This is a genomic window from Streptomyces sp. GbtcB7, assembly GCF_019091445.1.
GTDB lineage: Bacteria > Actinomycetota > Actinomycetes > Streptomycetales > Streptomycetaceae > Streptomyces > Streptomyces mirabilis.
This window is the reverse complement of sequence record NZ_JAGXJM010000019.1, coordinates 113,751-170,555: the sequence shown is the minus strand read 5'-3', so window position 1 is coordinate 170,555 and position 56,805 is coordinate 113,751. Positions and strand designations below refer to the sequence as shown.

50 protein-coding genes and 1 riboswitch (1 of these 51 cut by a window edge) are annotated in these 56,805 nt (G+C 68.3%); of the genes, 23 read left to right on the top strand and 27 right to left on the bottom strand.

Annotation, left to right across the window (positions count from 1 at the left end; all coding sequences use genetic code 11):
* The 4 genes from rsmG to KVT44_RS29300 form a co-directional block, all read left to right on the top strand.
* Positions 1-699, top strand: partial view of a 16S rRNA (guanine(527)-N(7))-methyltransferase RsmG gene (gene rsmG, locus KVT44_RS29315; RefSeq protein ID WP_097285442.1) — the 3' portion only. 18 nt of this gene lie to the left of the window's left edge; 699 of the gene's 717 nt are visible here — the last part of the coding sequence; the start codon falls outside the window, past its left edge; the stop codon is at positions 697-699.
* Positions 700-1,038: 339 nt separating this feature from the next.
* Positions 1,039-2,112, top strand: coding sequence for a ParA family protein (locus KVT44_RS29310; protein WP_099925534.1), 1,074 nt, complete (start codon positions 1,039-1,041; stop codon positions 2,110-2,112).
* A complete protein-coding gene (locus tag KVT44_RS29305) occupies positions 2,109-3,203 on the top strand; it encodes a ParB/RepB/Spo0J family partition protein (protein ID WP_217569836.1) in 1,095 nt (364 codons plus the stop codon). The genes KVT44_RS29310 and KVT44_RS29305 overlap by 4 nt, the downstream gene beginning before the upstream one ends.
* Positions 3,204-3,529: 326 nt before the next feature.
* Complete coding sequence (locus KVT44_RS29300; RefSeq protein WP_099921715.1) at positions 3,530-4,147, top strand: GNAT family N-acetyltransferase; 618 nt, start codon at positions 3,530-3,532, stop codon at positions 4,145-4,147.
* Between the two features lie 116 nt (positions 4,148-4,263).
* Here the strand turns inward: KVT44_RS29300 and trxA are convergent, their stop codons facing one another.
* From trxA to KVT44_RS29265, 7 genes are all read right to left on the bottom strand, one after another.
* Positions 4,264-4,614, bottom strand: coding sequence for a thioredoxin (trxA, locus tag KVT44_RS29295; protein WP_054236436.1), 351 nt, complete (start codon positions 4,612-4,614; stop codon positions 4,264-4,266).
* 42 nt (positions 4,615-4,656) lie between these two features.
* Positions 4,657-5,619, bottom strand: coding sequence for a thioredoxin-disulfide reductase (gene trxB / locus KVT44_RS29290; RefSeq protein ID WP_217569834.1), 963 nt, complete (start codon positions 5,617-5,619; stop codon positions 4,657-4,659).
* A 184-nt stretch (positions 5,620-5,803) separates the two neighbouring features.
* Positions 5,804-6,748, bottom strand: coding sequence for an anti-sigma factor (locus KVT44_RS29285; protein ID WP_217569832.1), 945 nt, complete (start codon positions 6,746-6,748; stop codon positions 5,804-5,806).
* Positions 6,745-7,476, bottom strand: a complete 732-nt coding sequence (gene sigM, locus KVT44_RS29280) for an RNA polymerase sigma factor SigM (protein WP_190174097.1) — start codon at positions 7,474-7,476, stop codon at positions 6,745-6,747. The genes KVT44_RS29285 and sigM overlap by 4 nt, the downstream gene beginning before the upstream one ends.
* A 28-nt stretch (positions 7,477-7,504) precedes the next feature.
* Positions 7,505-9,220 carry a protein kinase family protein gene (locus KVT44_RS29275; RefSeq protein WP_190174098.1) on the bottom strand — a complete coding sequence of 572 codons (1,716 nt, stop codon included), beginning with the start codon at positions 9,218-9,220 and terminating at the stop codon, positions 7,505-7,507.
* A gap of 118 nt (positions 9,221-9,338) precedes the next feature.
* The gene (murJ, locus tag KVT44_RS29270; protein WP_217569830.1) at positions 9,339-11,642 is read right to left on the bottom strand and encodes a murein biosynthesis integral membrane protein MurJ; all 2,304 of its coding nucleotides are present in this window, start codon (positions 11,640-11,642) and stop codon (positions 9,339-9,341) included.
* Between the two features lie 46 nt (positions 11,643-11,688).
* A complete protein-coding gene (locus KVT44_RS29265; protein WP_217569828.1) occupies positions 11,689-14,133 on the bottom strand; it encodes a DUF6049 family protein in 2,445 nt (814 codons plus the stop codon).
* Positions 14,134-14,355: 222 nt separating this feature from the next.
* Here KVT44_RS29265 and KVT44_RS29260 point away from each other — a divergent pair, with 222 nt between their 5' ends.
* Complete coding sequence (locus KVT44_RS29260; RefSeq protein WP_190174101.1) at positions 14,356-15,822, top strand: CCA tRNA nucleotidyltransferase; 1,467 nt, start codon at positions 14,356-14,358, stop codon at positions 15,820-15,822.
* Positions 15,823-15,948: 126 nt separating this feature from the next.
* Here the strand turns inward: KVT44_RS29260 and KVT44_RS29255 are convergent, their stop codons facing one another.
* From KVT44_RS29255 to KVT44_RS29240, 4 genes are all read right to left on the bottom strand, one after another.
* Positions 15,949-16,473, bottom strand: a complete 525-nt coding sequence (locus KVT44_RS29255) for a hypothetical protein (protein ID WP_217569826.1) — start codon at positions 16,471-16,473, stop codon at positions 15,949-15,951.
* A 112-nt stretch (positions 16,474-16,585) separates the two neighbouring features.
* Positions 16,586-17,848 carry an MFS transporter gene (locus KVT44_RS29250; protein WP_217569824.1) on the bottom strand — a complete coding sequence of 421 codons (1,263 nt, stop codon included), beginning with the start codon at positions 17,846-17,848 and terminating at the stop codon, positions 16,586-16,588.
* Positions 17,849-17,972: 124 nt separating this feature from the next.
* Entirely contained in the window at positions 17,973-19,055 is a 1,083-nt protein-coding gene (locus tag KVT44_RS29245) for an inositol-3-phosphate synthase (RefSeq protein ID WP_054236446.1), read from the bottom strand.
* A gap of 44 nt (positions 19,056-19,099) precedes the next feature.
* Positions 19,100-19,831, bottom strand: a complete 732-nt coding sequence (locus KVT44_RS29240) for a PadR family transcriptional regulator (protein ID WP_075031483.1) — start codon at positions 19,829-19,831, stop codon at positions 19,100-19,102.
* A 374-nt stretch (positions 19,832-20,205) separates the two neighbouring features.
* Here KVT44_RS29240 and KVT44_RS29235 point away from each other — a divergent pair, with 374 nt between their 5' ends.
* Together KVT44_RS29235 and KVT44_RS29230 are read left to right on the top strand one after the other, a co-directional pair.
* Complete coding sequence (locus KVT44_RS29235; protein WP_217569822.1) at positions 20,206-22,821, top strand: transglycosylase domain-containing protein; 2,616 nt, start codon at positions 20,206-20,208, stop codon at positions 22,819-22,821.
* Positions 22,822-22,927: 106 nt separating this feature from the next.
* Positions 22,928-24,439: a glycosyltransferase family 87 protein gene (locus KVT44_RS29230; RefSeq protein WP_217569820.1), complete on the top strand. Its 1,512-nt coding sequence runs from the start codon at positions 22,928-22,930 to the stop codon at positions 24,437-24,439.
* Positions 24,440-24,553: 114 nt separating this feature from the next.
* Here KVT44_RS29230 and KVT44_RS29225 read toward each other — a convergent pair whose 3' ends face one another.
* The 3 genes from KVT44_RS29225 to KVT44_RS29215 form a co-directional block, all read right to left on the bottom strand.
* A complete protein-coding gene (locus KVT44_RS29225) occupies positions 24,554-25,585 on the bottom strand; it encodes an alanine racemase (RefSeq protein ID WP_075031480.1) in 1,032 nt (343 codons plus the stop codon).
* Positions 25,586-25,732: 147 nt separating this feature from the next.
* Positions 25,733-26,854, bottom strand: coding sequence for a peptidoglycan bridge formation glycyltransferase FemX (femX, locus tag KVT44_RS29220; RefSeq protein WP_060901662.1), 1,122 nt, complete (start codon positions 26,852-26,854; stop codon positions 25,733-25,735).
* A 264-nt stretch (positions 26,855-27,118) separates the two neighbouring features.
* On the bottom strand, positions 27,119-27,430 hold the full coding sequence (locus tag KVT44_RS29215) for a hypothetical protein (RefSeq protein WP_054236452.1): 312 nt from the start codon (positions 27,428-27,430) through the stop codon (positions 27,119-27,121).
* A 312-nt stretch (positions 27,431-27,742) separates the two neighbouring features.
* Between KVT44_RS29215 and rpsF the strand changes: the two genes are divergently transcribed.
* From rpsF to rplI, 4 genes are all read left to right on the top strand, one after another.
* The gene (gene rpsF / locus KVT44_RS29210; protein WP_004950685.1) at positions 27,743-28,033 is read left to right on the top strand and encodes a 30S ribosomal protein S6; all 291 of its coding nucleotides are present in this window, start codon (positions 27,743-27,745) and stop codon (positions 28,031-28,033) included.
* 77 nt (positions 28,034-28,110) lie between these two features.
* Complete coding sequence (locus tag KVT44_RS29205) at positions 28,111-28,710, top strand: single-stranded DNA-binding protein (protein ID WP_217569818.1); 600 nt, start codon at positions 28,111-28,113, stop codon at positions 28,708-28,710.
* A 57-nt stretch (positions 28,711-28,767) separates the two neighbouring features.
* On the top strand, positions 28,768-29,004 hold the full coding sequence (rpsR, locus tag KVT44_RS29200) for a 30S ribosomal protein S18 (protein WP_003949403.1): 237 nt from the start codon (positions 28,768-28,770) through the stop codon (positions 29,002-29,004).
* Positions 29,005-29,022: 18 nt separating this feature from the next.
* Positions 29,023-29,469, top strand: a complete 447-nt coding sequence (gene rplI, locus KVT44_RS29195; protein WP_054236454.1) for a 50S ribosomal protein L9 — start codon at positions 29,023-29,025, stop codon at positions 29,467-29,469.
* A 227-nt stretch (positions 29,470-29,696) separates the two neighbouring features.
* Here rplI and KVT44_RS29190 read toward each other — a convergent pair whose 3' ends face one another.
* On the bottom strand, positions 29,697-31,034 hold the full coding sequence (locus KVT44_RS29190) for an MATE family efflux transporter (RefSeq protein WP_217569816.1): 1,338 nt from the start codon (positions 31,032-31,034) through the stop codon (positions 29,697-29,699).
* A 459-nt stretch (positions 31,035-31,493) separates the two neighbouring features.
* Between KVT44_RS29190 and dnaB the strand changes: the two genes are divergently transcribed.
* Together dnaB and KVT44_RS29180 are read left to right on the top strand one after the other, a co-directional pair.
* Positions 31,494-32,969, top strand: a complete 1,476-nt coding sequence (gene dnaB / locus KVT44_RS29185; RefSeq protein WP_217569814.1) for a replicative DNA helicase — start codon at positions 31,494-31,496, stop codon at positions 32,967-32,969.
* Between the two features lie 91 nt (positions 32,970-33,060).
* Positions 33,061-34,446: a serine hydrolase gene (locus KVT44_RS29180; protein WP_217569813.1), complete on the top strand. Its 1,386-nt coding sequence runs from the start codon at positions 33,061-33,063 to the stop codon at positions 34,444-34,446.
* Between the two features lie 58 nt (positions 34,447-34,504).
* Here the strand turns inward: KVT44_RS29180 and KVT44_RS29175 are convergent, their stop codons facing one another.
* Together KVT44_RS29175 and KVT44_RS29170 are read right to left on the bottom strand one after the other, a co-directional pair.
* Complete coding sequence (locus tag KVT44_RS29175) at positions 34,505-34,957, bottom strand: GNAT family N-acetyltransferase (RefSeq protein WP_217569810.1); 453 nt, start codon at positions 34,955-34,957, stop codon at positions 34,505-34,507.
* A gap of 287 nt (positions 34,958-35,244) precedes the next feature.
* Positions 35,245-35,703, bottom strand: coding sequence for a MarR family winged helix-turn-helix transcriptional regulator (locus KVT44_RS29170; protein ID WP_060901667.1), 459 nt, complete (start codon positions 35,701-35,703; stop codon positions 35,245-35,247).
* A 141-nt stretch (positions 35,704-35,844) separates the two neighbouring features.
* Between KVT44_RS29170 and KVT44_RS29165 the strand changes: the two genes are divergently transcribed.
* Together KVT44_RS29165 and KVT44_RS29160 are read left to right on the top strand one after the other, a co-directional pair.
* Positions 35,845-37,053 (top strand): MFS transporter, encoded by a 1,209-nt coding sequence (locus KVT44_RS29165; protein WP_190174109.1) that lies wholly within the window; start codon positions 35,845-35,847, stop codon positions 37,051-37,053.
* Between the two features lie 87 nt (positions 37,054-37,140).
* Positions 37,141-37,566 (top strand): heme-binding protein, encoded by a 426-nt coding sequence (locus tag KVT44_RS29160; protein ID WP_190174110.1) that lies wholly within the window; start codon positions 37,141-37,143, stop codon positions 37,564-37,566.
* A gap of 111 nt (positions 37,567-37,677) precedes the next feature.
* On the opposite strand, the gene KVT44_RS29155 is transcribed toward KVT44_RS29160, so the two are convergent.
* Positions 37,678-38,544, bottom strand: coding sequence for a GNAT family N-acetyltransferase (locus KVT44_RS29155; RefSeq protein ID WP_217569809.1), 867 nt, complete (start codon positions 38,542-38,544; stop codon positions 37,678-37,680).
* Positions 38,545-38,723: 179 nt separating this feature from the next.
* Here KVT44_RS29155 and KVT44_RS29150 point away from each other — a divergent pair, with 179 nt between their 5' ends.
* Both KVT44_RS29150 and KVT44_RS29145 read left to right on the top strand, forming a co-directional pair.
* On the top strand, positions 38,724-39,356 hold the full coding sequence (locus KVT44_RS29150; protein WP_099921734.1) for an HAD family phosphatase: 633 nt from the start codon (positions 38,724-38,726) through the stop codon (positions 39,354-39,356).
* A 418-nt stretch (positions 39,357-39,774) separates the two neighbouring features.
* Positions 39,775-41,577 carry a globin domain-containing protein gene (locus KVT44_RS29145; RefSeq protein ID WP_217569808.1) on the top strand — a complete coding sequence of 601 codons (1,803 nt, stop codon included), beginning with the start codon at positions 39,775-39,777 and terminating at the stop codon, positions 41,575-41,577.
* 46 nt (positions 41,578-41,623) lie between these two features.
* Here the strand turns inward: KVT44_RS29145 and KVT44_RS29140 are convergent, their stop codons facing one another.
* From KVT44_RS29140 to KVT44_RS29120, 5 genes are all read right to left on the bottom strand, one after another.
* Positions 41,624-42,106: an NUDIX domain-containing protein gene (locus KVT44_RS29140; RefSeq protein ID WP_217569807.1), complete on the bottom strand. Its 483-nt coding sequence runs from the start codon at positions 42,104-42,106 to the stop codon at positions 41,624-41,626.
* 116 nt (positions 42,107-42,222) lie between these two features.
* Positions 42,223-43,128 carry a LysR family transcriptional regulator gene (locus tag KVT44_RS29135; protein WP_217569806.1) on the bottom strand — a complete coding sequence of 302 codons (906 nt, stop codon included), beginning with the start codon at positions 43,126-43,128 and terminating at the stop codon, positions 42,223-42,225.
* 249 nt (positions 43,129-43,377) lie between these two features.
* Positions 43,378-44,523 carry a cystathionine gamma-lyase gene (locus KVT44_RS29130; RefSeq protein WP_217569805.1) on the bottom strand — a complete coding sequence of 382 codons (1,146 nt, stop codon included), beginning with the start codon at positions 44,521-44,523 and terminating at the stop codon, positions 43,378-43,380.
* Positions 44,520-45,011, bottom strand: coding sequence for a low molecular weight protein-tyrosine-phosphatase (locus KVT44_RS29125; protein ID WP_190174115.1), 492 nt, complete (start codon positions 45,009-45,011; stop codon positions 44,520-44,522). Before KVT44_RS29125 ends, KVT44_RS29130 begins: the two co-directional genes overlap by 4 nt.
* 9 nt (positions 45,012-45,020) lie before the next feature.
* The gene (locus tag KVT44_RS29120) at positions 45,021-45,401 is read right to left on the bottom strand and encodes a phage holin family protein (protein ID WP_054236467.1); all 381 of its coding nucleotides are present in this window, start codon (positions 45,399-45,401) and stop codon (positions 45,021-45,023) included.
* Positions 45,402-45,482: 81 nt separating this feature from the next.
* On the opposite strand from KVT44_RS29120, the gene KVT44_RS29115 reads away from it, so the two are divergent.
* From KVT44_RS29115 to KVT44_RS29100, 4 genes are all read left to right on the top strand, one after another.
* Positions 45,483-45,800, top strand: a complete 318-nt coding sequence (locus tag KVT44_RS29115) for a cupin domain-containing protein (RefSeq protein ID WP_095853716.1) — start codon at positions 45,483-45,485, stop codon at positions 45,798-45,800.
* A 165-nt stretch (positions 45,801-45,965) separates the two neighbouring features.
* The gene (locus KVT44_RS29110) at positions 45,966-46,178 is read left to right on the top strand and encodes a DUF5326 family protein (protein ID WP_054236469.1); all 213 of its coding nucleotides are present in this window, start codon (positions 45,966-45,968) and stop codon (positions 46,176-46,178) included.
* Positions 46,179-46,550: 372 nt separating this feature from the next.
* On the top strand, positions 46,551-47,315 hold the full coding sequence (locus tag KVT44_RS29105) for an IclR family transcriptional regulator (RefSeq protein ID WP_268256101.1): 765 nt from the start codon (positions 46,551-46,553) through the stop codon (positions 47,313-47,315).
* 100 nt (positions 47,316-47,415) lie between these two features.
* The gene (locus KVT44_RS29100) at positions 47,416-47,853 is read left to right on the top strand and encodes an SsgA family sporulation/cell division regulator (RefSeq protein ID WP_067376783.1); all 438 of its coding nucleotides are present in this window, start codon (positions 47,416-47,418) and stop codon (positions 47,851-47,853) included.
* A 62-nt stretch (positions 47,854-47,915) separates the two neighbouring features.
* Here KVT44_RS29100 and KVT44_RS29095 read toward each other — a convergent pair whose 3' ends face one another.
* Entirely contained in the window at positions 47,916-49,508 is a 1,593-nt protein-coding gene (locus tag KVT44_RS29095; protein ID WP_217569804.1) for a YibE/F family protein, read from the bottom strand.
* 71 nt (positions 49,509-49,579) lie between these two features.
* Positions 49,580-49,757: riboswitch (TPP riboswitch) on the top strand.
* Between KVT44_RS29095 and thiC the strand changes: the two genes are divergently transcribed.
* Together thiC and KVT44_RS29085 are read left to right on the top strand one after the other, a co-directional pair.
* Positions 49,750-51,579 carry a phosphomethylpyrimidine synthase ThiC gene (gene thiC, locus KVT44_RS29090; protein WP_099921740.1) on the top strand — a complete coding sequence of 610 codons (1,830 nt, stop codon included), beginning with the start codon at positions 49,750-49,752 and terminating at the stop codon, positions 51,577-51,579. Its footprint overlaps the riboswitch before it by 8 nt.
* A 100-nt stretch (positions 51,580-51,679) precedes the next feature.
* A complete protein-coding gene (locus tag KVT44_RS29085) occupies positions 51,680-53,149 on the top strand; it encodes a VWA domain-containing protein (protein WP_217569803.1) in 1,470 nt (489 codons plus the stop codon).
* Between the two features lie 129 nt (positions 53,150-53,278).
* Here the strand turns inward: KVT44_RS29085 and KVT44_RS29080 are convergent, their stop codons facing one another.
* From KVT44_RS29080 to KVT44_RS29070, 3 genes are all read right to left on the bottom strand, one after another.
* Positions 53,279-54,148, bottom strand: a complete 870-nt coding sequence (locus KVT44_RS29080) for a hypothetical protein (protein ID WP_217569801.1) — start codon at positions 54,146-54,148, stop codon at positions 53,279-53,281.
* A gap of 181 nt (positions 54,149-54,329) precedes the next feature.
* Positions 54,330-55,400: a metallophosphoesterase gene (locus KVT44_RS29075; protein ID WP_099921743.1), complete on the bottom strand. Its 1,071-nt coding sequence runs from the start codon at positions 55,398-55,400 to the stop codon at positions 54,330-54,332.
* A gap of 259 nt (positions 55,401-55,659) precedes the next feature.
* Positions 55,660-56,772, bottom strand: a complete 1,113-nt coding sequence (locus KVT44_RS29070; protein WP_067376804.1) for a LacI family DNA-binding transcriptional regulator — start codon at positions 56,770-56,772, stop codon at positions 55,660-55,662.
* Between the last annotated feature and the right edge of the window lie 33 nt (positions 56,773-56,805).

Sequence of the window (56,805 nt, the reverse complement as noted above, 5' to 3'; positions counted from 1 at the left end):
CTTCCCCCTGCGCCCGAGCAGGCGCGCGAGGTATTCGGCGATCGCTTCGCAGACGCGGTCCGGTACGCGGAGCTGCTGGCCGAGGCGGGAGTGCAGCGGGGGTTGATCGGCCCCCGTGAGGTGCCCCGGCTGTGGGAACGGCACCTGCTGAACTGCGCGGTGCTCTCGGAGGTCGTGCCCGAAGGTGTGACCGTGTGCGACGTCGGCTCCGGCGCGGGACTGCCCGGCATTCCGCTGGCCCTGGTCCGGGATGACATCAAGATCACTCTGTTGGAACCGCTGCTGCGGAGGACCAACTTCCTCACCGAGGTCGTCGAGCTCCTGGGCCTCGACCATGTCACCGTCGTGCGCGGTCGCGCCGAGGAGGTCATGGGAAAGCTTCCGGCGGTCCACGTGGTGACGGCCAGGGCTGTCGCTCCACTGGACCGGCTGGCGGCATGGGGCATCCCCCTTCTCCGTCCGTACGGCGAGATGCTGGCTCTCAAGGGCGACACCGCTGAGGAGGAGCTGAAGAGCGCCGCGACGGCCCTCAGCAAGCTCGGCGCCGTGGAGACGTCGATCCTGCACGTCGGCGAGGGCATTGTGGACCCGTTGTCGACCGTGGTGCGGGTCGAGGTCGGGGAGAGCCCGGGTGGCGTGCGCTTCGCCGCGAAGAGGGCGAAGGCGGCCCGGACGGGGCGGACACGGCGACGGCGTTGATCCTGAGCGCGAAATGGATCGTGGACTCCCGGTTCCGCAGGGCGGAGCCGGGAGTTCTTTGTCACTCCGGCTGATCCGTCCTGACGACGACCCGTACTCCACACAAGCTGCCAAACCTACGCATCTCGGAGTGTCGCGCCGCGATGGCCCTGGCCGCTAGGCATCGTGTTTCACGTGAAACGTCGCTCACTGCTGCACGGCATCATCAGTCGCGGCCGCGCCGCGGCCGAACCCCGCGACCGGAAGCCTCTCGGTTCACTCGCGGAGGGTGCGGAGTTGTCCACAGAGGTGGATTTCTCCACAGAAGAACGGGCCTCGCTGGTTCACGACCCCGAAGGCATGGGAGGCTCTGTTCATTGCGAGCCTGAAGTCGAGGAGAGTGAATCCTTGCGGTCCGACGCCAACATCGCGGGACCGATGACCGATCCGGTCCCCGGTCCCCGTACCGAGTCGATGGGGGAGGATGTTTCACGTGAAACACCGCCCCCAATGGACGACACTCCTATTGGTCGTGCTGCCCAACTGGCGGTGGAGGCGCTGGGTCGCGCCGGTGAGGGCCTGCCACGGCCCGAACAGACCCGCGTCATGGTCGTCGCCAACCAGAAGGGTGGGGTGGGCAAGACCACGACCACGGTCAACCTTGCTGCCTCGCTTGCCCTGCATGGCGGCCGTGTCCTGGTGATCGACCTCGACCCTCAGGGCAACGCCTCCACCGCGCTCGGCATCGATCATCACGCCGAGGTGCCTTCCATCTACGACGTGCTGATCGACAGCAAGCCGCTCTCCGAAGTCGTCCAGCCGGTCCCCGATGTCGAGGGCCTCTTCTGTGCGCCTGCCACGATCGATCTCGCCGGTGCGGAGATCGAGCTGGTGTCCCTGGTGGCACGGGAGAGCCGGCTGGAGCGAGCGATCCAGGCGTATGAGCAGCCGCTGGACTACATCCTCATCGACTGCCCGCCGTCGCTCGGCCTTCTCACGGTCAACGCGCTGGTCGCCGGTGCGGAGGTCCTCATTCCTATCCAGTGTGAGTACTACGCGCTGGAAGGCCTGGGTCAGCTCCTGCGTAACGTCGACCTGGTGCGGGGGCATCTCAACCCCAACCTCCATGTCTCGACGATCCTGCTCACCATGTACGACGGCCGGACGCGCCTTGCGTCCCAGGTCGCGGACGAGGTGCGCAGCCACTTCGGTGACGAGGTGCTGCGGACGAGCATTCCTCGCTCGGTCCGTATCTCCGAGGCCCCGAGCTACGGCCAGACGGTGCTGACCTACGATCCAGGGTCGAGCGGCGCCCTGTCGTATCTTGAGGCCGCACGAGAAATCGCCCTCCGCGGAGTCGGAGTGGCGTACGAAGCGCAGAACGCCCATGTGGGCGTACAGAACAGTCAGAACATGGTGGAGGGGATCCAGTGAGTGAGCGACGACGAGGGCTGGGGCGGGGCCTCGGCGCACTGATCCCCGCGGCTCCGACAGAGAAGACGGTTCCCTCGCCGGCAGGCGGAGGCTCCGCCTCGTCGGCGGCTGGACCCGTGCTCACGGCAGAGCGCGGGGTCGCCGCGGCGAAGGTGACCACACTGCCGCCTGTTTCACATGAAACAGAGGAGTCGCCGACGATCGGGACCCCGGAGGCGCCCTCCGCGCCTGTCGGTGCTCACTTCGCTGAACTGCCTCTCGACTACATCACCCCCAACCCGCGTCAGCCCCGTGAGGTGTTCGACGAGGACGCTCTTGCCGAGCTGGTTACCTCCATCAAGGAGGTCGGGCTTCTCCAGCCGGTCGTCGTGCGTCAGGTGGGTCCGGCGCGCTACGAGCTCATCATGGGTGAGCGGCGCTTCCGTGCCTGCCGTGAGGCGGGGCTTGAGGCCATTCCTGCGATCGTGCGGGCCACGGAGGACGAGAAGCTTCTCCTGGACGCGCTGCTGGAGAACCTGCACCGCGCCCAGCTGAACCCGCTGGAAGAGGCGGCCGCCTACGACCAGCTGCTGCAGGACTTCAACTGCACGCACGACCAGCTGGCGGACCGTATCGGCCGCTCGCGCCCGCAGGTCTCCAACACCCTGCGGCTGCTGAAGCTCTCGCCGGCGGTTCAGCGTCGTGTCGCCGCCGGAGTGCTCTCCGCGGGCCACGCCCGCGCCCTGCTCTCCGTCGCGGACTCGGAGGAGCAGGACCGGCTGGCCCACCGCATCGTGGCCGAGGGACTGTCGGTGCGGGCCGTCGAGGAGATCGTCACCCTCATGGGATCGCGCCCCCAGACCGCTCCGCGCTCCAAGGGGCCGCGGGCCGGCGCCCGGCTCTCCCCGGCACTGAGCGACCTTGCCACCCGCCTCTCGGACCGCTTCGAGACCCGCGTGAAGGTCGACCTGGGGCAGAAGAAGGGAAAGATCACGGTCGAGTTCGCCTCGATGGACGACCTCGAGCGGATCCTCAGCTCTCTCGCCCCCGGTGAGGGAGGCGTTCTCCAGAGGAGTCTCCTGGACGACGACTCCGAGGACACGGAGGCCTGAGTCGCGCGGCGACGGGGCGGTTCCCGTCGGTCGACCACAAGAGCGGGCCGTGTCCGGTGTGTACCGGAACACGGCCTGCTCTTTGCTTTCAGGCAGTATCGATGCAATCGCATCGTGGATACGATGCGATCGGGTATGGCGCATCCACCTGGCGGCACCTTCATTGGGGAGGCGGGGGCCATGCAAATCGTGAGCCGTACCGGACTGGTGACCGCGGGCCTGGGACTGGGGGCGGTCGGTGGGTTCATCGGCAGCCTGCTCAGGGAGCGAAGCGCTCTGACAGCCGCTCGCGATGCTGCGGGCGAAGGAAGCGAGGAACATCCTTCATGGGGCGCCGGCTCGTACCGCTCACGCTGGACAACCTTCCGGACCTTCCCAAGCGCTGTCGCGCGTGTGTCTTCTGGGAACTGGATCCCGTCAGTGGGGAAGCCGCGGTAAAGGCGGGAAAGCCCGAACTCGAGAAGGAGGCGTGGATCTCCGCCGTCCTCCTGGAGTGGGGATCCTGCGGCCGCGTCGTCTACGTGGACGACGTACCGGTGGGCTTCGTGCTGTACGCGCCTCCCGCCTATGTACCCCGCTCCACTGCGTTCCCCACGAGCCCGGTCTCACCGGACGCCGTCCAACTGATGACCGCCTTCATCATGCCGGGCTATCAGGGACAGGGACTCGGCCGAGTGATGGTGCAGACGGTTGCCAAGGATCTGCTGCGCCGAGGCTTCAAGGCGATCGAGGCTTTTGGGGACGCACGGTGGAAGGAACCGGCCTGCGTGCTCCCCGCCGACCATCTCCTCGCGGTCGGCTTCAAGACGGTGCGCCCCCACCCCAGGTACCCCCGCCTGAGGCTGGAGCTGCGGACGACGCTCTCCTGGAAGGAAGATGTGGAGTTGGCCCTGGACCGCCTCCTGGGAGCGGTACAGAAGGAACCGGCGCTTCGTCCTCTGTAGCCGTGATGCCGCCCGCCGACGCAACCCCTCCGTCATGCGAATGGGCCAGCCCTTCCGGGCTGGCCCATTCGTGTTTCACGTGAAACATCGCCGTCGTTGTAGGACGGCGCTTCCGGTCAGACGGTCTTCTCGGCGCCCTCGGTGATGAAGTCCTCCAGGTCGCGGACGATCGCGGCCTTCGGCTTCGCACCCACGATGGTCTTGGCGACCTCGCCACCCTGGTAGACGTTCAGGGTCGGGATGGACATGACGCCGTACTTGGCGGCCGTACCCGGGTTCTCATCGATGTTGAGCTTGACGACCTCGATCTGGTCGCCGTACTCCGCGGCGATCGCCTCGAGGGACGGCGCGATCTGGCGGCACGGACCGCACCAGGCGGCCCAGAAGTCCACCAGGACGGGCTTGTCGCTCTTGAGGACGTCCTGCTCGAAGGAATCGTCGGTCACATTCTTCAGGGTGCCGGCCACGGCGGGCTCCTTAACTGGTTGGTGCGGTGGGGCGGACGGGGGTCAGACGGTGGCAGCCGCGGCGGTCTCGCTGTCCGCGAGGGCAGCGAGGTAGCGCTCGGCGTCGAGGGCGGCGGAGCAGCCGGTGCCGGCCGCGGTGATCGCCTGGCGGTACGTGTGGTCGACGACATCACCGGCGCCGAAGACACCGGTCAGGTTCGTCCGGGTCGAAGGCGTCTCGACCTCGAGGTAGCCCTCCTCGTCCAGGTCGAGCTGGCCCTTGAAGAGCTCGGTGCGCGGGTCGTGGCCGATCGCGATGAACAGGCCGGTCACCGCCAGGTCGGAGATCTCACCGGTCTTGAGGTTGCGCAGCTTCAGGCCGGCAAGCTTGGGGTTGCCCTCGATCGAGGCGATCTCGCTGTCCCAGACGAAGTTGATCTTCGGGTCGGCGAAGGCACGCTCCTGCATCGCCTTGGAGGCGCGCAGGGTGTCACGGCGGTGCACGATCGTCACGGACTTGGCGAAGCGGGAGAGGAAGGTCGCCTCCTCCATCGCGGTGTCGCCACCGCCGATCACGGCGATGTCCTGGTCCTTGAAGAAGAAGCCGTCACACGTCGCGCACCACGAGACGCCGCGTCCGGAGAGCGCGTCCTCGTTGGGCAGACCGAGCTTGCGGTGCTGCGAGCCCGTCGTGACGATGACGGCCTTGGCGCGGTGGACGGTGCCTGCGGTGTCCGTGACGGTCTTGATCTCGCCCGTCAGGTCGACAGCGACGATGTCGTCCGGGATCAGCTCGGCACCGAAGCGCTCGGCCTGTGCGCGCATGTTGTCCATGAGCTCGGGGCCCATGATGCCGTCCTGGAAACCGGGGAAGTTCTCCACCTCGGTGGTGTTCATCAGCGCACCACCGGCGGTGACGGCGCCTTCGAAGACCAGCGGCTTCAGCGACGCGCGCGCGGTGTAGAGCGCTGCCGTGTAGCCGGCAGGCCCGGATCCGATGATGATCACGTTACGGACGTCGCTCACGGCTTGATTCCTCGTCTCTGGAGACTGCTGCGTACTACCGGTGGGAGCCTCTCTCAGAACTCTCACCCCACCCAACGGATCCTAAGGGGCTTGCATTCCCTCTGTGTCCGGGCACACGGAGACGAGACACCGCACAGAGATCCCATGGGGTTACTGGGGAGGCGGCCGGTCGACGCGGAGGCGCTCAGGAGCGGGCGTACGAGTGCGTCAGCAAGAGCTTGCCAGGGGACGCCGAAGCCTGTTTCACGCACGCGGCTTCGACGATGTACGCCGTGACCTTCGTGCTGTCGGAGGCGTCGGGCACTACGACGAGATACACCGTCGTCCCCTTGTACGTGCCCTGCTGCGCCGCGAGGATCGTCGCGGTGCTTCCGGTCCCCTTCTGAATGCAGTCGGGGACCTGCACCGTGGGCGTGATCAAGGTGTCGACCCCGGCGGACCCGTTGCCCGCGTCATTGGACTGGACTCCCCAAGGACGCTTCGGGCTGGCGGAGGGGGTGCTCGCGCTCCTGTTCTTCGCGAGGAGATCCGCGACCTGAGTCTTCAGCTTCCCCTCGGAAAAAGTGTCCTTCGCTCCCTGCTGCGTCACCGTCTGCGGGCTCTTGCCGGAGCCGTCGCCCAGCGACTGTACGAGGATCGTGCCCAGCCCGAGAGCGGCGGCCGTGAACACCGTGCCGAGAACGACCACCCTGCGACGCCCACGGCGGCTCCGACGCGAGCGACCGGGGCCGGTGGCAGCGTGGGGACGTCCCGAGGGACGGTCGGTGAGGGAAGCAGGGTTCGGTTCGCCGGACGTGTGTGAAACCCCGGCGAGCGATGTTTCACGTGAAACACCCGCGCTGTCGCCCTCGGCCGCTTCGCGGTCGGGCGCCGTGGCACTCAGCAGAGCCTCCGCGGCAAGGGCGGCATCGATACGGCCGGCCACATCATCGGGCATGCGTGTAGGGCCCGGCAGAGTGCCGAGCAGTCCCCGGATCTCCTCCAGGGAGTCGTACACGTCGGCGCAGAGCACGCACTCGTCAAGGTGTCGCCGTACGTCCGCGGTGCGGGAAGGCGGGAGCAGCCCCTCGGAGAGGTCGGAGATCTCCGCGACATCCGGGTGCCCGGCCGTATCCGTCGTGGATGTCACGCTCGCCCACCTCCGCCCTTCACAGCAGCTGAATCGCTTGGTCCTGCATCGCGTGGACCTGCATCGTGCGGTCCCGCTGCCGGTGGGACGGATGTCCCCTGCGTCCGGTTCCTTCCGCCGCCCGACTTGTTGCCGCCCTCGCCGCTTCCGTTCTCCGCACGGAGATGGGTGAGCAGTGGCAGCAGTCTGGCTCTGCCCCGTGCGCAACGGCTCTTCACCGTGCCGACGGGCACATCGAGGACGCGGGCCGCCTCCGCCACGGGGTAGCCCTGCATGTCCACGAGGACGAGAGCGGCGCGCTGGTCGGCCGGGAGCGTACTCAGTGCCGTCAGCAGCTCGCGGTGCAGATCGTTGCGCTCGGCCGGGGCGGAGGCGGACTCGTGCGGTTCGAGGAGCTGTTCCAGGCGTTCGGTGTCATCTACGGGAGACGTCTTCCTGGATGCGGCTTTGCGGGCGCGGTCCAGGCAGGCGTTCACCGTGATGCGGTGCAGCCAGGTCGTGACGGCCGACTGGCCGCGGAAGGTGTGAGCGGCCCGGTAGGCGGAGACCAGTGCGTCCTGGACGGCGTCAGCGGCCTCCTCGCGGTCTCCCAGCGTCCTCAGGGCGACTGCCCAGAGCCGGTCGCGATGACGCCGCACGATCTCGCCGAAGGCCTCGTGGTCGCCCGCTACGTGACGGGCGAGGAGGTCCTGATCGCTTGCGTCGCCGTATCCGGTTTCATCGGCCATCGGACCCCCTCCCCTTCGTCGACGAACGTCAGCCGGTGAACTTCACGTCCGTGATGGCTTGCTTGTAGCCGGCGCCGCTGTACTGATCACCGGAGGCGTAGGGCATCGCCGTGATCCAGAGCAGCACGTACTGAGTCTTCGCCTTCTTGCTGACCGTGATCTTCGCGCTGGTGCCGCTCGTCGTGATGGTCCCGATCTTCGTCATCGAATCCACCGACGTCGAGGAACTCATCGAGTCCGTCCCATAGAGGGTGATCGTCGTGTGATCACCGGGGTACCGGAGCCCTATCGAAGCCGCCGTGACGGTCTGCTGCGAACCGAGGTCGTAGACGATGCCGACGCCGGGCTTGAAGGCCGGCTTCATCTCCGGACCGTCCACGAAGCTCTTGCTCCGCCAGTACGTCGAGCTGTCGCCGTCGTACGTCTTGCCCACGTCCCCGGGCGCCTGGGCGTCACCCTTCGCGACGTACTCCTGCGCGCCCTTGATGGCGATCGGCTTGACCGGCTTGGTCTTGTCGGTGTCCTTGCCGTTGCCGTCCGTCGTCTTGGTCTTCTGTGTGTCGTCGGATTTGCCGTGTTCCATCAGAGCGTCCGCGAGCTGCCAGCTACCGAGGCCCAGGGCGGCGATCAGGAGGGCCGACACGGCCCACTTGAGGGCCTTGCCGGTACGGCTCTGCAGCGGGGGCGGCGGGGCCGATACGGGCTGCGTGGCGCCCATGTGGGGCGCGGGGCGGCCGTAGCCCTGCTGGTACGAGGTGCGCTGGTACTCCGGCGGGGCTGTGAACGTGGGCTCCGGCGGGCGGATGCGGGGCATCTCGGCGATCGCCTTCACCAGTTCCTCCGGCGTGGTGCACGGAGTCTCGTGGCGGGAGGCGGTCGCGCCGTCGTTGGCGAGCGCACGCATGGCGAGCTCCGACAGACCCCGGTGGACACCGGCGCGTACCTGGTCGGGGGCGATCAGGCCGACCCCCTTGGGCAGCCCGGACAGACCGTAGGCGTCGTTGTCGTAGGGCCAGCGCTGGGTGAGCGCGGCGTACAGGAGCGCCCCGATCGCCTCCGTGTCGGTGCGCTGTGGGGTCTCCGAGCTGATGCCGCGCAGCGCGGCGTTCACGGCGAGCCCACGGATGCGCCACTGGCCGGTCGAGGTGCGCAGCACGGCGCTGGGCGTCAGCCGCAGATGCGCGAGGCCCTCACGGTGCGCGGCGGCCATGGCCTGGGAGACCTGGCTGACCATCTGGTAGGCCTCGTGCACCTCCAGCGGGCCCGAGGCCAGCAGCGCGGTCAGCTCCGTGGCGTCCGGCAGCCACTCGTGCACCACATAGACGAGGTCGTTCTCCTCGACCGCATCCAGGACCTGGACGAACCGGGGATCACCCAGCAGGGCCGAGGAACGGGCCGCCGCCAGTACGGAGCGGGCCCGTGGATGGTCGGCGGGCAGGAGATGCACGCCGACGGCGCGGCGGAGTTTCTCGTCCACCGCACGCCAACTGCTGAAACCGTCCAGACGGGTGACGCACTCCTCGAGGCGGTAACGCCTGGCGAGTTTGTGTCCGCTGTGCAGTTCGGGCGGTGAGGCCTTTCCGGGACTCTCGGTCCCGCCGCTCCCCTGTGCCTCTTCGCTGTCCGTCTCCCGCTCCCGGTTCTGGGCCACCCCGTCGGACGTGGACTGGTCCGCCTTGGCGGTCAGCGGCTCGTCGCCGCTGTTGTCTGCCACGTCGACGGCAGCCGTGCTCCGTTCCGCCACCGTCGTTCCCGCCTCCCCATTCGTTGCGCGCTGTCCGACGCAGAAACCAATTGTGCCCACAGTCCGGCGCTATGCACGACACACGGCGACGGACGATGGTTGTGCGCGTACCCCCGCCTCAGCGCCCCAGGCGCCCGCGGACCATTCCGACCATTGAGTTGAGTTCTTCGATCCGCATCTTCCGCGCGGCGACGTAGAAGACGCCGAGCAGGGCGATGCCGCCCGCGAGGAGGGCCGCCAGGGAGCCCCCGACGCCCTGTCCGAGGGTATGGCCGATGCCGTAGCAGGCCGCGCCGCTCAGCAGGGCCGCGGGCACCGAGGCGATGCCGAGACGGGCGTACGTCCGCAGGACGCGGGTGCCGTCCAGGTCACCGCCGAGCCGCTTGCGCAGCCTGCTCCAGGCGACACCGACGCCGATCGCGTAGGCGAGACCGTAGGAGGCGGCCATGCCGACCACCGCCCAGCGGGCCGGAAGCACGAAGTAGCACGCGGCGGAGGCCACGGCGTTGACGGCGGCGACGATGACCGTGTTGTAGAAGGGGGTGCGCGTGTCCTCGTACGCGTAGAAGGCACGCAGGACGACGTACTGCACGGAGTACGGGATCAGGCCGAGGCCGAAGGCCATGAGCATGAAGCCCATGTTGGTGGCTTCGCTGGTGCCCGAGGAACCGAAGATCAGGGTGCACATCGGGATGCCGAGCGCGACGAAGCCGAAGGCGATCGGCACGATGGCCACGGCAGTCGTGCGCAGTCCCTGAGAGATGTCGTCACGGACGGCTCCGCTGTCGCCCTCATGGGCCGAACGGGCGATGCGAGGAAGCAGCGCCGCCATCAACGAGACCGTGATGATGGCCTGCGGCAGGCCCCACACGAGCTGGGCGTTGGCGTAGGCGGAGAAGCCGACACCCTTGACCTTGCTGTCATTGGTGGCGGCGGTGGCCAGCTGGGTGACGACGAGGGCGCCGGCCTGGTTCGCGAGGACGAAGAGCACGGTCCACTTGGCGAGCATCGCGGCCTTGCCGAGGCCGTGGCCCTTCCAGTCGAAGCGCAGCCGCATCCGGAATCCGGTCTCGCGCAGATACGGAATCATCGCGAGGGCCTGCACGACGAGGCCGAGGAGGACGCCGACGCCGAGGAGCCGCTGCCCGTCCGGCGGGATGTTCGTGACCTCCATGCCGGAGTTCGCCGCGGTGCCGTACACCCAGATGAACATGCCGAGCGTCACGATGATGACGATGTTGTTCAGGACCGGGGTCCACATCATCGCGCCGAATTTCCCGCGGGCGTTGAGGATCTGGCCCATCACCACGTGGATGCCCATGAAGAAGATCGTGGGCAGGAAGTAGCGGGTGAAGGTGACGGCGACCTCATTGGCCGCGGGGTTGTCCGCGACCGACGTCGACAGCATTCGCACGAGCAGCGGGGCGGCGAAGACCGCGAGTGCGGTGAGTACGCCGAGCGCCACCATGACGAGGGTCAGCAGCCGGTTGGCGAAGGCCTCGCCGCCGTCCTCGTCGTCCTTCATGGCCCGTACCAGCTGTGGCACGAAGACCGAGTTGAGGCCACCGCCCACGGTGAGGATGTAGATCATCGTCGGCAGCTGGTACGCGACCTGGAAGGAGTCGCCCAGGAAGCCGATACCCAGGGCCGAGACGATCAGCGCGGAGCGGATGAAGCCGGTGAGCCGGGACACCAGCGTGCCCGCCGCCATCACCGCGCTCGACTTCAGCAGGCCCGACGCGCGTCCGCCGGGCTTCTTCGCGGCGGGCGCCGGTTCGGGCGCGGGGGTCTGCGGGGCGGCCGGAGCCGGCTCGTGGGCCGGCGACGGTACGCCGGGCGCGGCGACGGACGTACGGGTGCCTGCCTGGCCCTGGTCGCGGAAGAGGTGGGCGAAGGCGTCGGGCTCGTGCTGCTGCTCGCCGGCCTGGGTCACGAGGTCGTCCACGCCGACGAACTGCGTCGTGCGGGCGTCCTCGCCGTAGGGCAGGTGCCGCGTCGGGCCCGCGGGCTCCGGCGGGGGCGTCTGGGCCCACACACGGGGGTCGGGGGTGTACTGCGAGGTGGGCGGCTGGGCGTAGAGCGGCTGCTGCGGGTAGTAGGAGCCCGGGGGCGGCGGGGGGTGCGCCGCACGGTCGTAGAGCGCCTCGGACACCGGATCCTGGGCGGCGAGGTCCTGCGCCTGGTACGGGTCCTGGGTATAGGCGTCCTGGAAGTACATGTCCTGGTACTGCCCCTGCGGCTGCTGCGCGGGGTCGGCCGGTGGCCCCTCCGGGTACCCCTCGGGGTAGCCGGCGTTGGCCATGCCCTGGTCCGGGTAGCCGTCCGGGTAGCCCGAGCCGCCCGCGGCCTGGTCCGGGTAGCCCTCGGGGTAGCCCGAGTTGCCCGCGCCCTGGCCGCGGTCACCGTCGTACGGCGCGTTCATGGTTACCCCACCTCATCGTCCCCGGGCCCACCGGCCACGACATCGCTCAACGGTCCACTCTCTCACCCGTGCCGGACGGGTCGGTGCTTTCCGGTGCGGTGTCCGGTGTCGGGTCACTCGGGTGCTCCGGGTCGTCTGCCCCGGACTCCGTCGTGGACTCCCCGTCGGGACCGTCCTTGGAGCGCTCGGTGTCCTCAGTAGTGTCTACGGTGCCCTCGGCGTCCGTGTTCACGCCGTTCAGGGCCTCGGCCCCGCCTTCGGTGTCGGGGGTGTTCTCCTGCTCCTCCGCGGCCTGGCGGACTGCCGCGCGCTTGCGCTGGGTGTACATCCGGAATCCGGCGAGCACGAGCAGCAGGACGCCACCGCCGATCACCAGCATCACCGTGGGAGTGATCTCGGTGACCTTCACTTCGAACTTGACGGGGGGACCGTACGCCTGGCCGTCGTCCGTGAACAACTGCGCGACGACCGTCACCGGACCGTTGGCCTTGGCGGAGGTGGTGAACTTCACCGACTGGCTGTGCTCGCCCGCGACCTGGATCGGCCGCTCGTCGAAGGTGTCGTCGCCGATCTTGAGTCGGGTCGGCTGCTGTGAGGTGAGACGCAGCACCAGGTGGTGGACGCCCTGCACGAGGTTGTTCTGCACCGTCACGGGGATCGTGGCACTGCGGCCCGAGAGCTTCGCGTCGGACTTGTCGATCAGCCTGACGAGACCGGTGAGCTCGTCCAGGTACGACTCGACACCCCCGCGGAAGGTCCCCGCCTGGTCGGCACGGCCGCGCCAGGACGTGGACATCCCTCGGTCTATGGCCCGACCGAAGGGAGTGACCACGCGGGACTTGTCGGTGAGGATGACCTTGAAGTTGTCGAGCGTGCTCTGTGTGCGCTGGATCTCCTCGAAGGCCGACCGCGGCAGCTCCTGCTTGCGCAGCGAGGAGGGGTACGAGGACGCCGAGGGCACCTTCGTCGTGGCGCTCGGGTCCGGCTTGGCCTTGGCGGCCGCGGAGAGGTTCTGGGAGTCGGACCAGTTCCCGTCCTGGAGGGCCCTCACCGCCGTCGCCATGGTCTGGGCCTGGCTCGCGGAGGGCATGCGCTGCGGGGCGACGACGATGCTCCGCTGCTTGCTCGGCTCCTGCAGATCGACCATCAGGCTCTGGGCCAGGAATTCCTGCACGGCGAGCGTCGAGTTGTCGGCCTTCGTCATGTCGCCCTCGAACGCGGTCGACAGCCTGGAGTCCGCGACCACCGCCGTCGTGCCGCCCCCGATGGGGCGGGCGGCGGTGGGCGTGTAGGTCAGCCCGCCGGTCTCGCGCAGGCTGTCGCTGCGGGCGATCACCTTGTCGGCGCCGGCGGAGGTGGCGACCTTGACGATCGACGGATCGACCGCGCCCTCGGCGGGCCAGGCGAAGTCCGTGTTCGGTTTCACATGGAGGATCGTCTGCACCGTGCTGGAGGCCACGTCCGTGGCGTCCTTGAGGTGGCTGAGGGAGCCCGTGACGTCCTTGCCGTTGTGCGCCAGCGACGCGAGGTCGGGGTCGGCGAAGGGGAGAGCGACGACTTCCTTTTCCTTGTCCGCGACGGTCTTCTCGAGCTTGTCGAGCCACGCCTTGGCGACGGCCTGGTTCTTGCCCGCCGTCGTGGTGTCGCCGTTCTTGATCTGGTAGCTGCGCGTCATGGCGTCGACGGAGGCCAGCAGGTCCGGGTCGAGGACCCAGGTGACGTCGAGGTCGCTGCCCAGGGACAGGAGCTGGTCCAGGCGGCCGCCGGGGGAGATCTCCTTGGCCAGGTCGTCGTTCTGGAAGACGGGCGTCTGCTGCGCGTCCGAGCCGGTCTCCGCCCGCAGGTGGACCGTCGAGATCAGCGGCCAGAGATACGTCGTCTTCGTCTTCGTGTCGGCGCCGGCGGGCTGCCAGGGCAGGAACGTCCGCTTGATGCCGAGCACCTGGTCCCACGGCTGCGCGGCGGTCTGGCCGGTGAGGGAGACGCCGAGCTGGTACACCCCGTCGGAGTCGAGGTTCAGGTCCTTGACGGGCACCGAGATGCTGAAGTGCTGCGAGACGCCCGCGGCGAGCTTGGAGAACTTCTCGACGTACTTGCCGCCGACCTCCAGGGGGTCAGGGCCCAGCTGGAACCCGGTGCGCTTCTCCGCGTCGTCGATGGCGACTCGGCCCTGGAGGGTCGGGCCCACCCGCAGGCCCACGTGCGCGCCCGTGACCGTCTGCTTGCCCTTGTTGGTGACCGAACCGGAGACGGTGATCGTGTCGCCCTCCGTGGGCGCGCTGGGGGTCAGCGAGTCGAGGGAGATGTCCACCGTGTCGGATCCGGTGGCGTCGGCCACAGCGGCCGTCTGAGCGGCGTGTGCGGCCAGGGAAGCGGGCAGCTGGAGCACGCCGGCCAGCAGGGGCGCACCGGCCAGTAGTGTGCCGGTGCGCCGCAGCCACCGGCGGGCAGGTGAGGGACTCATCCCCTGGAAGTCTGCCGCCTCGGCCACGCGCTCGCCCGTCCCTCGTCATCGTCAGTGGTCGTCGGAATGTGCGTCCACGCATGGTAACGATGTGCGCTGAGGGTAAGTGCCGCGGACCGCTCCACAAGATCAGTAGACAGGGTCGAGTGTCCTGTATGCGTAAGTATTGATCCCCCCATGAGAAGGGGATGGCTGTGCACGTTTTATGGAGGCGCCCGCGAGTGCCTCGGCCACGTACCCTTTTCTGTTGTGCCGAACGCCAACGAAGACAACCCCAGTGCCCTGAGTCAGGTGCAGCACCGCGCGGTGAGTGAACTGTTGCGGGTGTCCCCTGTCGCCGACGACCTCGCCCGCCGTTTCCAGGAGGCGGGGTTCTCACTCGCCCTGGTCGGTGGCTCGGTCCGGGACGCGCTCCTTGGCCGGCTCGGCAATGATCTGGACTTCACGACCGACGCCCGCCCCGATGACGTACTGAAGATCGTGCGGCCCTGGGCGGACGCCGTCTGGGAGGTCGGGATCGCCTTCGGCACCGTCGGCGCGCAGAAGGACGCCCGCGTGGACGACGTACAGCAGTCCTTCCAGATCGAGATCACGACGTACCGCTCCGAGGCGTACGACCGGACCTCGCGCAAGCCCGAGGTGTCCTACGGCGACTCGATCGAGGAAGACCTCGTGCGCCGTGACTTCACCGTGAACGCGATGGCCGTGGCGCTGCCGGAGAAGGAGTTCATCGATCCGTACGGCGGTCGGGACGACCTGTCCGCGCGGGTCCTGCGCACTCCGGGTACGCCCGAGGAGTCCTTCTCCGACGATCCGCTGCGGATGATGCGGGCCGCGCGGTTCGCGGCGCAGCTCGACTTCGAGGTGGCCCCCGACGTCGTCGCCGCGATGACGGACATGGCCGGGCGCATCGAGATCGTCTCGGCGGAGCGGGTGCGGGACGAGCTGAACAAGCTGATCCTGTCCGCTCACCCGCGCAAGGGTCTGACGCTGCTCGTGGACACCGGCCTCGCCGACCATGTGCTGCCGGAGCTTCCCGCGCTGCGACTGGAGCGTGATGAGCACCACCGGCACAAGGACGTCTACGACCACACGCTGATCGTCCTGGAACAGGCCATGGCGCTCGAGGAAAATGGTCCGGACCTGACGCTCCGGATCGCCGCGCTGCTGCACGACATCGGCAAGCCGAGGACGCGGCGCTTCGAGAAGGACGGGCGGGTCTCCTTCCACCACCACGAGGTGGTGGGCGCGAAGATGACCAAGAAGCGGATGACGGCGCTCAAGTACTCCAACGACCTCGTGAAGGACGTCTCGCGTCTGGTCGAACTTCATCTGCGCTTTCACGGATATGGCACCGGCGAGTGGACGGACTCCGCGGTCCGTCGCTATGTACGTGACGCGGGGCCGCTCCTCGACCGTCTCCACAAGCTGACCCGCTCCGACTGCACTACGCGCAACAAGCGCAAGGCGACGGCGCTCTCTCAGGCGTATGACGGCCTGGAGGAGCGCATCGCCGAGCTCCAGGAGCAGGAGGAGCTGGACTCGATCCGTCCCGACCTCGACGGAAACCAGATCATGGAGATCCTGGGCATCGGCCCTGGCCCGGCGATCGGCCAGGCGTACAAGTTCATGCTGGAGCTGAGGCTGGAGAACGGGCCGATGGAGCACGACGCGGCGGTGACGGCACTCAAGGAGTGGTGGGCCGAGCAGGGCTGAGGCTCACAGAACGGGCCGCGTGGGGTCATGTTTCACGTGAAACATGACCCCGGGGTCTACGCCGGGAACAACAAGGGGCGGTGTTTCACGTGAAACACCGCCCCTTGGCACATCCAGATCCGCGGGCTACTTGTTGGACCCGAGGCACAGCGTGAAGGACTCGCCGGTTTCCTTCCACGTCAGCGTCGCCGTCGTGCCCGTGACGTTCTGGCACGTCAGTGAAGGAAGCGAGGCGCCGTCCGCCTTCTTGAGGACCTTGTGCGTGGCCTTGGAGTCGCTGCAGTCGACCTGGATGACGTCGGGGTCGTTCGCGGTCCCCTTGTTGTACAGGCAGTCGCCCACGGCCAGCTTCTTGGCATCCTCGCTGTCGTTATTGAGCACCAAACCGCCCACGACGACGCTGAGGCCCGCGACGGCAAGGACTATGCGCAGGTACCACTTGACGCCGCGCTTCGGGCGCTGCGGCGGCACCGGAGCGTAGGGAACCGTCCCCTGCTGCGGGAAGCCGGGCTGGCCGGGCTGCTGGGGGTAACCCGGCTGCTGCGGGTAGCCCTGCGGCGGCGGCCCGTACGGAGCCTGGCCCTGGGGCGGCTGTCCGTAGGGCTGGCCCTGAGCGAACGGGTTCTGGCCCTGGGGCGGCGGAGTGGTCACTTAGGGGTCCCCCTAGAACGTAAGTGCGTGGCGTGAATAAGACGCACGTAAGTTATCGGGACCGACTGACAACGCAGTAGCCCAGAGAGGCTCTGTGGCCCTGATGTGACACTTACTGCATCTCAAAGCGGGCCATAGCAACAGCAATTGCTGCGTAGACCGTGGCCAGCGTGACGACGAGGGCAGCTGAGCGGCCGTCAGGAGGCAGCATCAGGGCGGCTACTGCGGCCGCGCCGACGAAGGCGGCGTTGAACAGGACGTCGTAGACGGAGAAGATCCGGCCGCGGTAACCGTCGTCGACCGAGGACTGCACGATCGTGTCGGTGGCGATCTTCGCGCCCTGTGTGGTCAGGCCGAGAACGAAGGCGGCGGCCAGCATGGGCGCAGCCTCGAAAGGGAGGCCGAGCCCCGGTTCCAGGACCGCCGCCGAGGCCGCGCACGCGGCGATCCAGCCGCCGGGGCCCAGTCGTCCCACCGCCCAGGGCGTCACCACGGCCGCGACGAAGAAGCCCGCCCCGGAGATGCCCACCGCCAGGCCCAGCAGGGCGAGCCCGCCGTCGGAGCCGGACGACCAGGCGTACCGGCACAGCATCAGCACCATGACGGTCAGGGCGCCGTAGCAGAAACGCATCAGGGTCATCGACAGGAGCGCCCAGGCCGCCTCCCGCCGCGCGGGCTCGGCGAGATGGCGCACACCGGCCGCGAGGCCGCGCGCGGTGCCGGTGAGCGCCGTACGCAAGCTCGGCTGCACCAACTCCTGGTCGGGGCCGAGAAGTTCCGGTGCGATGCGCAGCGAGGCGAGCGCGGCGCACAGATAGAGGGTCGCGCCGAGGAGGACGACCGCCGCGTCCGAGTCCGAGGCGACCAGTCGTACGACGAACGCGAGACCGCCGCCCGCGGTCGCGGCGAGTGTTCCGGCGGTGGGCGACAGGGCGTTGGCCATGACCAGCCGGTGGGAGTCGACGACTCGGGGCAGGGCGGCCGAGAGGCCCGCGAGGACGAACCGGTTGACCGCGGTGACGCACAGCGCGGAGGCGTAGAAGAGCCAGTCGGGGACATGGCTCAGCATCAGCACGGCCGTCACGCAGGCCAGCGCGGTCCGCAGCAGATTGCCGTACAGGAGGACCTGGCGGCGCCGCCAGCGGTCCAGCAGGACGCCGGCGAAGGGGCCGATCAGGGAGTACGGCAGGAGCAGTACCGCCATCGCGGAGGCGATAGAGGCCGCTGACGTCTGCTTCTCCGGCGAGAAGACGACGTACGTGGCGAGCGCGACCTGGTAGACGCCGTCGGCGCCCTGGGACAGCAACCGGACGCCGAGCAGGCGTCTGAAGCCTTGGAAGCGCAGGAGGACGCGCAGGTCACGCACGACGGCCATGGGGCACAGCCTCACATACGAGGAGGGTCCCCGGGTCAAAGACCCAGGGACCCTCGACGGGCAGGAGCGAAAAGCCCCTCGGCGCTCCGCGCCGTGTCTCGACGGCGCGCGGAGGCCTGTCCTGCTAGCGCTCGACCTCGCCCTTGATGAACTTCTCGACGTTGGCGAAGGCCTCGTCGTCGAAGTACTGGACCGGCGGGGACTTCATGAAGTACGAGGACGCCGACAGGATCGGGCCGCCGATGCCGCGGTCCTTGGCGATCTTCGCGGCGCGCAGGGCGTCGATGATGACACCCGCGGAGTTCGGGGAGTCCCAGACCTCGAGCTTGTACTCCAGGTTCAGCGGGACGTCACCGAAGGCGCGGCCCTCGAGACGGACGTACGCCCACTTGCGGTCGTCGAGCCAGGCCACGTAGTCCGAGGGACCGATGTGGACGTTCTTCTCGCCCATGTCGCGGTCGGGGATCTGCGAGGTGACGGCCTGCGTCTTCGAGATCTTCTTCGACTCGAGGCGGTCGCGCTCCAGCATGTTCTTGAAGTCCATGTTGCCGCCCACGTTGAGCTGCATGGTGCGCTCAAGACGGACACCGCGGTCCTCGAACAGCTTCGCCATCACACGGTGCGTGATGGTGGCGCCGACCTGCGACTTGATGTCGTCGCCGACGATCGGGACGCCCGCCTCGGTGAACTTGTCCGCCCACTCCTTGGTGCCGGCGATGAAGACCGGGAGGGCGTTGACGAAGGCGACCTTGGCGTCGATGGCGCACTGGGCGTAGAACTTCGCCGCGTCCTCGGAACCGACGGGCAGGTAGCAGATGAGGACGTCGACCTGCTTGTCCTTGAGGATCTGGACGACGTCGACCGGCGCCTCGGCGGACTCCTCGATGGTCATGCGGTAGTACTTGCCGAGACCGTCGAGGGTGTGGCCGCGCTGGACCGTGACGCCCTTGTTCGGGACGTCGCAGATCTTGATGGTGTTGTTCTCGCTGGCACCGATGGCGTCGGAGAGGTCGAGGCCGACCTTCTTCGCGTCGACGTCGAAGGCGGCGACGAACTCGACGTCACCGACGTGGTAGTCGCCGAACTGGACGTGCATCAGACCCGGGACCTTGGACGCCGGGTCGGCGTCCTTGTAGTACTCGACGCCCTGCACCAGCGAGGCGGCGCAGTTGCCCACGCCGACGATGGCTACGCGAACCGAACCCATTCCGGTTGCTCCCTGTGTGTACGAGGTGAAGCCCCGACTGGACCTCACGTGGTGGTGTCGTCGGACGGATCCGGCCGGGACTGGTCCCGGTGCCGGGGCAGGCCGCCCGTCTCTCCAGATGTGCTGTTCTGCTGAGCGGAGCCTTCGAAGGCGCCCGGGGAGCTGCCTTCGGGGACACCTCGGGAGGTGCCTTCGGAGGCGGAATCCTTGACGTCCCGTCCTGCTCGCTCGCTCTCGATGAGCTCGTTCAGCCAGCGCACTTCGCGCTCCACGGACTCCATTCCGTGGCGCTGGAGCTCAAGGGTGTAGTCGTCGAGGCGCTCCCTGGTGCGTGCCAGCGAGGCACGCATCTTCTCCAGTCGCTCCTCGAGCCGACTGCGGCGGCCCTCCAGTACGCGCATGCGCACGTCGCGTGACGTCTGCCCGAAGAACGCGAAACGAGCGGCGAAGTGCTCGTCCTCGTACGCGTCGGGCCCCGTCTGCGAGAGCAGCTCCTCGAAGTGCTCTTTACCTTCAGCCGTCAACCGATAGACGATCTTGGCGCGACGCCCAGCGAGCGGGGCGGCGAGGGCGTCCTCGGTGGTGCTCCCCGATTCCTCGATCAACCAGCCGCTCGCGACCAGCGTCTTGAGGCAGGGGTAGAGCGTCCCGTAGCTGAACGCACGGAACACACCCAGTGACGTATTGAGTCGTTTGCGCAGCTCGTAGCCGTGCATCGGGGACTCGCGAAGCAGGCCGAGGACGGCGAACTCGAGGATCCCGGAACGCCGGCTCATGTCGCCTCCTCACTGCCGCGGTCTCCTCGGCACGTTCTTTATGCCGAGCTGATGTATCGACTCGATACATCAGCACGATAGATCGGCCGTCCGTCTGCGACAAGGGGGACCATGGTGAACGGCGTCACATCACCGATTCATACGAAGCAAGTTGCCTGATTTGGGGTGAACTTCAAGATTAGGGGGGTTTTGACGGTGCGTAGTCTGTGCGCCATGCAAAACCACCGGGAACCGAGTGACGCCTGAGGGCGTCCTCGTCCCTGGTGCAGTACGGGTGAATGCGCAAACGACCGCATCCGTACTTCGGGGGGACCGGAAACCAGCTGCCGTTTCCAGGCGCGCACGGGTGCGCCTGCCCGAGGAGTAATCGTTCGATGAGCGAGCACCGTCGCAAACCGTCGCAGCCACAGGGCGGCGGACGTGCCGCGGCCCGACGCGGCCAGACCGGCCCGTCCTCCGGCCGCCGTGCGGCACCGCGAGGCGCCACCGGGTCCCCTTCCGACTCCTATGAGTCGGGAGGTGAGGAGGAGCGCCCGTACACCGGCCGCGCCGAGGCCCGGCGTGCAGCCCAGAGAAGCAGCGGTGGCGGCCGGCGCCGAGGCGCCGACGCCACAGGGCCCGGCGGTCGCCGCGGCGGTCCTGACGGGCCCGGGCGCGCGCGGGCCTCTGGGCCTGTAAAGAAGCGTTTCATCGACTACCCGCGCGCGGGCAAGTCGGGAGCCGGGCGCTGGATGCCCTCCTGGAAGCTGGTGACGGGCACGTTCCTCACCTTCATAGGGGGGCTGCTGGTCGCGGCGGGCATCGGATACGCCATGGTGGGCGTCCCGAACCCGAACGACACGGCCCTGGCCCAGAACAACGTCTTCTACTGGTCCGACAACACTCAGATGGCCGCCACCGGCGGTCAGACGAACCGACAGATCGTGGGGCCGGAGGAGATCCCGAAGGCCATGAAGAACGCGGTGGTCTCCGCCGAGAACGCGACCTTCTACAAGGACCGCGGCGTCGATCCGAAGGGCATCGCGCGTGCCTTCGTCAACATGGCCCGGGGCGGCGAGACACAGGGTGGCTCGACCATCACTCAGCAGTACGTGAAGAACACGTACCTGAGCCAGGACCAGACCATCACGCGCAAGTTCAAAGAGCTCTTCATCTCCATCAAGGTGAACTCGAAGCTGAGCAAGGACCAGATCCTCGCCGGCTACCTCAACACCGCGTACTACGGGCGCAACGCCTACGGGATCCAGGCGGCGGCCCAGGCCTACTACGGTGTGAATGCCAGCAAGCTCAGCACGGAGCAGTGCGTCTTCCTCGCGTCCGTCCTCAAGGGCCCGAACCTGTACAACCCCGACGGGGGTGTCGGGGCGCTGGCCGATACCAACTCCAACACCAAGCGGGTCAAGGAACGGTGGACATGGATCCTGGACCGTGAGGTCACGGTCGGGAACATGACCCAGGCCGATCGGGACAAGATCACCAAGTTCCCCATGCCGAAGAAGCAGACCTCGTCCCTGTCCGGCCAGACCGGTTACCTCGTCGACATCGCCAAGGAGTACGTGGCGAAGAAGGCCGGCATCACGCCGGAGCAGTTGGAGAAGGGCGGCTACCGGATCTACACGACCTTCGACAAGAATAAGGTCACCGAGCTGGAGAAGGCCGTCAAGGCGACGAAGAAGAGCTTCCTCGACACCAAGGCGCGGCCCAAGACCGACAAGGACGTGCAGTTCGGCGCGGCGTCGGTCGATCCGAAGAGCGGCGCGATCGTGGCGCTCTACGGGGGCGACGGCTTCGACAAGGGCCACTACTCCAACAACGCCAATACGACGGGCGTGCCGGTCGGATCGACCTGGAAGCCGATCGTGCTGGCCACCGCGATGCAGTACGGAACGTACAAGACCACTCCACAGGCCCTCTCGCCGATGGCCCGCTACAACGGCGACGACCTTCTGGTGATCAAGGACCAGAACGGCGACCCGATCATGGGTAACGACGGGAAGCCGTTCCGGCAGAAGAACGAGGGCACCAAGGCCTGGGGGATGGTGACGCTCAAGAAGGCCATGGAGCAGTCCATCAACTCCCCGTTCGCGCAGCTGGGCGTCGACGTCGGCCTTTCCAAGACCCGGAAGGTCGCGGAGTCCATGGGCATCCTGCCGGACTCCTTCGACCAGGGAAACCTGAACAACGTCTCCTTCTCCCTCGGTACGTCGACCCCGAGCGCCATTCGCATGGCCGACGCCTACGGCACCTTCGCCGCATCGGGCTCGCACTACGAGCCGTACTCGGTCACCAAGGTGCTCAAGGACGGCAAGCCGCTCGCCCAGTTCAAGCCGCCCGCCGAGCAGACCGCGATGCCCGAGAACGTGGCGAACAACGTCACCGACGTCCTGCAGAACGTGGTCCAGAACGGAACCGGCAAGAAGGTCGCCGACATGGGCTTCCCCGTGGCCGGCAAGACGGGTACGACCGACAAGAACAAGTCGGCGTGGTTCGTCGGCTACACCAGGGAGCTGTCCACGGCCGTCACCCTGTTCAGGTCCGACCCGAAGACGAGCAAGCTGGAATCGATGAACGGCACCGGCGGTGTGGCGTCCGTCCACGGTGGTGACATCCCGGCCCAGGTCTGGAAGGACTACATGGCCGTGGCCCTGAAGAACTCCAAGCACGAGGACTTCCCGCCGGCCGAACCGCTCGGCGAGATCCTGAACGCCAGCCCCAGCCCGAGCCCGACCCCGTCGACCACACCGTCGCCGTCGGCGAGCCCGACGCCGAGTACCTCGCCGAGCCCGTCCCTCAGCAGCTCTCCCACGGCCTCGCCGACCGACACCTGCGGCAACTTCAGCTGGAACTGTGGGAACAACGGTGGGACGGACGCGGGGAGCACCGGCGGTGCGACCGGAACCACGTCACCCACGCCGACAGTGACCAATACCAACGGGAACACCAGAGGTAATGGCAATGGCGGCATCTTCGCCGGACAGAGCGGCGGATAGATAGACGCGTAACCCGAGGAACAGGGGCCGTCAGCTGTGGCTGACGGCCCCTGTTCTCTTACCGTCCCTGCGGCCATTCTCAGACGCGTACGGCAGGATGTGCGCCATGCCCAGTGCAGAGACGACGCGAACGAGCGTGCGCGAGCCGGAGCCGGTGCGGCCGACCAAGGACGATGAGGTCGCCGCGGCCGGAAGTGAGCTGATCGGCGGTCCCATCGGACGGAGAGCGCTGCTGGGGGCGTCCTGGTGGACCCCGGTACGGGTGATCGCGCTGGTCGCGATCGGCATGTTCGCCCTCGGTATGGTGCAGAAAATGCCCTGCTACGACAGCGGCTGGTTCTTCGGGGCCAGCACGCAGTACACGCACGCGTGCTACTCGGACATCCCGCACCTCTACCAGGGACGCGGTTTCGCCGACGGGCTCGTGCCGTACTTCGACAAGCTCCCCGGCGACATGGACTACCTCGAGTACCCGGTCCTGACCGGTCTGTTCATGGAGGTCGCGGCCTGGCTCACGCCGGGCGGCGGCAGCATCCAGCACCAGGAGCAGGTCTACTGGATGGTCAACGCCGGGATGCTCATGGTGTGCGCGGCGGTCATCGCCGTATGCACCGCGCGCACCCACCGCCTGCGCCCCTGGGACGGCCTCCTGGTCGCCCTCGCGCCCGCCTTCGCGCTCACGGCCACCATCAACTGGGACCTCCTCGCGGTGGCCCTGCTGGCCGCAGCGATGCTCATGTGGTCGCGTGGCCGCTCCCTCGCCTTCGGCGTCCTGCTCGGGCTCGCCACGGCCGCCAAGTTCTACCCGTTCCTGCTCATGGGACCGCTGCTCGTGCTGTGCTGGCGGGCGGGCAAGTGGCGGGAGTTCGGGAACGCGCTCATGGGCGCGGTCGGAGCCTGGCTCGTGGTGAACCTTCCCGTGATGTACCTCGCGCCGGAAGGCTGGGCGAAGTTCTACAGCTTCAGCCAGACCAGGGGGATCGACTTCGGTTCGGTCTTTCTGTTCATCTCCACCTGGTGGAAGGTCCCGATCAGCTACCAGACGGCGAACGCGTGGGCGCTGGTCCTGATGGTGCTCGTCTGCGTGGCCATGGCCGCGCTCGCGCTCACCGCCCCGCGCCGCCCCCGTTTCGCCCAGCTGGCCTTCCTGATCGTCGCGGCCTTCATCCTCACCAACAAGGTCTACTCGCCCCAGTACGTGCTGTGGCTGATCCCCCTGGCCGCGCTGGCCCGGCCGAAGTGGCGGGACTTCCTGATCTGGCAGGCGTGCGAGGTCGCGTACTTCCTGGGGATCTGGATGTACCTCGCGTACACGACCAGCGGGGAGGCCCACAAGGGCCTCTCCTCCCACGGGTACCAGTTCGCGATCGCCGCCCACCTTCTGGGCACGCTGTACCTGTGCGCCGTGGTCGTACGCGACATCCTCATGCCGGAGCGGGACGTCGTGCGCAGGGCGGGCGAGGACGATCCCTCGGGAGGCGTCCTGGACGGCGCGGAGGACGTCTTCGTGCTCGGCGCGGCGGCCCATCCACCGCGACACGCGGCGCCATTCGACGGGCCTCAGGTGGAATGGGGCGGCGACGGCGGGGGGCAGACCTCGGAGGACAGTTCGCTCTGAGCGAACTGGACTTGGGCCCGGCTCCGACGGGCAACACGAAAGGCCGTACACGGTATGCGTGTACGGCCTTTCTGCTGTTTCCTCAGGGGCAGAGACAGTGTCCGTGTGCCGGGATCAGCGCTCCACGATGCGGTCGAACTGCGTGGTGGTGTGCCGCAGATGGGCCACCAGCTCGTCGCCGACCTGCGGCTCCGTGGCGTCCGACGGCACGAAGAGGATCGACACCTGCATGTGCGGCGGCTCGGCGAACCAGCGCTGCTTGCCGGCCCAGACGAACGGAGAAAGGTTCCGGTTGACCGTCGCCAGGCCGGCCCGGGCGACGCCCTTGGCGCGCGGCATGACGCCGTGCAGAGCCTTCGGGGCCTCCAGACCCACTCCGTGCGACGTACCGCCCGCCACGACGACCAGCCAGCCGTCAGAGGCCGTCTTCTGCTGCCGGTAGCCGAAGCGGTCGCCCTTGGAGACACGGGTGACGTCCAGGACGGCTCCGCGGTACTCGGTCGCCTCGTGGTCGCCCAGCCACAGCCGGGTGCCGATACGGGCGCGGAAGCGGGTCTGCGGGAACTGCTGCTGCAGCCGCGCGAGCTCATCGGCCTTGAGGTGGCTGACGAACATCGTGTGCAGCGGCAGCCGGGCCGCGCGCAGACGGTCCATCCAGCCGATGACCTCCTCGACGGCGTCCGAGCCGTCGGTGCGGTCCAGCGGCAGGTGGATGGCGAAGCCCTCCAGCCGGACGTTCTCTATGGCGGAGTGCAGATGCGGCAGATCCTGCTCGCTGACACCGTGCCGCTTCATCGAGGACATCACCTCGATGACGACACGGGCGCCCACGAGGCCGTACACGCCGTCGATGGACGACACCGAGCGGATGACACGGTCGGGCAGCGGTACGGGCTCCTCGCCCCGCCTGAACGGCGTCAGGACCAGCAGATCGCCGCCGAACCAGTCCTTGATCCGGGCGGCCTCGTACGTGGTGCCGACGGCCAGGATGTCCGAGCCGAGGCGGGTGGCCTCGTCGGCGAGCCGCTCGTGGCCGAAGCCGTAGCCGTTGCCCTTGCAGACGGGGACGAGCCCCGGAAACTGCTCGGACACCTGCTTGTGGTGTGCCCGCCAGCGCGCGGTGTCGACGTAGAGCGTGAGCGCCATGGCCGGTCCCGGAACCTTTCTCGTGGCTGCGGTGAATCAGAGGTAGGGAAATTGTGGCGGATCCGCCGGACCGACGGGGCCACGCCGGGCCGGATGGGCGGCTCGGCATGTGCTCCGGGCCGGCTCAGCGGCGCGACGTGTACGGGCTCAGCGGCGTGACATGTAGATGTCGAGCGCCTTGTGGAGCAGCTTGTTGAGCGGGAAGTCCCACTCGCCGAGGTACTCGGCGGCCTGCCCGCCCGTGCCCACCTTGAACTGGATCAGACCGAAGAGGTGGTCCGTCTCGTCCAGCGAGTCGGAGATGCCGCGCAGGTCGTAGACGGTCGCACCCAGGGCGTACGAGTCGCGCAGCATCCGCCACTGCATCGCGTTCGAGGGCCGGAACTCACGCCCGATGTTGTCCGATGCGCCGTACGAGTACCAGACGTGCCCACCGACGACCAGCATCGTGGCCGCGGACAGGTTCACGCCGCCGCGCCGGGCGAAGTAGAGCCGCATCCGGTTGGGGTCCTCGGTGTTGAGGGCCGACCACATGCGCTGGAAGTACGACAGCGGGCGCGGCCGGAAGTGGTCGCGGATGGCCGTGATCTCGTACAGCCGCTGCCACTCCTCGAGGTCGTGGTAGCCGCCCTGGACGACCTCGACGCCCTCCTTCTCGGCCTTCTTGATGTTGCGCCGCCACAGCTGGTTGAAGTTCTTGTGGACCTCTTCCAGGGAGCGGTTGGCCAGCGGCACCTGGAAGACGTAGCGGGGCTGTACGTCGCCGAAGCCGGCGCCCCCGTCCTCACCCTGCTGCCAGCCCATGCGGCGCAGCTTGTCGGCGACCTCGAAGGCGCGCGGTTCGATGAAGTCCGCCTCGATGTCGCGCAGGCGCTTCACGTCCGGGTTCTGAATGCCGCCCTTGATGGACGTGGCCTCCCAGCGCCGGATGATCACCGGCGGGCCCATCTTCACGGAGAAGGCGCCCTGCTGCTTGAGGTGCGCGAGCATCGGCTGCAGCCACTCGTCGAGGTTCGGCGCGTACCAGTTGATGACCGGGCCCTCGGGGAGGTAGGCGAGGTAGCGCTTGATCTTGGGCAGCTGGCGGTACAGCACCAGCCCGGCGCCCACCATCTCGCCGGTCCGCTCGTCGAACCAGCCGAGGCTCTCGGAGCGCCACTCCGCCTTGACATCGGCCCATGCCGGAACCTGCATGTGGCTAGCCGCGGGCAGGCTCTGGATGTAGGCCAGATGCTGCTCTCGGCTGATGGTCCTCAGGGTCAGGCTCATTCGGGGCGCTCCTCGGGCTGGTGTGTCCCCATGGGTACAGGGGCTCCGGCTCTCGCGCCGAAGCCTACTGCGCCCTGGGAGCGCCCCGACTGGGCCGTACTGAACCTGCGTCCCGACCGAAGCGTGGTCAGGACGTTCTGAGGTGATGTGTCCGGCTGTATCGGCAGGCGGTGGTGTCTCCGGCCGCCCGGACGAGGTTGTGACCGGCTGCCCGGCCCGCGGAACGACTCCGGCTGCCCGGCCCGCGGAACGGGTCCGGTTGCCTCAGCCGATGATGCCGCCGAAGAGGCCGCCGTGCGCCATGCCGAGGAAGAAGCCGACGGCCGAGGCGCCGAGACCCAGGATCAGGCCGAAGCGTTCCCGGGTCGTCTCCGAGATGAACTGCCCGGAGGCGCCGGTGATGATCCCGATCAGGCCTGCCCACGAGCTGATGAGGTGCAGGCTGTTGAAGGCTGCCGTGATGAGAGCGGTGACTCCGAGGACCAGAGTCACCGCGAGCAGCGTGTCTTGGAGGGGATGGGGCTTGTGGTCCGTCGCGAACAGAGAGCCGGCAACGGTGGGTCGCGTCTGTGCCATAGGGCACCTCCTGCGGAAGGCGGCGCATCGTAGCGCCATACACACCCGATGTGTACAGATTGACGGTGACCCCGGCCGGATTTCAACCGGAAGCGGGTGTGCAGGTACTCTGTACCCTCTGCACCGGTGTCTGCCCAGGCCATGGCCAGGTCACGACAAGGATTCCCCTTCGGTTCACCGATCACTCGGTACATCGACGGAGTCCTCTTGTCAGTGGCGTTGTCAGTGGCGGCGGATACCGTTGCGAACGCATCACAACCCTCCTGCCACGGAACCGCCGTGGCCGTTGAGTCCAAAGGAGGTGGGTTCCACATGCGTCACTACGAGGTGATGGTCATCCTCGACCCCGATCTCGAGGAGCGCGCTGTCTCCCCGCTGATCGAGAACTTCCTCTCCGTCGTCCGTGAGGGCAACGGAAAGGTCGAGAAGGTCGACACCTGGGGCCGTCGTCGTCTCGCGTACGAGATCAAGAAGAAGCCCGAGGGCATCTACTCGGTCATCGACCTGCAGGCCGAGCCTGCGGTCGTCAAGGAGCTCGACCGCCAGATGAACCTGAACGAGTCGGTCCTCCGGACCAAGGTCCTCCGTCCCGAGACCCACTGAGCTCTGCAGCTCAGCTGATCTCGGGCATCGAGTAGCAGCACTAGCAGCCAGCAGCAAACCCGCCGAGAGGTTCCCCCATGGCAGGCGAGACCGTCATCACGGTCGTCGGCAATCTTGTCGACGACCCCGAGCTGCGCTTCACCCCTTCCGGTGCGGCGGTCGCGAAGTTCCGTGTCGCGTCCACCCCCCGCACCTTCGACCGTCAGACCAATGAGTGGAAGGACGGCGAGAGCCTGTTCCTGACCTGCTCGGTCTGGCGTCAGGCGGCGGAGAACGTCGCCGAGTCGCTCCAGCGAGGCATGCGCGTCATCGTGCAGGGCCGGCTGAAGCAGCGGTCCTACGAGGACCGTGAGGGCGTCAAGCGCACGGTCTACGAGCTGGACGTCGAGGAAGTCGGCGCCAGCCTGAAGAGCGCCACGGCCAAGGTCACCAAGACCACCGGCCGAGGTGGCCAGGGCGGTTACGGCGGCGGCGGTGGCGGCGGCCAGCAGGGCGGCGGCTGGGGCGGAGGCTCCGGCGGCGGCCAGCAGGGCGGCGGCGGAGCTCCCGCGGAGGACCCCTGGGCGACCAGCGCTCCTGCCGGTGGCAACCAGAGCGGCGGCGGTGGCGGCTGGGGTGGAAACTCCGGCGGCTCCGGCGGCTCTGGCGGCGGCTACTCGGACGAGCCCCCCTTCTAGGCCCCCGGGCCGAGGGTGGGCCGTACCCCCACTTCTTGATCACACAGGAGATACACCATGGCGAAGCCGCCTGTGCGCAAGCCGAAGAAGAAGGTCTGCGCTTTCTGCAAGGACAAGGTCACGTACGTGGACTACAAGGACACGAACATGCTGCGGAAGTTCATTTCCGACCGCGGCAAGATCCGTGCCCGCCGCGTGACCGGCAACTGCACGCAGCACCAGCGTGACGTCGCCACGGCCGTGAAGAACAGCCGTGAGATGGCGCTGCTGCCCTACACCTCCACCGCGCGATAAGGGAAGGGTGACCGACTAATGAAGATCATCCTCACCCACGAGGTCTCCGGCCTCGGTGCCGCGGGCGACGTCGTCGACGTCAAGGACGGTTACGCTCGCAACTACCTGATCCCGCGGAACTTTGCGATCCGCTGGACCAAGGGTGGCGAGAAGGACGTCGAGCAGATCCGTCGTGCTCGCAAGATCCACGAGATCGCGACCATCGAGCAGGCCAACGAGATCAAGGCCCGCCTCGAAGGCGTGAAGGTCCGTCTGGCCGTCCGCTCCGGCGACGCCGGTCGTCTCTTCGGTTCCGTCACCCCGGCCGACATCGCTTCGGCGATCAAGGCTTCCGGTGGCCCCGAGGTCGACAAGCGCCGCATCGAGCTGGGCTCGCCGATCAAGACCCTGGGCGCTCACGAGACGTCCGTGCGTCTGCACCCCGAGGTTGCCGCCAAGGTCAACATCGAGGTCGTCGCGGCCTGACCGCTGCGCTCGGCATAGCTGAGAGAAGGGCCGTACCCAGCTGGGTACGGCCCTTCTTCGTTCGGCAGGAGCGAGCTGCTCTGTGTTTCACGTGAAACGGGGCTGAGGGCGAGGGCGACAGCGATGGCGTGGGCGACGGCCTGGGCGACGGGCAGGGCGAGGGGCAGGGCCAGGTCGGGGTGGCCGGCCGCACTGGCTGTTTCACGTGAAACGGCCAGTGCACTGGTTCAGCGCGTCGCGCCCGTGACGATCCAGCGTCCCGAGTGGGAGCGCAGCCACAGGGTCAGCATCCTCACCGTCATCATCAGCGTCATCGCTCCCCAGAGCGCGGTGAGCCCGCCCCCGAGCGTGGGCACCAACAGCGCGACGGGAGTGAAGAGCGCCAGGGTGAGCAGCATGGCCCACGCCAGGTAGGGTCCGTCTCCCGCGCCCATCAGGACTCCGTCCAGGACGAAGACGACCCCGCTGATCGGTTGTGAGACGGCCACCAGAACCAGTGCGGGAAGCGCCGTGTTCTGGACGGCCGAGTCGCTGGTGAACAGGGGAAGGAAGATCGGGCGGGCGGCGATCACCAGCAGGCCGAGGACGACACCGGAAGCGATGCCCCACTGGACCATGCGGCGGCAGGCCTCGCGGGCACCCTGAGCGTCGTTCGCACCGAGATAGCGTCCGATGATGGCCTGTCCGGCGATGGCGATCGCGTCGAGCGCGAAGGCGAGCAGACTCCACAGGGACAGGATGATCTGGTGTGCGGCCATGTCGGCGTCCCCGAGCCGTGCGGCGACAGCCGTGGCGATCATGAGGATCGTCCTCAGCGACAGCGTGCGCACCAGCAGGGGCGCACCGGCCTGAGCGCAGGCCCGTATCCCGGCGGCGTCCGGTCGCAGCGAGGCCCCGTGCTTCCGGGCTCCACGGATGACAACGAACAGATACACCGCGGCCATGCCGAACTGGGCGATGACGGTGCCCCAGGCGGATCCGGCGATACCCAGTCCGGCGCCGTAGACGAGGCCCGCGTTGAGCGCGGCGTTGGCGACGAAGCCCCCGACGGCGACATAGAGGGGGGTCTTCGTGTCCTGCAGTCCGCGCAGGACGCCGGTGGACGCGAGCACGATGAGCATCGCGGGGATACCGAGCGAGGAGATGCGCAGATAGGTCGTCGCGTACGGGGCCGCGGTGTGCGAGGCACCGAAGAGTTCCACAAGGGCGGGTGCCGTGGGCAGGACGGTGGCTATGACGACCGCGCCGAGCAGCAGCGCGAGCCAGATGCCGTCCATGCCCTGGCGTATCGCGGCCCGCAGATCACCGGCGCCGACCCGTCGGGCGACGGCGGCGGTGGTGGCGTACGCGAGGAAGACGAAAACACTGACGGCGGTCGTGAGGAGGGCGGAGGCGACACCGAGGCCGGCCAGTTGCGCGGTGCCGAGGTGTCCGACGATGGCGCTGTCGGCCATCACGAAAAGAGGCTCGGCGACGAGTGCGCCGAAGGCCGGAACGGCCAGCGCGACGATCTCTCGGTCGTGCCGGCGGCGGGCGGCCTCGGGTGCCGGGGGAGCCTGTGTCATGGGCACCAATCTAATCTTCCACAGGTAAGAGATGCAACGTGATAGTGACCATTACCTGCGCTCTCGTCGGGCGTGTCGCCGTGTACCGTTTGCAGCGATCTTTGTCCGACCGGGAAAGTTTTTCTTCTGCACAGCCGGTGGATGGTTAACAAGCAGGTCAGGGCGGTTTCTTTCGAGTGGTTGAGGGCTTGTTCACAGGCCTGTCCACCGGGTCGTGCACAGGTTTTGTGGAGTTCTCCACAGCATCCGGGCCGTCGTCCACATGGCCTGTGGATAACCAGATTGGCTGTCGGTGCCCGCGGGCCTACCGTGGTGCGGCGCCCGCTCTCCTTTCTGCCGTCGGAAACCTCGCAAAACCGACACGTCAGAACCGGAGTTGGGCCTCTTAGTTGTCAGTGCCGTGCCGTAGAAATGAGGGGCACGGCTAGGTCCGCTCGGCGGACGGGAGGAGGTGGCTCGGTGAGTATTTCCGAGCCCTTGGACGACCCGTGGGCCGACAGCGGTCCCAGTGATCGTCTGCCCGCTTCCCGCCGAGGCCGCGAGAGTGGCCGGGGCCGCGACGACCAGCACGACCGCGACCGGGACAACGGGCCGTGGGAAGGCGGAGGTTCGTCCTTCGAGCGCGTACCTCCCCAGGACCTCGACGCCGAGCAGTCCGTTCTCGGTGGCATGCTCCTGTCCAAGGACGCCATCGCCGACGTCGTCGAGGTCATCAAGGGCCACGACTTCTACCGGCCCGCGCACGAGACCATCTACACCGCGATCCTCGATCTGTACGCGAAGGGCGAGCCGGCCGACCCGATCACGGTCGCAGCCGAGCTCACCAAGCGGGGTGAGATCACCAAGGTCGGTGGTGCCTCGTATCTGCACACCCTCGTCCAGACGGTCCCCACGGCGGCGAACGCCGAGTACTACGCGGAGATCGTGCATGAGCGCGCGGTCCTGCGCCGCCTGGTCGAGGCCGGCACGCGCATCACACAGATGGGATACGCGGCCGACGGCGACGTGGACGAGATCGTCAACACCGCCCAGGCCGAGATCTACGCGGTCACCGAGCAGCGCACCACCGAGGACTACCTGCCGCTGGGCGACATCATGGAGGGCGCGCTCGACGAGATCGAGGCGATCGGTTCACGGTCGGGGGAGATGACCGGTGTGCCGACCGGCTTCACCGACCTCGACTCGCTCACGAACGGTCTGCACCCGGGCCAGATGATCATCATCGCGGCTCGTCCCGCCATGGGTAAGTCGACGCTGGCGCTGGACTTCGCGCGGGCCTGTTCGATCAAGCACAACATGCCCAGCGTGATCTTCTCGCTCGAAATGGGGCGCAACGAGATCGCGATGCGCCTGCTGTCAGCCGAAGCCCGCGTGGCCCTGCACCACATGCGATCCGGCACGATGACCGACGAGGACTGGACACGGCTCGCGCGCCGGATGCCCGATGTCTCGGCCGCACCGCTCTACATCGACGACTCCCCGAACCTGTCCATGATGGAGATCCGCGCCAAGTGCCGGCGCCTCAAGCAGCGCGCCGATCTGAAGCTCGTCGTCATCGACTATCTGCAACTGATGCAGTCGGGCGGCAAGCGGTCCGAGAGCCGACAGCAGGAGGTCTCCGACATGTCGCGAAACCTGAAGCTGCTGGCCAAGGAGCTGGAGCTGCCGGTGATCGCGCTGTCGCAGCTCAACCGTGGTCCCGAACAGCGGACGGACAAGAAGCCCATGGTCTCCGACCTGCGTGAATCGGGATCGATCGAGCAGGACGCGGACATGGTGATCCTCCTGCACCGCGAGGACGCCTACGAGAAGGAGTCACCGCGCGCGGGCGAGGCGGACATCATCGTCGGCAAGCACCGTAACGGCCCGACGGCCACGATCACCGTGGCCTTCCAGGGTCACTACTCGCGCTTCGTGGACATGGCACAGACCTGATCCACCCTCCTGGGCGCGGTGCGGAAGACATGCGCCCGGTCTTCGGGGAAATGCACTCGACGTGCGGTGCCGGGCCGGGTGGACTGAGGGCATGACGACACCCCAGGAAAAGCTCCTTCCCGGCACGCGCCGGGCTCTGTTGCACCGCATCGCCGCCGCTCAGGCCGAGGGGCGGGCGCCGTCGCTGGTCGCGGCGGTCGTCCGGGGCGGGGAGCCGGTGTGGCACGGGTCGCGCACCTCGGTGGACGGGCACGGCCCGGACGAGAACGTGCAGTACCGGATCGGTTCGATCACCAAGACCTTCACGGCCGTGCTGGTGCTGCGGCTGCGTGACGAGGGACTGCTCGACCTGGGCGACCCGCTGGAGAAGCATCTTCCGGGCACCGGTGCGGGGGAGGCCACCATCGCCCAGCTCCTCGCGCACACCGCCGGGCTGGCGGCCGAGACGCCCGGCCCCTGGTGGGAACGCACACCCGGTTCGCTGCGCCCCGAGCTCTCCGACGTGCTCGGTGAGCAGCCCTTCCTGCATCCGGCCGGGCGGCTGCATCACTACTCGAACCCCGGCTACACCTTGCTGGGCGCACTGATCGAGGAACTCCGGGGAGTTCCCTGGGAAGAGGCACTGCGGCGCGAGGTGCTCGACCCGCTGGGCCTGCACCGCACGAGTGGGCAGCCGCAGGCGCCCCATGCGGGTGGCTGGGCCGTGCATCCGTGGGCGGACGTCATGATGCCGGAGCCCGCCGAGGACCTCGGCCGAATGGCTCCGGCCGGGCAACTGTGGTCCACCACGGGGGACTTGGCGCGCTTCGCCGTCTTCCTGGCCACGGGGCACGCGGCGGTGCTCAGCGCGGAGTCCCTGCGGGAGATGCGTACGCCCGCGGCCCCCTTGGAGGCCGATCAGCTCGCCTCGGGGGACTCCTACGGGCTGGGACTGCAGGTGCTGCATCGGTCGGGCCGCATCCTGGTGGGTCACTCGGGGTCGTTGCCAGGCTTCCTTGCGGCGCTCGCGATCGGTGTGGAGGACGACGTGGCGGCGGTGGTGCTGTCCAACTGCACCTCCGGTCCGCGGGTGCTGACCGTGGCCACCGATCTCGTACGGATCGTCGCCGAGGCCGAGCCACGCATTCCCGAGCCGTGGCGTCCGGCCGCCGAAGTCGATCAGTCCGTCCTGGAGTTGGCCGGCCCCTGGTACTGGGGTACCCAGGCGTGCGCGCTTCGTCTGAGGGCCGACGGCATGGTCGAGCTGGGCCCGCTGGCCGGGGGTGGCCGCGGTTCGCGCTTCCGGACGAACGGTGACGGGACCTGGACGGGACTCGACGGCTACTACATGGGGGAGCCGCTACGGGCCGTACGGCGCCCGGACGGGTCCCTGAGTCACCTCGACCTCGGTTCGTTCGTCTTCACGCGTCAGCCGTACGACGAGGACGCTCCTGTGCCAGGTGGAGTGGACCCCGAGGGCTGGCGAGGGATTCAGTAGCCGCTGTCATGCGGGGGTCTGTTACACGTGAAACAGACCCCCGACGTACACAGGTGGCTCAGAGCGCCAGCTTGAAGCCCACGTGTGAGGCCGTGAAGCCGAGCCGCTCGTAGAAGCGGTGGGCGTCAGTGCGGGTGGCGTCGGAGGTCAGCTCGACCAACTGGCATCCCTGGCGCCGGGATTCCTCGATCGCCCACTCGATGAACCGGGTGCCGAGACCGCTGCCGCGCTCGTCGGAGTGGACGCGCACGCCCTCGATGAGCGCGCGGGTCGAGCCCTTGCGGGACAGCCCGGGAAGGACCGTGAGCTGCAGGGTGCCGACGACGCGTCCCTCGCGCACCGCGACCACCAGGTGCTGATTCGGGTCGGCGCTCAGCCGCTCGAGCGCGGCCAGGTAGGGGGTCAGGTCATCGGGTGACTCCCGCTGGGCACCGAGCGGATCATCGGCGAGCATCGCGACGATGGCGGGGACATCGTCCGAAGCGGCCGGTCGAATCTCAAGATCTCCCATGGCCACAGCGTATCCAGGCACCTGTACGGGCTGTGTGGGCACCCGGCAGGGGGACGGGAGGTCGTCCCTGCCTAGGGCCTGTCCGGCGGATCATGCCGTAGACGCGGGGCTTGGCACGCCCTCCCCCAAGCTCTTCGAGCAGGGGGTGCCCCCAGCGGCGTTGTCGTCGGTTGCCGACGCTCCGCGTCGTCGCCCTCCTCCGCCTTGCAGCTGGACGCACCAAGCCCCGCTCACCGGCGTCGATGAGGTCCCGCCCGTTTCCTGCGACCTGATCCGCCGGACAGGCCCTAGGCGGACACGCTCGCCGACTCCACGACGCGGACCAGTGGGGCCAGTTCGGGGGACTTGGCGGCTTCGTCGAGCGCCTCGCGCAGGGCGGTGTCATTGGTGGGCCGTGCCTCTTCGAGGAGCTTGAGGCCGGCCTCGCTGACATTCGTGTAGATGCCGCGGCGGTCGGTGGGGCACAGATAGCGGGCCAGCAGACCACGGTCCTCGAGCCGGGTGACGAGCCGTGTGGTGGCGCTCTGACTGAGCACGACCGCGTCCGCGACCTGCTTCATCTGCAAGTGACCACCTTCGCCGTCGTGCTGTCGGCTGAGCACGTCGAGCAGGGAGTACTCCCTCACGCTGAGGTCGTGCTTGGTCTGCAGGGCGCGCTCGATGTGGGCCTCGATCCTCCCGTGCAGCAGGGAGAGGGCGCACCACCCCTGAGCAAGGGCGGTGAGCGCGGGGTCCGTGGCTGTCATGGCGTGTTCCTCCGTCCCGGAGCAGCTGACACCAGGGTAGAGCACGAGCGCAATAGTCCGCTCTTGCATTTAGCCCGCGTGTGCAACTATTGTGAACGCACGCAAAGCGCTCCTGCAATCGTTTGGGAAGGTGTCCCCACCATGCCTCTCGCGCTTCTGGCCCTCGCGATCGGGGCCTTCGGAATCGGAACCACCGAGTTCGTGATCATGGGTGTGCTGCCTGAGGTCGCCGGTGACTTCGGTGTCTCCATCCCCACGGCCGGACTGCTCGTGACCGGCTATGCCCTCGGCGTGGTGATCGGCGCCCCGATCATGACCGCGCTCGGCACGAAGGTGTCCCGCAAGCGGATGCTGATGCTGCTGATGGGGTTGTTCGTCGTCGGTAACCTGCTCTCCGCCGTCGCCCCGGCCTTCGGGCTGATGCTGGCGGGCCGAGTCGTCGCCTCTCTCGCCCACGGCGCGTTCTTCGGCATCGGATCGGTCGTCGCCGCCGAGCTTGTCGCGCCGGAGAAGAAGGCCGGCGCGATCGCCATGATGTTCAGCGGTCTCACCATCGCCAATGTGGTCGGTGTCCCCCTGGGTACGTTGATCGGGCAGTCCGCGGGCTGGCGGGTCACCTTCGCCGGGGTCGCCGCGCTCGGAGTGATCGGTCTGCTCGGTATCGCCAAGCTGGTCCCCGAGATGCCGAAGCCCGAGGGTGTGCATCTCCGCCACGAGCTCGCCGCCTTCAAGAACGTCCAGGTCCTGCTGGCCATGGCGATGACCGTGCTCGGCTTCGGAGGTGTCTTCGCGGCCATCACCTACATCGCGCCGATGATGACCCACGTCGCCGGCTTCGCCGACACCTCCGTCACCTGGCTGTTGGTCCTCTTCGGCCTCGGCATGGTCGCCGGAAACCTCATCGGAGGCAGGTTCGCCGACCGCGCCCTGATGCCGATGCTGTACGTGTCTCTGGGCGGCCTCGCCATCGTGCTCGCCCTGTTCACGGTGACCGCGCACAACAAGATCCTCGCGGCCCTCACGATCGCGCTGATCGGCGCCCTCGGGTTCGCGACCGTGCCGCCGCTGCAGAAGCGCGTCCTCGACCAGGCGCACGGTGCCCCCACCCTGGCCTCGGCCGTGAACATTGGTGCCTTCAACCTCGGCAACGCCCTCTCGGCCTGGCTCGGTGGCCTCGTCATCGCAGCCGGCCTCGGTTACACCGCCCCCAACTGGGTCGGCGCGGCGCTCGCCGCGGGAGCTCTGGTTCTCGCGGTCGTCTCGGCAGCCCTGGAGCGCCGAGCCGATGCCGCCGGCTCCGTCGCCGCCGCAAGCGCGCCCATCGAGCAGCGGACCGCCGTCCACCACTGAGTCACCGAGTAGCAGCCGGCCCCTCACGGCTGAACCCACCACCCTGATCGGCCACGCCCGAACAGCACCTCAAGGAGAAAGTCCCCCATGACCAGCACCACCGTCGCCGTTGCTCCGCTGACCATCCAGGACGCCGAGGTTCTCGTCTCCGCGGCCCGCCGTGCCGCCGAGGCCGCCGGAGTCACGGTCAGCGTCACCGTCCTCGACGCGGGCGGCCATCTGCTCGCCTTCCGGCGCGACGACCGTGCCGTACTGATTTCCGGCGAGACCAGCACACGCAAGGCCTACACGGCCCTCCAGTTGGACTCCGCCACCAGGGAACTGGTCGACGCGGTCCAGCCCGGCGGCCTCTTCCACACCCTGCCCACCGCGCTCGACCGTCCGCTCCTGTTCATCGCGGGCGGTGTTCCGGTCCGTCGCGACGGTCGTCTGATCGGGGCGATCGGGGTCGGTGGCGGAGCGCCCGACCAGGACCACGACTTCGCCGTCGCGGCGGTGGAGACGCTTGTCTGACCGCACCCCCGTAGACAAGCGCCGGTCCCCCACAGACGACGGGGACCGGCGCTTCTCTACGCGGTGAATGATTCTCCGGGCGGTGGATGCGACTGCACCCCCCGGCGGCTCTCAGCCCGCCGCCACCGTGAGCGGAGCGAAGCGTCGCATCCAGTCCCCGGGCAACTTCGAGATCCCGTACGTCATCACCGCGTTGAAGCTCGTGGGCTCCAGGCCGTGTTCCTTCGCCCAGGACAGCAGCTCTTCGTGCCGTACGTCGATGTCGGTGCGCAGCGGGCGGTCGGTGTGGGCGGCGAGCGAGGCGATGAGTGCCTTCGCCGTCTCGGTGTCACGGGCGATCAGTGGACCCACCACATGGGTGTCCATGTTGGGCCAGGCCGCCGCGTAGCCGATGATCCGGCCGTTCTCCACGGCGACACGCAACTGGTCGGAGAAGGCGGGCAGCCGCGTGATCACATGGGTGCGGTCGGAACCGAAGACCTCCGCGTCGAGCCGAAGAATCGTGGCGAGATCCTCGGCGGTCGCCGGGCGCGTGGGCACCTTCGGGTCCGGCCCGCCAGGGACGAAGTGTCCACGGATCATCTCGGCGCGGCCCGTGACCTTGAAGCCCAGCTCCTCGTAGAGCGGTCGGCCATAAGGAGTCGCGTGCAGGGTCAGCGGGGTGGTGCCCATCTCTGCCACGACATGGCTCATCAGGCGTCGGCCGACACCCTGGCGGGCATGCCGCTCGGCGACCAGCATCATTCCGATCGCTCCCAGTTCAAGCCTCTCCGGCGTTCCGTACTCGGTCACGACGCAGGCGGTGACGAGACCGCCGTCGGGGTCGTCGATGCCGTAGCCCGTCCCGGCGGTGAGGAGCAGACCCCACTTGTGTTCCTCACGGGGCCACCCCCGGTTCTCTGACAAATCGGCGCAGGCGGTGAGATCGCGAGGCGCCAGTCGGCGGATGGGCAGAAGGGCGAGGGAAGGTGTCGACACGCAGGTCAGGCTGTCTGACATACACCCCTGACGTCCACCTGTTTGCCCAGGGATCTATGCGCTTTTGGCCATGTCGTGCCTCAGGTGCGGGCATGGAGGCAGCGTCGCTTCCCACAGCGCACGGACAGATGTTTCACGTGAAACAGCGAAAGATGCCAGGGCCGCTAACCTCGGCTTCCATGCCACGACTTCATCTCTTCGACCTTGACGGAACGTTGCTGTACGGGAGTTCCGCGCCCCAGGAGATCTCACGGCAGATCGGTCTGGAGGCCGAGACTGTCGCGCTTGACCAAGCGATCTCAGCAGGACGGATCGGTCCGCCGGAGTACGCCGTACAGGTGCACGCCCTGTGGGCGGAACTCAGGGAGGAACATGTGGCGGCGGCCTTCGAGGGCGCGCCGTGGCTGTCCGGCATCGAGGATGTCTGGGCGGAGATCAGAGGCAACGGCGACTACTGCGCCGTAGTCTCCCTCTCGCCCTCGTTCTTCGTCGAGCGACTGACGGCGTGGGGTGCGCATGCGGCATACGGTTCGCGTTTTCCCGCTCTGCCGTTCAGCGAGCCCGTTGATCTCGCGGGCATTCTCAGTGCCGCGGCGAAGGTGCAGATCGCGGACCGGCTCTGTGAAGAGTTCGGGGTGATGCGGGCCGATTGTGTCGCCTATGGCGACTCGCTGTCCGACAAGGACCTGTTCGAGACGGTGCCGGTCTCCGTCGCGGTCAATGCGGATCGGCATCTGGCAGGCCTTGCCACGCACTCCTACGTGGGACGGGACCTGTGGGATGCCTATGAATTGGTCCGGCGCGCCTTGTAATTACGGCAGTTGAGAGTGGGGCGCCGCCTCTTCGGGCGGAAGGAACGGGGTACTTGTTTGTGGGGCGGCTGCCGGTATGGTCGACTCCGGTTCGCGTCCATCGTGATGTACGCACGTCTCGTGGGGCACGAACGCAGGCCAATGCAGCGTAACGGGACGGAGAGATCGAAGACCCGTATTTTCCGTTATGCGGCCGGGCGTTGACTCGGAGTGGGATGCTGCAGTGAGGGTAGTGCGGCCAATGTCACATTCTCGCCTTACTTGTCCGTACAGAGTGGCAATCCGGGTTGAATGTGGCCGCATTGGCCGGTGGGGACTGAACGGGGCAGGAAAGCAAGTCGTCTACGGGGGAAAGTAGGCATCTTCCGACCGCGGAAGTGCGCAGACCGACCGAAAGATGTTCGAGGCGAGGCACACCATGGACGCTCCGACCACCACGTCGGCCGACAACGGCACTTCCGGAGGCAATGGCGGGGGCGGCTGGTTCACGCCGCGCAAGGAACCACTGCCGTCCGACGGGGAGAGGGAGCCCGCCGACGGCCGCCGTCTGGCAGCGATGCGCCCGGTCGGCCGACCCGCCGCGGGTCGGGGAACGACACAGCAGGAACGAATATCCTCCGCCGTGGAAGCAGAGCCGACTTCCCAGCAGGCCGCGCCCACTGAGGCCCCACGCCCCGAGCCGGAGCCCGCCCACACATCCGCTCGGCCGTTGTCAGGTCCGGCCGGGCCCGACCACGGCTCTGCGCAGTCCGATGCCGGCCCGGAGCAGTCCGTGTTCGGGCGGGGGCGGACGGATCCCGGACGTGAGCAGTTCGGCCCCGGCCCCCAGCCGCCGGTACCCGCCCAGGAGCAGCGCCTTGCCGAGCCTCGGGTCCCGGTCCAGGAGCAGCGGTTCCACGAGCCTCCTGCGCCCTTCGACGGGCCTCGGTTGCCTGAACCTCCCGCTCCCTTTGACAGGCCGCGGTCGCCCGAGCCCGCCGAGCCTTTTCAGAAGCCGCGGTCGCCCGAGCCTCCCGTCTCCCGTCAGGCGCCCCCAGTGCCCGAGGCGGGACCGTCCGGCCCGGAGCCGCGGTTGCCCGCCCAGAGGTCCGCCCCCACTCCGCAGCCGTCTCCGGACGCCGTGCTCATCCGCCGGACGATGGCCGAGGTCGGCCCCGTCGCCGACAAGGTCACTTCTTACTTCTACGCACTCCTCTTCGTGCGCCACCCGGATCTACGGCCGCTGTTCCCCGCGGCGATGGACACCCAGCGAGACCGACTGCTCAAGGCGCTGCTGACCGCCGCCGAACACATCGACAACACCCCGGTTCTCGTCGACTACCTGCAGAACCTCGGCCGTGGCCACCGCAAGTACGGCACCCGGCCCGAGCACTACCCGGCCGTCGGTGAGTGCCTCATCGGCTCGCTCAGCCGGTTCGCCTCGGCGATCTGGGACGCCGAGACCGAGGCGGCCTGGGTGCGTGCGTACACGACGATCTCCCAGGTGATGATCGACGCGGCGGCCGCGGACGAGTTGCGCGCCCCGGCCTGGTGGTACGCCGAAGTCGTCGCGCACGACCTCAGGACACCGGACATCGCCGTCATCACGGTCCGCCCCGACCAGCCGTACCCCTTCCTCGCCGGGCAGTACACGAGCCTGGAGACACCGTGGTGGCCGCGTATATGGCGGCACTACTCCTTCGCCTCGGCGCCCCGGTCCGACGGACTGCTGTCGTTCCATGTGAAGGCGGTCCCGGCGGGCTGGGTTTCCAACGCGCTGGTGCACCGTGCCCGTCCCGGCGACATCATCCGGCTCGGCCCTCCGGCCGGATCGATGACCGTCGACCACACCACCGACAGCGGACTGCTCTGCCTCGGCGGCGGCACCGGCATCGCGCCCATCAAAGCGCTGGTCGAGGACGTCGCCGAGCACGGGGAGCGGCGGCCGGTCGAGGTCTTCTACGGTGCCCGCACCGATCACGACCTGTACGACATCGACACGATGCTCCGGCTGCAGCAGAGCCACCCATGGCTTGCCGTACGCCCGGTCGTCGACCAGCGGGCGCATCTCCATCTGCCCGACGCCGTACGCGAGTACGGCCCGTGGAACGAGTACGACGCCTACCTCTCGGGGCCACCCGGCATGATCCGCAGCGGGGTGGACGCTCTGAGAGCAGCGGGCATCCCGTCGGACCGCATACGCCACGACTCGGTCGAGGAACTCGTCGCGGCAGGGGACTGACCGGGCCCATTCGGCAGACGGGGCCACGACCCCGGCCCGAAGAGCCTCAGCCCAGGTCCGGTGCGTGCATCGCCCGTACGCCTTCGATGTTCCCGTCGAGATAGTGCCGCAGGGACAGCGGTACGAGGTGGACGGAGGCGATGCCGACCCGGGTGAACGGCACCCGCACGATCTCGTACTCGCCGCAGGGCTCGTCCACCTCGGGGCCGTGCCGCTGGGACGGATCCATGGACTCCAGACGGCAGACGAAGAAGTGCTGCACTTTCACGCCGGTCGCGCCGCCGTCATCACCGATGTGCTCGACGGTGTCGACGAAGCAGGGCACCACATCGGTGATCTTGGCACCGAGTTCCTCGTGCACCTCACGATGGAGTGCGTCGACGACAGTCGTGTCTTCCGGTTCGACCCCGCCACCCGGTGTCAGCCAGTAGGGATCGACGCCGGGTTTGCTGCGCTTGATCAAGATCAGGTCGTTGCCATCGAGCAGGATGGCGCGGGCGGTGCGCTTGACCACGGGTCGGACGGTCATGGGAGAAATGTGGCCCGGCTGGTTCCACGTGAAACATCGCGGAGCCCCGAGGCGCTCAGGAAGGGCTCAGAAAGCCCCCTGGGAGGCTCAGGGAGCCCGGGGAGGCTCGGGGGGCATCAGGACCAGTCGGCCGCGGCGTGGAGCAGCCAGTCGTGCGCCCGTGCGATGTGCGGCATGGCCAGCGTGCCGGTGCGGACCACCAGGAAGTACGTACGCAGTGGAGGCACCGCCGGGTCGAGAAGCGCGACCACGTCACCCCGTTCCAGGGCTCCGGCGCACAGATACCGGGGCAGCACCGCGAGGCCCGCGCCCGTGGCGGCGCAGGCGAGCACGGCGCGCAGATCGGGGACGACGACGGTGCCCGAAGCGGCCGGGTGGGAGTCGAAGACGGATGCCCAGTAGCGGGCGACGAGCGGCAGCGACTCGTGCACTTCGACCACGGGGAAGTTCTCCAGGGCCGGCGAGCCCTTTCGGCGGAGCTTTCCTGCACCTATACGGGCGGCCCAGCGCGGGGCGGCGACCAGCACGTGCTCCTCGTCGCAGAGCGGAGTCGCGGTGAGCAGGGTGCCACGGGGACGGGCCGTGGTGATGGCCAGATCATGATGTCCGGCGGCGAGCCCTTCCAGTGTCTCCTCGGCGTTGCCGAAGGAGGCGCGCAGCGCGAAACCCTGGCCGTCCTCGCCCGTGAGCTCCGTGAGCGCGGGCAGCGCCCGCTCGGCGGTGAACTCCGGTGGCCCGGCCAGATGCAGGGTGCGCAGTGACGAGTCCTCGTCGAGTCCGATCTCGGCGATCTCCACCAGGGCGTCGAGATGCGGCGCGGCCTTGTGGGCGAGCTCGTCACCGATCGTCGTGGGGGTCACCCCACGGGCCTGGCGAAGAAAGAGCGGCCGTCCCAACTGCCGCTCCAACGTGCGGATCTGTGAGGTGACGGCAGGCTGTGAGAGACCGAGCAGCGCGGCGGCGCGAGTGAAGGAACCGGCCCGGTGCACGGTCACAAATGTGCGCAGCAGGGCCAAATCCATGGTGCCCCTCCCCTCCCAGCACCCCCGACCGAGCCCCAACTATAAATAAGTCGATAGGTCTCTGTCGCTACTGTGATTGGACACTGACACAGAGTCAACTAGCCTTGTTCGCGCGGTTCTTCGCGCACAGAACCGGGACGGTCCGAGCCACGAGGGGGGAGGCTCGGACCGTCCGTTGTATGTAGCGAGGTACTAAGCGGACAGCCTGGATGCATGCCGCAGGATGCTCTCTGGTCGTTCCGGCAGGGGTCACTCCGCGGATTCGTCGAGCGCGCGCAGTATGTCCGCCACCAGGTCCTCGGGGTCCTCGGCGCCGGCCGAGAAACGGATGAAGCCCTCCGGCACCGCGTCGCCGCCCCACCGGCCGCGCCGCTCGGCGGTGGACCGCACGCCGCCGAAACTCGTCGCGTCGTCCACCAGACGCAGCGCCTCGAGGAAACGGTCGGCACGCGCGCGCGTGGGCAGTGTGAAGGACACCACGCATCCGAAGCGCCGCATCTGCTGCGAGGCGATCTTGTGCGAGGGATCGTCGGGCAGTCCCGGATAGCGCAGCCCGGTCACCTCGGGCCGACCGCGCAGCGCCTCGGCGATCACCAGGGCGTTGGCGTTCTGTCGGTCGGCACGCAGCTGGAGCGTGGCGAGGGAGCGATGGGCCAGCCAGGCCTCCATGGGCCCGGGGATCGCTCCGACGATCTTCCGCCAGCGCCGCACGGGCGCCATCAGGTCGGCGTCGAGCGCGGTGACGTATCCAAGGAGGATGTCGCCGTGTCCGGTGAGCATCTTGGTGCCGCTGGCGACCGAGAAGTCGGCACCCAGCTCCAGCGGGCGCTGCCCGAGCGGGGTCGCCAGGGTGTTGTCGACCGCGACGAGGGTGCCCTGCGCGTGGGCCGCCGCGACGAGGCGTCGTACGTCGCAGACGTCGAGCCCCGGGTTCGACGGGGTCTCGATCCACAGCAGCTTCGCGCCGTCGAGCACCTCGAGCTGGGCGTCGCCGCCGGTCGGGGCGGTGCGTACCTCGATGCCGTACGCGGTGAGCTGCTCGCGCACCAGTGGCAGCACCTGGTAGCCGTCGACGGGCAGGACCACCACGTCTCCGGCCTTCAGCTGGGAGAAGAGCACCGCCGAGACGGCGGCCATCCCGGAGGGGAAGGCGAGCGTCGTGACACCGTCCTGCCCGGGTGCCTCCAACTCGCCGATGGCACGCTCCAGGAGCGTCCAGGTCGGGTTCTCGTCACGACCGTAGGTGTACGGACCGGTCGGATCGCCCGGCAGATGGAAGTGCGCGGCGAAGACCGGGCCCGGAAGGGTCGGCTCGTATTTGACGGGGTCGGGCAGCCCCGCCCGTACCGCTCGCGTGCCGTCGCCGCTTCCCGTGACGAAATCCCCTGACGTCATGCTGCCCGTCCCTCCAGTTCTTGCTGTACAGCGGCGAGCAGTCCGGGGCTCGCCGCCTTCACCATCTCAAGACATTCCTCGAAGCCGTCCATGGGTCCGTAATACGGATCGGGAACGTCCAGGTCGTCGCCCGCGTCGGGGTCGTACGACCGCAGCAGCCGGACCTTCGCCGCGTCCTCGGGAGTGGGCGCGAGCCGGCGCAGGGCCTTGAGGTGGCCGGAGTCGAGGGCGATCACAAGGTCGAGGTGGGAGAACCACGAGGCGTGGAACTGGCGGGCCGCATGGCCGCTCTCGCAGCCGGCCGCCTCCAGGACGGCGACGGTGCGTGAGTCCGCACCGTCGCCCTCGTGCCAGCCGCCCGTGCCCGCGCTGTCGACCTCTACCAGGCCGTCGAGTCCGGCCTCTTCTATGCGGGCACGGAAGACGGACTCGGCCATCGGCGAGCGGCAGATGTTGCCGGTACAGACGAAACAGACGCGATAGGACATCGGACGCTCTCAGTCCTCGCCGTCGGGCAGCACGACATTGAGCGCCCAGGACACGACCGAGATGATCAGGCCGCCCACCACGGCGGTCCAGAAGCCCTCCACATGGAAACTGAGGTCGAGCTTGCCGGCCAGCCACGAGGTGAGCAGCAGCATCAGGGCGTTGACCACGAGGGTGATCAGGCCGAGCGTCAGAATGAAGAGCGGGAAGGTCAGCACCTTCACCACCGGCTTGACCAGGAAGTTCACCAGACCGAAGACCAGGGCGACCACCAGCAGCGTGCCGACCTTCTTGCCGGTGCTGGTCCCTGTCAGGGTGATCTTGTCGAGCAGCCACACCGCGACGGCCAGGGCCCCCGCGTTGGCGATCGTCTTGACTACGAAATTCTTCATGTGTCTGATCGTGGCAGAAGAGATCGACTGGCGAGCAAGGCTGTGGACACAGCTTTCGGAGCACGGGAGCGGACGAGGGCGATGAAGGCATTCCGGCTGGACGAACTGGAGGCGGAACGGGCCGCCAACGACGGTGCTTACCTGCAGTTTCTGCGCGAACGGAACATGTCGGTCGGCCTGTACGCGCTCGACGCGGGTGCGCCCGACCCGCAGAAGCCGCACCAGCAGGACGAGGTGTACTTCGTCGTGAGTGGCCGCGCTTCGATCACGGTCGGCCTGGAGACCACCCAGGTCGCGCGTGGCAGCGTCGTCTACGTACCCGCGGGGGTCGCCCACAAGTTCCACCACATCACCGAGGACCTGCGGGTTCTGGTGGTGTTCTCTCCGCCCGAGAGCTGACGGGGGCCTCAGGGTTCCCTAGGGGGACGGTCAGGGGAGGACAAGGGGTGCGGGGCCCCCGTCGGCCCCTTCGCGGCCCTAGCATCGAATGCAGGACATCACAGAACCCGGAATCAGAGTCCCGGACTTGGGGCCACGGGCGTAGAGAGGCTAAGGACAAGGGCGATGCGAGAGATCTTCGGCGGGATGCCGTGGTGGGTGAAGTGGATCGCGGTGCCGGTCATCGCTCTGGTCGTGTTCGGCACGGTGATAGTCAGCGTGCTCAGTGTGTTGATCGGCCTGCTTTTCAAGGTCCTGATCTTCGTCGCCCTCGTCGGCGGATTGATCTACGTAGTACGGAAGTTCATGTCGAGTTCGTCGTCACGCAGCGACTGGTGAGACACAACCGGGTGAGTAACGGGTAACGGGCAGGTCAGGAAAGGGAACTCAAGGTTCCCTCGGCCGAGGGAAGTTTCCGGCGAGGCCGTCTGCATGCGGTGATGGGCGGTTACAGTCCGGAACTCGACGCGGGGACGACCCCCGCGAGCAGCGCACAGCCCCCTCCCGTGTTTCCCCGCACGGGCGGTTCCCCTCGCGCTTCGGGAGTGCCCCTTGGCCACGGTTGACACCGCACCCGCACAATCACCCGCCCCACCCCTGCAGCGGTCCAGCGCTTCCGCGGGGACACGTCTTCCGCCCGCCCAACCGCGCACCTCACCTGCCGAGGCGCGCACCCCCCTGGCGGATGCGCGCACTCCTCCCCTGGAAGCCGTGTCGTCGGAGCCGCATCCCACGACGCTGATCGGCTCCGTGCAGCGGGCGATGCGTCTCCTGGAGGCCGTTGCCGCGCGCCAGCACGGCGCCCCGGCGAAGCAGCTCGCCCGGGAGGCCGGGCTCGCGCTGCCGACGGCGTACCACCTGCTGCGGACCCTGGTCCACGAGGGCTATCTGTGCCGTGACAAGGGGCTGTTCTTCCTCGGTGAGGCCGCCGAGCGGTTGGGCAGTAGCGGAGCGCAGCAGAAACGTCGCAGCACGGTGAGCGAGACGCTCGCCCAGTGGCGCGATTCGATCGGTGCGCCCGTGTACTACGCGGTCTACCGTGACGGCGAGATCGAGGTCATGTGCGTCGCCGACACCCCAGGGAATCCGGCGGTGGAGGAGTGGGCGGACTTCCGGGAGACCGGACACGCCCATGCGATCGGCCAGTGTCTGCTGTCCCAGCTCGACGAGAAGGCCCGCCGGGATCATCTCGACCGCTACCCCGTGCAGTCGATCACTCCCTATACGGTGCGTGACAACGTCAGTCTGCTGCGGCGGCTGGAGCGGACGGGGCGGATGGAACCCGTCATCGAGCGCCAGGAGTACGCGCTGGGCACGGTCTGTGCGGCCCTTCCCATCACGGTCGGTACAACTGCCGCCGCAATGGCCTTTTCTCTCCCTCTTCACCAGGCCGATCGACTGCTGCCCGCGGCGCGGCAATTGCAAGGTGAGATCGGCAGGCTACTGGGGACACTCGCGATCTCTATCAGTATCTGAAAACTCACTCCTTGTGATCTCTTGTGCACGTTGAGCAATATTTCAGCAGAGTCAGGGGGATGATTCCTGGCCGGTCGACGGCAAAACGACGGGGTAGGCGATGCGCGAGTCGGTACAGGCAGAGGTCATGATGAGCTTCCTCGTTTCGGAGGAGCTCTCTTTCCGCATTCCGGTGGAGCTGCGATACGAGACCTGTGATCCCTACGCCGTGCGGCTGACCTTCCACTTGCCCGGCGACGCGCCCGTGACCTGGGCGTTCGGGCGGGAGTTGCTGATCGACGGCGTGGGACGGCCGTGCGGTGACGGGGATGTGCACATCGCGCCCGCCGACCCGGAGGCGTTCGGTGAGGTGCTGATCCGGCTCCAGGTGGGTGGCGACCACGCGCTGTTCCGGTCCGGGGCGGCGCCGCTCGTGGCTTTCCTCGACCGCACGGACAAGCTGGTGCCGCTGGGGCAGGAGCGTTCCCTCGCGGACTTCGACGCCCACCTCGACGAGGCGCTGGACCGCATCCTGGCGGAGGAGCAGAGCGCGGGCTGAAGCTCCCAGCACCCCCCAAGTGGAGTGCGCTTCCTCACCGGTGACGCGGGCGTGGGGAGGCTTCAGTGCTTGCGGCGACGGCCCTTCCCGCCGCGTGCCGGCGCCCTGCTCTCGACAGGCTCCGTGGCGGCGGCCGGGACTGCCGGGCGGTCCGCGGAGACCACCAGGGCGGCCAGCAGCGTGGTCACCGGCACCGAGGCGACCAGGCCGATCGAGCCGACCAGGGTGCGCACGATCTCTTCGGCGACCAGTTCGCTGTTGGCGACCGTGCCCACACTGCTCTGCGCGATCGAGAAGAGCAGCAGCAGGGGAAGCGCGGCACCCGCGTACGCCAGGACGAGCGTGTTGACGACCGATGCGATGTGGTCACGGCCGATCCGGATGCCCGCGCGGTACAGATCGCGCCAGCCCATCGTCGGGCTGGCCTCGTGCAGCTCCCAGACCGCCGAGGTCTGCGTCACCGTCACATCGTCGAGCACACCGAGCGAACCGATGATGACGCCCGCGAGCAGCAGACCGCTCATGTCGATGGACGGATACAGGCCGTGGATCAGACCGGTGTTGTCGTCCGTGTTGCCGGTCAGTGCCGCCCAGCCGATGAACTCCGAGCCGAGGATGCCGATCAGCACCAGAGAGAGCAGGGTGCCGAGCACCGCCACCGACGTACGGGCCGAGAGGCCGTGGCACATGTAGAGCGCGATCAGCATGATGGCGCTCGCCCCGACCACGGCCACGACCAGCGGATTCGAGCCCTGCAGGATCGCCGGCAGGATGAAGAAGGTCAGGATCACGAAGCTGATGGCCAGTGCGACCAGCGCCATGACACCGCGCATCCGGCCCACCACCACGACGGCCAGCGCGAAGATCCCGGCGAGCAGCGCCATCGGGAACTTCCGGTTCACATCGGTGACCGAGTACTGCAGATCCCTGGGCGCGGAGGGCTCGTACGCGGCCACGACCTTCTCGCCCTCGTGCAACTGCCGTGACTGGTCAGGCTGGATGATCTCCGTGAACGTACGGCCCTTGTCCTTGCCGGTGTCGATCCGGATCGTCGCCTTTTTGCAGTCGCCCGTCGCCTGTTGCTGCGCGGAGGAGCCCTCGGCGGTGGACGTGTCGCCGGTCGGGGTCTCCCCCGACGCGTTCACGGACTTGCAGCTGACCTTGTCGACCTTGGTGACCGTGGCCTGCTGGGTCTGCCGGTCGAAGCCGACGCCGGTGCGCTCGTGGGAAGGGGCGCCACCGGGCCAGAGCACCGCGAGACCCACGACGACCGCGGCGGCGAAGGGGATCAGAATGGCCGCGATGACCTTGCGCAGATGCTTGGAGACGGGCGTGGCGGGCCCATGGCTGTGACTGTGCGAGTGCCCAGATCCGTGCCCGTCCCCAGACCCGTGCCCGTCCCCACGGCCGTGCCCGTTCCCCGGCCCAGGTCCATTCCCGGACCCAGACCCAGACCCATGTCCGTGTCGGTCCCCGGGGCCGTGCCCGTGTCCCTCACCCGGTCCGTGCCCATGCCCGCCTCCTGGACCGGGGCCGGGGCCACCGCCCGGTCCGTGTCCGCGGCCGTCTCCGGAGCCAGGTCCATAGCCGTCTCCGGGACCGCGTCGGCGCGGCGGCTCGGACGGCGGGAACGGGGGCTGCTGCGTTGTGGTCACCGACCGATCATCGCAAGAACGGCGAGGGCCCTCTGTTCACCGCGCCAGATATGACGCTAGCGTGGAGTCACCTTTGCACACGCGGGAGCTCGGAGCACCGGGCTGAGAGGGCGCTGACCTCCGTCTTAGCGATGTTTCACGTGGAACGAGTGATGTTTCACAAGGGACGTCGGCAGACGGAATCCGCTGCGTCGACCGCCGAACCTGTTACCGGGTAATGCCGGCGTAGGGAGTAGGTCTCATGACCAACAAGGACGTACGCACGCCTGCCTCCAGCCAGACGGGCGGGGCGCCTGCCACGCCTGAGGGCGAACAGCCGCGGGAGGCCGGGAAGTCCATCGGCTGGCACAAGGGATACGTCGGGGGTTCGCGCCCCGATCTGCGGGTGCCGGTCCGTCAAGTGCACCTCACCAACGGGCAGTCCGTCACGCTGTACGACACCTCCGGCCCGTACACCGATCCGGTCGTCGACACCGACGTACGCAGGGGCCTCGCGCCACTGCGCGAGAACTGGATCATCGCCCGCGGTGACACCGAGGAGTACGCGGGCCGTCCCGTCCGTCCCGAGGACGACGGAATCAAGCACACCTCGCCGCGCGGGGGCCTGCGCAACCTCGACGCGGTCTTCCCGGGGCGGCCGCGCCAGCCGCGTCGAGGTCGTCCCGGAGAGGCGGTCACGCAGCTCGCGTACGCCCGGCGGGGCGAGATCACGCCCGAGATGGAGTTCGTGGCGGTCCGCGAGAACGTCGACCCCGAGGTCGTACGCGAGGAGATCGCCGCCGGTCGCGCGGTGCTGCCCGCGAACGTCAACCACCCGGAGATCGAGCCGATGATCATCGGCAAGCGGTTCCTGGTGAAGGTCAACGCCAACATCGGCAACTCCGCCGTCACCTCCTCCATCGAGGAGGAGGTCGAGAAGATGACCTGGGCGACCCGCTGGGGCGCGGACACGGTCATGGATCTGTCCACCGGTCGCAATATCCACACCACGCGGGAATGGGTCCTGCGCAACTCCCCCGTCCCCATCGGCACGGTGCCGCTCTACCAGGCTCTGGAGAAGGTGGACGGCCGCGCCGAGGAGCTGACCTGGGAGATCTACAAGGACACGGTCATCGAGCAGGCCGAGCAGGGCGTGGACTACATGACGGTCCACGCGGGCGTGCGGCTGCCGTACGTGCCGCTCACCGCGAACCGCAAGACCGGCATCGTCTCGCGCGGCGGCTCGATCATGGCGGCCTGGTGCCTCGCGCACCACAAGGAATCGTTCCTCTACGAGAACTTCGAGGAACTCTGCGAGATCCTCGCGGCGTACGACGTCACATACTCGCTCGGTGACGGGCTGCGGCCCGGGTCGATCGCGGACGCCAACGACGCAGCTCAGTTCGCGGAGTTGAGGACGCTCGGGGAACTCAACACGATCGCGAAGCGTTTTCATGTACAGACGATGATCGAGGGCCCGGGACATGTCCCGATGCACAAGATCAAGGAGAACATCGACCTTCAGCAGGAGATCTGTGATGAAGCTCCGTTCTATACGCTCGGCCCACTGACGACGGACGTCGCGCCGGCGTACGACCACATCACCTCCGGCATCGGTGCCGCGATGATCGCCTGGTGGGGCACGGCCATGCTCTGCTATGTCACGCCCAAGGAGCACTTGGGCCTGCCCAATCGTGACGACGTCAAGACCGGCGTCATCACCTACAAGATCGCCGCCCACGCAGCCGACCTCGCCAAGGGGCACCCAGGTGCGCAGGAATGGGACGACGCGCTGTCCGACGCCCGCTTCGAGTTCCGGTGGGAGGATCAGTTCAACCTGGCCCTCGACCCGGACACGGCACGGGAGTTCCACGACGAGACCCTGCCGGCCGAACCCGCCAAGACGGCGCACTTCTGCTCCATGTGCGGCCCGAAGTTCTGCTCGATGAAGATCAGCCAGAGCATCACAGAGCAGTTCGGCGGTACGGCGGCCGCGGGGGCGTCGGCTGAAGAGGTCGCCGAGGGGATGCTGCAGAAGTCGAAGGAGTTCGCGGCCAGCGGGAACCGGGTGTACCTGCCGCTCGCGGACTGAGCCGCACGCACGCACGCGCAGTCGTGCCCGGAGCCGTTCGCGGCGTACATCAGGCGCAACGAACGGCTCCCGGGCCGGGTTCTCTCGGCAGACTGGGCCCATGACATCGACATCCATGAGCAAGGGCGCCAACCTTCCCGTCGCCGCCGGGGCGGTGCGGGCCGTGCTCGGCTGGAGAGGAGGGGCCGGTGCGCCGGACGCGGATGCCTCGGCGCTGCTGCTCGGCCCGGGCGGACGCGTGCGGGACGACGGGGACTTCGTCTTCTACAACCAGCCGCAGCACGCCTCCGGCGCTGTACGACATCTCGGGAAGCAGCGGGACGGCGCTGCCACGACGGATACCGTCGAGGTGGACCTGCGTGCCCTGGAACCGGAGATCGAGCGGGTCGTCCTGTGCGCCTCGGCCGATGGCGGCACCTTCGGCGGGCTGTCCGGACTGACGCTGCGGCTGCTCGATGCCGGGACCCAGCAGGAGATCGCGCGCTTCGAGATGGAGGCCACGACGGAGACTGCGTTCATCGGAGGCGAGCTGTATCTGCGGGGAGGTCAGTGGAAGTTCCGGGCGGTCGGACAGGGCTATGCGTCCGGGCTGGCCGGTCTCGCCACCGACTTCGGTATCAGCGTGGAGTCCGACGGGGCCGGTGCGTCCGGGCCGGAGCCGGCGGTTTCGCCCGGAGGCACACCGGCGGTCTCGCCCGCGCTCCCGCCGACGGGCTCGCGGACGGCCGCTTCCACCGCTGCGGGCGCCCCGTCGGTACCCCCGGTACCTCCGGTACCCCCAGTGTCCCCGGCTTCCTCCCCGCGTCTCAGCAAGGGCGAGGAACGGTTGCCCGTGGACATGCGCAAGCGGCTCTCGTTGCGCAAGGAGCAGGTGGCGGTCAGCCTGCGCAAGCACGGTGCGGAGGGGGCCACGGCGCGCGTCGTGTTGATCCTCGACGCCTCCGGTTCCATGTCGCTCCTGTACTCGAAGGGCGTCGTGGCCGACGTGGTGGAGCGGATGGCCGCGGTGGCGGCGCAGCTGGATGACGACGGGGTGATGCAGGCGTGGACGTTCGCCTCCCATGCCGCCCGACTGCCGGACCTGAGTCTGGGCGAGCTGCCCGAGTGGCTGGAGCTCCATGTCCGGGTCGGTGAGCTGAGCCTGTTCCGGCGGAGCAACAAGCCGCGGAAGGGCCTGCTGCCGGGGCAGGTGGACATGCGGTCGGTCGGTATCCAGAACGAGGAGCAGAAGGCGATCGCCGAGGTGCGTACGTATGTACGAGAGCATCCGGCTGTCGATCCCACGCTGGTGTTGTTCTTCTCCGACGGAGGTGTCTATCGGAACAAGGCGATCGAGCAGGAGCTGAGGGCCGCGGTGGAGGAGCCGATCTTCTGGCAGTTCGTGGGCCTGGGGCGGTCGAACTACGGCGTGCTGGAGCGGTTCGACACGCTGCCAGGTCGGCGCGTCGACAACGTGGGGTTCTTCGCGGTGGACGACATCAGCGGCGTACCGGACCCGGAGTTGTACGACCGGCTGCTCTCCCAGTTCCCGGCCTGGATGACGGCGGCCCGGGGGCTCGGCATCATCTGACGGGGCGCACCGGGACCGTACGAGCGGGACGAGCGGGCGCCGGTGAAGGGGCGGGCAGCGGCAAAAGGGCCCGCGCCGTATCGGCGCAGGCCCCTCGTTCCCGTCACCCCGGTGTCGGCCCGTCGGGTGTCACTCCGGCTGGTGCTCGGGCCCCCCGAAGTCCGGGCTGGTGAAGTCCGGGCTGGTGAAGCTCGGGCGCGGGCCGGCCGCGGGTCCGCCGTCGGGGCTGCTGAACCCCGGCCGGTCGTAGCCGAGGTGCGGCATGCGGCCGGTGGTCGGTGTCGGTGACGGACGGGTCAGTGCCGCCGAGCCCGGATCGGCGAGGGCCTCCCGGAGGAACGGCATGATGCCGCGCTCCAGCAGGGCCTCGCGCCAGGCTTCCCTGGCCCGGGCCACCTCCGCGTTGAGCTCGCCGGGCGCTCCGGCCTGGAGCGAGGACGAGCCGTTGCGCAGAGCGGTGAGCAGCAGCCCGACCGCGGCGACCAGGATCGCGGCCGCCGTGACCGCGCCGAAGACCCACCCGGTGGTCAGCAGGGTCTGGGCGAACGCCAGCTCGGGGGTGAGGACCTTCAGGATGAATCCCACGAGCAGGAAGATCGCCGCGGCTGTTCCGGCGAGGACGGGCGCGAGCACCGCGACGACGGCGATCGCGCCGGCTCCGGCGGTCTCGGTGACCTCGCCCATGGTGGCGGCGAGCCCCATCGCGGTCGCGCCGGGCTCCGCGGAGCCGGCGCCTTCGCTCACGGTTGGGGTGGACGGCGCCGGGCGGCGCAGTTCCTCGCGGACCTTCACGTAGTGCGCGTACTCGGTCGCCGCGGCCGCCGTGATGAGTGCGGTGGCGTTGAGCGCCATGGTGCGCAGCTGTTCGGCATTGAGTCGCTGGCCGACAGCGGCGAGTTCCGGGCGGTGTGGGGCGGAGCGCAGCGCCTCATCGAGGATCCGCTCGTATTCCTGGCGGTCCTCGCTCAGCAGGTGCTGCGGAACGCTGTTCATGTGCATCCCCCGATGCTCCGTAGGGCTGGTGGCTCGCACGCTGACGAGCCGTCGGGCAGAAACGGAGGGGAGCCTGCTACGGATAAGCCGATGGTAGAGCGGTGACGGCACGCCGTGACAGGGGGTTTCCAGAAATTGCCCCCTGGCCAGCGCTGTCCTTCGTGGGGGACGCCTGCCCGAAGAACCCTCAGCTATCCAGGGGCAGTTGCTGGACCAGCAGTTTTCCGGCCATGGTCACTCCGCCGTCCATCGCGATGGCCAGTCCGTCGGCGTAAAGATGCGGTCCCTCGACCACGGGGCCCGCGGCGTCCTCGCCCTCCTCCGAGCCGACCTCGCCCAGGAGGTACGGGATGGGGCTGTGGCCATGGACGACACGGGTGCCACCGTAGGTGTCCAGCAGGGACAGCGCCGCCTCGGCGCCGCCTTCGTCGCGGAAGGCGAAGCGTCTGGTGAACTTCCGGAAGAGGTCCCAGCACTCGTCCGCGTCGTTGCGCGTGAGGGTTTCGCGGATGGTGTCGTTGACCGCCTCGATCGAGTCGCCGTAGTCGAGGTAGGCGGTGGTGTCGGAGTGCACGAGGAGGTGCCCGTCGACCTGCTCCATGGCGTCCAGGCGGGCCATCCACTGCAGGTGGTGGTCCTGGAGGCGGTCCATGTCGGTCTTCTGGCCGCCGTTGAGCAGCCACGCGGCCTGGAAGGTGGCGGTACCCGCGCCGGAGTTGACGGGGGTGTCGCCGAACCGCTTGGCGCCGAGCAGCAGCAGCTCGTGGTTGCCCATGAGCGCCTTGCAGTAGCCGCCGACCGCGGCCGCCTCGGCGGACAGCCGCATCACGAGGTCGATCACGCCGATGCCGTCGGGGCCGCGGTCGGTGAAGTCGCCGAGGAACCACAGGCGCGCGGTCCCGGCGGACCAGTTGCCCGCGGCGTCGAGGAGGCCCTGCTCCTGGAGCGCGGCGACCAGCTGGTCGAGGTAGCCGTGCACGTCGCCCACGACGTACAGCGGACCTGGCCCGTCGGCGGGCTGGGGGGCCGCCACGGCGGCGGGGTCCATGACGACCTGCACCGTGTCGCCCCGGTTGATGACGGGCAGGTCGCGCCGGGTGGGCGTGTAACCCTCGGGCTCCTCGCCGACTCCGGCCGCCTCGCCGGGAGCTGCGCTCGGCGGGTACGGACCGGTCTCGTGGATGTACGCGGGCACCCGGAAGTCGCGCAACGTCTCCGTCCGCACCGCCTCGGGTCCCTGACCGGCCCCCTGAGTCATCGACCCCTCCACCACCATCGCGCCGCATCTGCACCGGATCGGACTGCCTGGTCGCAGCGGCCCGCGGTGTCGTGGGCCCATCATAGGAATGCGGATCGCGCCATGTGATGACCCAGGGGTGGTGAATCGGAGCAGGAGCCCTGTTCGCCACGGTTTTCGCCCGAATTGGGCGGGGCTTTCCCTGGTGGATGCCCCGCCGCCGACATGACGGACGTCAACCTCAGCGTACGCCGGGCCACTCCTCCCCGGGCGACCCGGACTACCCCTTCTCGGGTGACCGGGGTGGGCTGACCGTCGTACGGGGTGGACGCCGCTCGGAGGAGGTGCGCACGATCAGCTCCGTCGGTATGACCTGTTCGACGGGTTGGTCGGTTTCCGCTCCCTCGATGGCGTCGATGAGGAGCTGGACGACGGCGGTGCCGATGCGGCGAGGTTTGAGCGAGAGGGTGGTGATGGGCGGCTCGGTGCTGGCGTAGACGGTGGACTCGCTGCAGCAGACCAGCAGCAGGTCGTCCGGGACGCGCAGTCCGTAGCGCCGGGCCGCGGCCAGTAGATCGGTGCCGTTGGGGTCGAAGAGGCCGTAGACCGCGTCGGGGCGGTCGGGCCGGGCCAGCAGCCGGTCCGCGGCGACGGCGCCCGCACACGGGTCGTGGGCCGGGTAGGCCTCGTACACCGGATCCTGTCCGACCCGCTCGCACCAGTGCAGATACGCGGTGGTGGAGAGGTGGGTATAGGTGTCGGTGGAGGTGCCGGTGAGGAGGCCGATGCGGCGGGCGCCGGCGTCGGCGAGGTGGTCGAGGATGTCCAGGACGGCGGCTTCGTGGTCGTTGTCGACCCAGGCGGTGACGGGCAGGGTGCCGGCGGGGCGGCCGTCGGAGACGACGGGTAAGCCCTGACGGACGAGTTCGCTGACCACGGGGTCCTGGTCGGAGGGGTCGATGACGACGGTTCCGTCGAGGGCGACGTTGGACCAGACGTCGTGGCGTGAGGTGGCGGGGAGGATGACCAGGGCGTAGCCGCGGGCAAGTGCGGCGGAGGTGGCGGCTCTGGCCATCTCGGCGAAGTAGGCGAATTCGGTGAAGGTGAAAGGTTCATCCCCGTAGGTGGTCACGGTCAGGCCGATGAGGCCGGACTTGCCGGTACGGAGGGTGCGGGCGGCGGCCGACGGGCGGTAGCCCAGCCGGTCGGCGACTTCGCGGACGTGGCGTCGGGTGGCGTCCGGGAGCCGGCCCTTGCCGTTGAGGGCGTCGGAGACGGTTGTGATGGAGACGCCTGCGGCCGCGGCGACGTCTCTGATTCCGGCCCGGCCCGGTCGACCGCCTCGGCGGGTAGTCTCCGCCCGGCTCACCTGGTGCTTCCCTGCTGCTGTCATGGCGAGCCGATAGTAGGGCTCATGCGGTGGGGT

Bases quoted from the DNA above. Each gene is read 5' to 3' on its own strand.
- KVT44_RS29310 (WP_099925534.1), top strand. From the start codon at position 1,039: ATGGGAGGCTCTGTTCATTGCGAGCCTGAAGTCGAGGAGAGTGAATCC.
- KVT44_RS29300 (WP_099921715.1), top strand. From the start codon at position 3,530: ATGGGGCGCCGGCTCGTACCGCTCACGCTGGACAACCTTCCGGACCTT.
- sigM (WP_190174097.1), bottom strand. From the start codon at position 7,476: ATGGCCGATGAAACCGGATACGGCGACGCAAGCGATCAGGACCTCCTC.
- murJ (WP_217569830.1), bottom strand. From the start codon at position 11,642: ATGAACGCGCCGTACGACGGTGACCGCGGCCAGGGCGCGGGCAACTCG.
- KVT44_RS29250 (WP_217569824.1), bottom strand. From the start codon at position 17,848: ATGGCCGTCGTGCGTGACCTGCGCGTCCTCCTGCGCTTCCAAGGCTTC.
- KVT44_RS29245 (WP_054236446.1), bottom strand. From the start codon at position 19,055: ATGGGTTCGGTTCGCGTAGCCATCGTCGGCGTGGGCAACTGCGCCGCC.
- KVT44_RS29240 (WP_075031483.1), bottom strand. From the start codon at position 19,831: ATGAGCCGGCGTTCCGGGATCCTCGAGTTCGCCGTCCTCGGCCTGCTT.
- KVT44_RS29235 (WP_217569822.1), top strand. From the start codon at position 20,206: ATGAGCGAGCACCGTCGCAAACCGTCGCAGCCACAGGGCGGCGGACGT.
- KVT44_RS29230 (WP_217569820.1), top strand. From the start codon at position 22,928: ATGCCCAGTGCAGAGACGACGCGAACGAGCGTGCGCGAGCCGGAGCCG.
- KVT44_RS29225 (WP_075031480.1), bottom strand. From the start codon at position 25,585: ATGGCGCTCACGCTCTACGTCGACACCGCGCGCTGGCGGGCACACCAC.
- femX (WP_060901662.1), bottom strand. From the start codon at position 26,854: ATGAGCCTGACCCTGAGGACCATCAGCCGAGAGCAGCATCTGGCCTAC.
- KVT44_RS29215 (WP_054236452.1), bottom strand. From the start codon at position 27,430: ATGGCACAGACGCGACCCACCGTTGCCGGCTCTCTGTTCGCGACGGAC.
- rpsF (WP_004950685.1), top strand. From the start codon at position 27,743: ATGCGTCACTACGAGGTGATGGTCATCCTCGACCCCGATCTCGAGGAG.
- KVT44_RS29205 (WP_217569818.1), top strand. From the start codon at position 28,111: ATGGCAGGCGAGACCGTCATCACGGTCGTCGGCAATCTTGTCGACGAC.
- rpsR (WP_003949403.1), top strand. From the start codon at position 28,768: ATGGCGAAGCCGCCTGTGCGCAAGCCGAAGAAGAAGGTCTGCGCTTTC.
- rplI (WP_054236454.1), top strand. From the start codon at position 29,023: ATGAAGATCATCCTCACCCACGAGGTCTCCGGCCTCGGTGCCGCGGGC.
- KVT44_RS29190 (WP_217569816.1), bottom strand. From the start codon at position 31,034: ATGACACAGGCTCCCCCGGCACCCGAGGCCGCCCGCCGCCGGCACGAC.
- KVT44_RS29180 (WP_217569813.1), top strand. From the start codon at position 33,061: ATGACGACACCCCAGGAAAAGCTCCTTCCCGGCACGCGCCGGGCTCTG.
- KVT44_RS29175 (WP_217569810.1), bottom strand. From the start codon at position 34,957: ATGGGAGATCTTGAGATTCGACCGGCCGCTTCGGACGATGTCCCCGCC.
- KVT44_RS29170 (WP_060901667.1), bottom strand. From the start codon at position 35,703: ATGACAGCCACGGACCCCGCGCTCACCGCCCTTGCTCAGGGGTGGTGC.
- KVT44_RS29165 (WP_190174109.1), top strand. From the start codon at position 35,845: ATGCCTCTCGCGCTTCTGGCCCTCGCGATCGGGGCCTTCGGAATCGGA.
- KVT44_RS29160 (WP_190174110.1), top strand. From the start codon at position 37,141: ATGACCAGCACCACCGTCGCCGTTGCTCCGCTGACCATCCAGGACGCC.
- KVT44_RS29150 (WP_099921734.1), top strand. From the start codon at position 38,724: ATGCCACGACTTCATCTCTTCGACCTTGACGGAACGTTGCTGTACGGG.
- KVT44_RS29145 (WP_217569808.1), top strand. From the start codon at position 39,775: ATGGACGCTCCGACCACCACGTCGGCCGACAACGGCACTTCCGGAGGC.
- KVT44_RS29140 (WP_217569807.1), bottom strand. From the start codon at position 42,106: ATGACCGTCCGACCCGTGGTCAAGCGCACCGCCCGCGCCATCCTGCTC.
- KVT44_RS29135 (WP_217569806.1), bottom strand. From the start codon at position 43,128: ATGGATTTGGCCCTGCTGCGCACATTTGTGACCGTGCACCGGGCCGGT.
- KVT44_RS29130 (WP_217569805.1), bottom strand. From the start codon at position 44,523: ATGACGTCAGGGGATTTCGTCACGGGAAGCGGCGACGGCACGCGAGCG.
- KVT44_RS29125 (WP_190174115.1), bottom strand. From the start codon at position 45,011: ATGTCCTATCGCGTCTGTTTCGTCTGTACCGGCAACATCTGCCGCTCG.
- KVT44_RS29120 (WP_054236467.1), bottom strand. From the start codon at position 45,401: ATGAAGAATTTCGTAGTCAAGACGATCGCCAACGCGGGGGCCCTGGCC.
- KVT44_RS29115 (WP_095853716.1), top strand. From the start codon at position 45,483: ATGAAGGCATTCCGGCTGGACGAACTGGAGGCGGAACGGGCCGCCAAC.
- KVT44_RS29110 (WP_054236469.1), top strand. From the start codon at position 45,966: ATGCGAGAGATCTTCGGCGGGATGCCGTGGTGGGTGAAGTGGATCGCG.
- KVT44_RS29100 (WP_067376783.1), top strand. From the start codon at position 47,416: ATGCGCGAGTCGGTACAGGCAGAGGTCATGATGAGCTTCCTCGTTTCG.
- thiC (WP_099921740.1), top strand. From the start codon at position 49,750: ATGACCAACAAGGACGTACGCACGCCTGCCTCCAGCCAGACGGGCGGG.
- KVT44_RS29085 (WP_217569803.1), top strand. From the start codon at position 51,680: ATGACATCGACATCCATGAGCAAGGGCGCCAACCTTCCCGTCGCCGCC.
- KVT44_RS29080 (WP_217569801.1), bottom strand. From the start codon at position 54,148: ATGCACATGAACAGCGTTCCGCAGCACCTGCTGAGCGAGGACCGCCAG.
- KVT44_RS29075 (WP_099921743.1), bottom strand. From the start codon at position 55,400: ATGACTCAGGGGGCCGGTCAGGGACCCGAGGCGGTGCGGACGGAGACG.
- KVT44_RS29070 (WP_067376804.1), bottom strand. From the start codon at position 56,772: ATGACAGCAGCAGGGAAGCACCAGGTGAGCCGGGCGGAGACTACCCGC.